Annotated in this window: 62 protein-coding genes, 4 tRNA genes and 1 pseudogene (1 of these 67 running past the window's edge); 19 read left to right on the top strand and 48 right to left on the bottom strand. The window is 42.5% G+C overall.

Features of this window, described 5'->3' with window-relative positions; genetic code table 11:
- Positions 1-53: 53 nt before the first annotated feature.
- The 5 genes from J2Z37_RS02775 to J2Z37_RS02755 all read left to right on the top strand — a co-directional run bounded on the left by J2Z37_RS02775 (position 54) and on the right by J2Z37_RS02755 (position 5,726).
- Positions 54-770, top strand: a complete 717-nt coding sequence (locus J2Z37_RS02775; protein ID WP_209808912.1) for a cytochrome c biogenesis CcdA family protein — start codon at positions 54-56, stop codon at positions 768-770.
- A gap of 74 nt (positions 771-844) precedes the next feature.
- Positions 845-970: a YqzM family protein gene (locus J2Z37_RS02770; protein ID WP_245203495.1), complete on the top strand. Its 126-nt coding sequence runs from the start codon at positions 845-847 to the stop codon at positions 968-970.
- 230 nt (positions 971-1,200) lie between these two features.
- Complete coding sequence (locus J2Z37_RS02765) at positions 1,201-3,096, top strand: PrkA family serine protein kinase (protein ID WP_209808639.1); 1,896 nt, start codon at positions 1,201-1,203, stop codon at positions 3,094-3,096.
- A gap of 75 nt (positions 3,097-3,171) precedes the next feature.
- A complete protein-coding gene (yhbH, locus tag J2Z37_RS02760) occupies positions 3,172-4,341 on the top strand; it encodes a sporulation protein YhbH (protein ID WP_209808637.1) in 1,170 nt (389 codons plus the stop codon).
- Positions 4,338-5,726, top strand: a complete 1,389-nt coding sequence (locus tag J2Z37_RS02755; protein ID WP_209808635.1) for a SpoVR family protein — start codon at positions 4,338-4,340, stop codon at positions 5,724-5,726. The genes yhbH and J2Z37_RS02755 overlap by 4 nt, the downstream gene beginning before the upstream one ends.
- Before the next feature lie 49 nt (positions 5,727-5,775).
- On the opposite strand, the gene J2Z37_RS02750 is transcribed toward J2Z37_RS02755, so the two are convergent.
- Positions 5,776-5,850 (bottom strand) — tRNA-Cys (locus J2Z37_RS02750).
- 340 nt (positions 5,851-6,190) lie between these two features.
- Between J2Z37_RS02750 and modA the strand changes: the two genes are divergently transcribed.
- From modA to J2Z37_RS02735, 3 genes are all read left to right on the top strand, one after another.
- Entirely contained in the window at positions 6,191-6,988 is a 798-nt protein-coding gene (modA, locus tag J2Z37_RS02745) for a molybdate ABC transporter substrate-binding protein (protein ID WP_209808633.1), read from the top strand.
- Positions 6,988-7,641, top strand: a complete 654-nt coding sequence (modB, locus tag J2Z37_RS02740; RefSeq protein ID WP_209808632.1) for a molybdate ABC transporter permease subunit — start codon at positions 6,988-6,990, stop codon at positions 7,639-7,641. The genes modA and modB overlap by 1 nt, the downstream gene beginning before the upstream one ends.
- A 70-nt stretch (positions 7,642-7,711) precedes the next feature.
- A complete protein-coding gene (locus J2Z37_RS02735; RefSeq protein WP_209808630.1) occupies positions 7,712-8,341 on the top strand; it encodes a copper amine oxidase N-terminal domain-containing protein in 630 nt (209 codons plus the stop codon).
- Between the two features lie 33 nt (positions 8,342-8,374).
- Here the strand turns inward: J2Z37_RS02735 and J2Z37_RS02730 are convergent, their stop codons facing one another.
- The 6 genes from J2Z37_RS02730 to J2Z37_RS02705 form a co-directional block, all read right to left on the bottom strand.
- Positions 8,375-9,460 (bottom strand): Y-family DNA polymerase, encoded by a 1,086-nt coding sequence (locus tag J2Z37_RS02730; protein ID WP_209808628.1) that lies wholly within the window; start codon positions 9,458-9,460, stop codon positions 8,375-8,377.
- Between the two features lie 221 nt (positions 9,461-9,681).
- Positions 9,682-9,879 carry a CLC_0170 family protein gene (locus J2Z37_RS02725; RefSeq protein WP_209808626.1) on the bottom strand — a complete coding sequence of 66 codons (198 nt, stop codon included), beginning with the start codon at positions 9,877-9,879 and terminating at the stop codon, positions 9,682-9,684.
- Positions 9,880-9,900: 21 nt separating this feature from the next.
- Positions 9,901-11,121, bottom strand: a complete 1,221-nt coding sequence (locus J2Z37_RS02720; RefSeq protein WP_209808624.1) for a Ger(x)C family spore germination protein — start codon at positions 11,119-11,121, stop codon at positions 9,901-9,903.
- Positions 11,099-12,211: a GerAB/ArcD/ProY family transporter gene (locus tag J2Z37_RS02715; RefSeq protein WP_209808622.1), complete on the bottom strand. Its 1,113-nt coding sequence runs from the start codon at positions 12,209-12,211 to the stop codon at positions 11,099-11,101. Before J2Z37_RS02715 ends, J2Z37_RS02720 begins: the two co-directional genes overlap by 23 nt.
- On the bottom strand, positions 12,195-13,841 hold the full coding sequence (locus J2Z37_RS02710; RefSeq protein WP_209808620.1) for a spore germination protein: 1,647 nt from the start codon (positions 13,839-13,841) through the stop codon (positions 12,195-12,197). The genes J2Z37_RS02715 and J2Z37_RS02710 overlap by 17 nt, the downstream gene beginning before the upstream one ends.
- Before the next feature lie 76 nt (positions 13,842-13,917).
- Entirely contained in the window at positions 13,918-14,121 is a 204-nt protein-coding gene (locus tag J2Z37_RS02705; protein ID WP_342453778.1) for a DUF1450 domain-containing protein, read from the bottom strand.
- 247 nt (positions 14,122-14,368) lie between these two features.
- Here J2Z37_RS02705 and hppD point away from each other — a divergent pair, with 247 nt between their 5' ends.
- The 8 genes from hppD to J2Z37_RS02665 all read left to right on the top strand — a co-directional run bounded on the left by hppD (position 14,369) and on the right by J2Z37_RS02665 (position 22,154).
- Positions 14,369-15,469 (top strand): 4-hydroxyphenylpyruvate dioxygenase, encoded by a 1,101-nt coding sequence (gene hppD, locus J2Z37_RS02700; protein WP_209808616.1) that lies wholly within the window; start codon positions 14,369-14,371, stop codon positions 15,467-15,469.
- A 1-nt stretch (position 15,470) separates the two neighbouring features.
- Complete coding sequence (locus tag J2Z37_RS02695) at positions 15,471-16,412, top strand: hypothetical protein (RefSeq protein ID WP_209808614.1); 942 nt, start codon at positions 15,471-15,473, stop codon at positions 16,410-16,412.
- Between the two features lie 18 nt (positions 16,413-16,430).
- Positions 16,431-17,693 (top strand): fumarylacetoacetase, encoded by a 1,263-nt coding sequence (gene fahA, locus J2Z37_RS02690; RefSeq protein WP_209808612.1) that lies wholly within the window; start codon positions 16,431-16,433, stop codon positions 17,691-17,693.
- A 23-nt stretch (positions 17,694-17,716) separates the two neighbouring features.
- On the top strand, positions 17,717-18,868 hold the full coding sequence (locus tag J2Z37_RS02685) for a homogentisate 1,2-dioxygenase (RefSeq protein ID WP_209808610.1): 1,152 nt from the start codon (positions 17,717-17,719) through the stop codon (positions 18,866-18,868).
- 207 nt (positions 18,869-19,075) lie between these two features.
- On the top strand, positions 19,076-20,008 hold the full coding sequence (locus tag J2Z37_RS02680; protein WP_209808609.1) for an aldo/keto reductase: 933 nt from the start codon (positions 19,076-19,078) through the stop codon (positions 20,006-20,008).
- 262 nt (positions 20,009-20,270) lie between these two features.
- Positions 20,271-20,921, top strand: a complete 651-nt coding sequence (locus J2Z37_RS02675; RefSeq protein WP_209808607.1) for an endonuclease III domain-containing protein — start codon at positions 20,271-20,273, stop codon at positions 20,919-20,921.
- Positions 20,922-20,963: 42 nt separating this feature from the next.
- Positions 20,964-21,146, top strand: coding sequence for a hypothetical protein (locus J2Z37_RS02670; RefSeq protein WP_209808605.1), 183 nt, complete (start codon positions 20,964-20,966; stop codon positions 21,144-21,146).
- A 618-nt stretch (positions 21,147-21,764) separates the two neighbouring features.
- Complete coding sequence (locus J2Z37_RS02665) at positions 21,765-22,154, top strand: hypothetical protein (protein WP_245203493.1); 390 nt, start codon at positions 21,765-21,767, stop codon at positions 22,152-22,154.
- Between the two features lie 71 nt (positions 22,155-22,225).
- Here J2Z37_RS02665 and J2Z37_RS02660 read toward each other — a convergent pair.
- The 3 genes from J2Z37_RS02660 to J2Z37_RS02650 all read right to left on the bottom strand — a co-directional run bounded on the left by J2Z37_RS02660 (position 22,226) and on the right by J2Z37_RS02650 (position 22,590).
- Positions 22,226-22,302 (bottom strand) — tRNA-Pro (locus J2Z37_RS02660).
- Between the two features lie 131 nt (positions 22,303-22,433).
- Positions 22,434-22,509: transfer RNA gene (locus J2Z37_RS02655), tRNA-Met, on the bottom strand.
- 6 nt (positions 22,510-22,515) lie between these two features.
- Positions 22,516-22,590, bottom strand: a tRNA-Asn gene (locus J2Z37_RS02650).
- Positions 22,591-22,739: 149 nt separating this feature from the next.
- Here J2Z37_RS02650 and J2Z37_RS02645 point away from each other — a divergent pair.
- Entirely contained in the window at positions 22,740-23,588 is an 849-nt protein-coding gene (locus J2Z37_RS02645; protein ID WP_245203492.1) for an alpha/beta hydrolase family protein, read from the top strand.
- Between the two features lie 67 nt (positions 23,589-23,655).
- On the opposite strand, the gene J2Z37_RS02640 is transcribed toward J2Z37_RS02645, so the two are convergent.
- The 28 genes and pseudogenes from J2Z37_RS02640 to rpsU form a co-directional block, all read right to left on the bottom strand.
- Complete coding sequence (locus J2Z37_RS02640; protein WP_209808601.1) at positions 23,656-23,799, bottom strand: hypothetical protein; 144 nt, start codon at positions 23,797-23,799, stop codon at positions 23,656-23,658.
- Between the two features lie 297 nt (positions 23,800-24,096).
- Positions 24,097-24,393: pseudogene (locus J2Z37_RS02635) on the bottom strand (arsenate reductase family protein); the annotation flags it as partial.
- Positions 24,394-24,523: 130 nt separating this feature from the next.
- Positions 24,524-25,357 carry an alpha/beta fold hydrolase gene (locus J2Z37_RS02630; RefSeq protein WP_209808599.1) on the bottom strand — a complete coding sequence of 278 codons (834 nt, stop codon included), beginning with the start codon at positions 25,355-25,357 and terminating at the stop codon, positions 24,524-24,526.
- A gap of 33 nt (positions 25,358-25,390) precedes the next feature.
- The gene (locus J2Z37_RS02625) at positions 25,391-26,227 is read right to left on the bottom strand and encodes a DUF1444 family protein (protein ID WP_209808597.1); all 837 of its coding nucleotides are present in this window, start codon (positions 26,225-26,227) and stop codon (positions 25,391-25,393) included.
- A 28-nt stretch (positions 26,228-26,255) separates the two neighbouring features.
- Positions 26,256-27,374, bottom strand: coding sequence for a Nif3-like dinuclear metal center hexameric protein (locus J2Z37_RS02620; RefSeq protein WP_209808595.1), 1,119 nt, complete (start codon positions 27,372-27,374; stop codon positions 26,256-26,258).
- A complete protein-coding gene (locus tag J2Z37_RS02615; protein ID WP_245203491.1) occupies positions 27,350-28,081 on the bottom strand; it encodes a tRNA (adenine(22)-N(1))-methyltransferase in 732 nt (243 codons plus the stop codon). Before J2Z37_RS02615 ends, J2Z37_RS02620 begins: the two co-directional genes overlap by 25 nt.
- 157 nt (positions 28,082-28,238) lie before the next feature.
- Positions 28,239-29,378 carry an acyl-CoA dehydrogenase family protein gene (locus J2Z37_RS02610; protein ID WP_209808591.1) on the bottom strand — a complete coding sequence of 380 codons (1,140 nt, stop codon included), beginning with the start codon at positions 29,376-29,378 and terminating at the stop codon, positions 28,239-28,241.
- Between the two features lie 165 nt (positions 29,379-29,543).
- Positions 29,544-30,659 carry an RNA polymerase sigma factor RpoD gene (gene rpoD, locus J2Z37_RS02605; protein ID WP_209808908.1) on the bottom strand — a complete coding sequence of 372 codons (1,116 nt, stop codon included), beginning with the start codon at positions 30,657-30,659 and terminating at the stop codon, positions 29,544-29,546.
- Positions 30,660-30,756: 97 nt separating this feature from the next.
- The gene (gene dnaG, locus J2Z37_RS02600; RefSeq protein WP_209808589.1) at positions 30,757-32,580 is read right to left on the bottom strand and encodes a DNA primase; all 1,824 of its coding nucleotides are present in this window, start codon (positions 32,578-32,580) and stop codon (positions 30,757-30,759) included.
- Between the two features lie 107 nt (positions 32,581-32,687).
- On the bottom strand, positions 32,688-33,128 hold the full coding sequence (locus J2Z37_RS02595; protein ID WP_342453769.1) for a YaiI/YqxD family protein: 441 nt from the start codon (positions 33,126-33,128) through the stop codon (positions 32,688-32,690).
- Between the two features lie 261 nt (positions 33,129-33,389).
- A complete protein-coding gene (locus J2Z37_RS02590; protein WP_209808586.1) occupies positions 33,390-34,244 on the bottom strand; it encodes a pyruvate, water dikinase regulatory protein in 855 nt (284 codons plus the stop codon).
- A 10-nt stretch (positions 34,245-34,254) separates the two neighbouring features.
- Positions 34,255-34,905: a transcriptional regulator CcpN gene (gene ccpN, locus J2Z37_RS02585; protein WP_209808585.1), complete on the bottom strand. Its 651-nt coding sequence runs from the start codon at positions 34,903-34,905 to the stop codon at positions 34,255-34,257.
- Positions 34,906-35,277: 372 nt separating this feature from the next.
- Complete coding sequence (locus tag J2Z37_RS02580) at positions 35,278-35,595, bottom strand: DUF4342 domain-containing protein (protein WP_209808584.1); 318 nt, start codon at positions 35,593-35,595, stop codon at positions 35,278-35,280.
- The gene (gene recO, locus J2Z37_RS02575) at positions 35,561-36,364 is read right to left on the bottom strand and encodes a DNA repair protein RecO (protein ID WP_209808583.1); all 804 of its coding nucleotides are present in this window, start codon (positions 36,362-36,364) and stop codon (positions 35,561-35,563) included. The genes J2Z37_RS02580 and recO overlap by 35 nt, the downstream gene beginning before the upstream one ends.
- A 33-nt stretch (positions 36,365-36,397) precedes the next feature.
- On the bottom strand, positions 36,398-36,535 hold the full coding sequence (locus J2Z37_RS02570) for a YqzL family protein (RefSeq protein ID WP_209808582.1): 138 nt from the start codon (positions 36,533-36,535) through the stop codon (positions 36,398-36,400).
- A gap of 165 nt (positions 36,536-36,700) precedes the next feature.
- The gene (era, locus tag J2Z37_RS02565; RefSeq protein WP_209808581.1) at positions 36,701-37,606 is read right to left on the bottom strand and encodes a GTPase Era; all 906 of its coding nucleotides are present in this window, start codon (positions 37,604-37,606) and stop codon (positions 36,701-36,703) included.
- On the bottom strand, positions 37,603-37,998 hold the full coding sequence (locus J2Z37_RS02560; protein WP_209808579.1) for a cytidine deaminase: 396 nt from the start codon (positions 37,996-37,998) through the stop codon (positions 37,603-37,605). Before J2Z37_RS02560 ends, era begins: the two co-directional genes overlap by 4 nt.
- A 10-nt stretch (positions 37,999-38,008) precedes the next feature.
- On the bottom strand, positions 38,009-38,377 hold the full coding sequence (locus J2Z37_RS02555) for a diacylglycerol kinase family protein (RefSeq protein WP_342453777.1): 369 nt from the start codon (positions 38,375-38,377) through the stop codon (positions 38,009-38,011).
- Positions 38,365-38,796 carry an rRNA maturation RNase YbeY gene (gene ybeY / locus J2Z37_RS02550; RefSeq protein ID WP_209808575.1) on the bottom strand — a complete coding sequence of 144 codons (432 nt, stop codon included), beginning with the start codon at positions 38,794-38,796 and terminating at the stop codon, positions 38,365-38,367. Before ybeY ends, J2Z37_RS02555 begins: the two co-directional genes overlap by 13 nt.
- Complete coding sequence (locus tag J2Z37_RS02545; protein ID WP_209808573.1) at positions 38,793-40,958, bottom strand: HD family phosphohydrolase; 2,166 nt, start codon at positions 40,956-40,958, stop codon at positions 38,793-38,795. Before J2Z37_RS02545 ends, ybeY begins: the two co-directional genes overlap by 4 nt.
- Positions 40,959-41,008: 50 nt before the next feature.
- The gene (locus tag J2Z37_RS02540; protein WP_209808571.1) at positions 41,009-41,983 is read right to left on the bottom strand and encodes a PhoH family protein; all 975 of its coding nucleotides are present in this window, start codon (positions 41,981-41,983) and stop codon (positions 41,009-41,011) included.
- Between the two features lie 5 nt (positions 41,984-41,988).
- Positions 41,989-43,182 carry a sporulation protein YqfD gene (gene yqfD, locus J2Z37_RS02535; protein ID WP_209808569.1) on the bottom strand — a complete coding sequence of 398 codons (1,194 nt, stop codon included), beginning with the start codon at positions 43,180-43,182 and terminating at the stop codon, positions 41,989-41,991.
- 97 nt (positions 43,183-43,279) lie between these two features.
- The gene (yqfC, locus tag J2Z37_RS02530) at positions 43,280-43,561 is read right to left on the bottom strand and encodes a sporulation protein YqfC (RefSeq protein WP_209808567.1); all 282 of its coding nucleotides are present in this window, start codon (positions 43,559-43,561) and stop codon (positions 43,280-43,282) included.
- A gap of 334 nt (positions 43,562-43,895) precedes the next feature.
- Positions 43,896-44,324: a hypothetical protein gene (locus J2Z37_RS02525; protein WP_209808565.1), complete on the bottom strand. Its 429-nt coding sequence runs from the start codon at positions 44,322-44,324 to the stop codon at positions 43,896-43,898.
- A 10-nt stretch (positions 44,325-44,334) separates the two neighbouring features.
- The gene (gene floA / locus J2Z37_RS02520; protein WP_209808563.1) at positions 44,335-45,333 is read right to left on the bottom strand and encodes a flotillin-like protein FloA; all 999 of its coding nucleotides are present in this window, start codon (positions 45,331-45,333) and stop codon (positions 44,335-44,337) included.
- Positions 45,334-45,347: 14 nt separating this feature from the next.
- A complete protein-coding gene (locus tag J2Z37_RS02515) occupies positions 45,348-46,664 on the bottom strand; it encodes an NfeD family protein (RefSeq protein ID WP_209808561.1) in 1,317 nt (438 codons plus the stop codon).
- Positions 46,665-46,806: 142 nt separating this feature from the next.
- On the bottom strand, positions 46,807-47,250 hold the full coding sequence (locus tag J2Z37_RS02510) for a GatB/YqeY domain-containing protein (RefSeq protein WP_209808559.1): 444 nt from the start codon (positions 47,248-47,250) through the stop codon (positions 46,807-46,809).
- A gap of 16 nt (positions 47,251-47,266) precedes the next feature.
- On the bottom strand, positions 47,267-47,440 hold the full coding sequence (gene rpsU, locus J2Z37_RS02505) for a 30S ribosomal protein S21 (RefSeq protein WP_209808557.1): 174 nt from the start codon (positions 47,438-47,440) through the stop codon (positions 47,267-47,269).
- Between the two features lie 208 nt (positions 47,441-47,648).
- Here rpsU and J2Z37_RS02500 point away from each other — a divergent pair, with 208 nt between their 5' ends.
- Positions 47,649-49,010, top strand: a complete 1,362-nt coding sequence (locus tag J2Z37_RS02500; RefSeq protein WP_209808555.1) for a UDP-N-acetylmuramoyl-tripeptide--D-alanyl-D-alanine ligase — start codon at positions 47,649-47,651, stop codon at positions 49,008-49,010.
- A 104-nt stretch (positions 49,011-49,114) separates the two neighbouring features.
- Here J2Z37_RS02500 and J2Z37_RS02495 read toward each other — a convergent pair whose 3' ends face one another.
- From J2Z37_RS02495 to J2Z37_RS02480, 4 genes are all read right to left on the bottom strand, one after another.
- Complete coding sequence (locus tag J2Z37_RS02495) at positions 49,115-50,188, bottom strand: D-alanine--D-alanine ligase (RefSeq protein ID WP_209808553.1); 1,074 nt, start codon at positions 50,186-50,188, stop codon at positions 49,115-49,117.
- A 147-nt stretch (positions 50,189-50,335) separates the two neighbouring features.
- Positions 50,336-50,713, bottom strand: a complete 378-nt coding sequence (locus J2Z37_RS02490; RefSeq protein WP_209808551.1) for a LysM peptidoglycan-binding domain-containing protein — start codon at positions 50,711-50,713, stop codon at positions 50,336-50,338.
- A gap of 59 nt (positions 50,714-50,772) precedes the next feature.
- Entirely contained in the window at positions 50,773-50,919 is a 147-nt protein-coding gene (locus J2Z37_RS02485) for a hypothetical protein (protein WP_209808549.1), read from the bottom strand.
- Between the two features lie 111 nt (positions 50,920-51,030).
- Complete coding sequence (locus J2Z37_RS02480) at positions 51,031-51,495, bottom strand: divergent PAP2 family protein (RefSeq protein ID WP_209808547.1); 465 nt, start codon at positions 51,493-51,495, stop codon at positions 51,031-51,033.
- A gap of 295 nt (positions 51,496-51,790) precedes the next feature.
- On the opposite strand from J2Z37_RS02480, the gene J2Z37_RS02475 reads away from it, so the two are divergent.
- The gene (locus J2Z37_RS02475) at positions 51,791-52,723 is read left to right on the top strand and encodes a Na/Pi symporter (protein ID WP_209808545.1); all 933 of its coding nucleotides are present in this window, start codon (positions 51,791-51,793) and stop codon (positions 52,721-52,723) included.
- A gap of 76 nt (positions 52,724-52,799) precedes the next feature.
- On the opposite strand, the gene deoC is transcribed toward J2Z37_RS02475, so the two are convergent.
- From deoC to dnaJ, 6 genes are all read right to left on the bottom strand, one after another.
- Complete coding sequence (gene deoC / locus J2Z37_RS02470) at positions 52,800-53,471, bottom strand: deoxyribose-phosphate aldolase (protein ID WP_209808543.1); 672 nt, start codon at positions 53,469-53,471, stop codon at positions 52,800-52,802.
- 1 nt (position 53,472) lies between these two features.
- Positions 53,473-53,904 carry an NUDIX hydrolase gene (locus J2Z37_RS02465; RefSeq protein ID WP_209808541.1) on the bottom strand — a complete coding sequence of 144 codons (432 nt, stop codon included), beginning with the start codon at positions 53,902-53,904 and terminating at the stop codon, positions 53,473-53,475.
- A 223-nt stretch (positions 53,905-54,127) separates the two neighbouring features.
- Positions 54,128-55,468 carry a tRNA (N(6)-L-threonylcarbamoyladenosine(37)-C(2))-methylthiotransferase MtaB gene (gene mtaB, locus J2Z37_RS02460; RefSeq protein ID WP_209808539.1) on the bottom strand — a complete coding sequence of 447 codons (1,341 nt, stop codon included), beginning with the start codon at positions 55,466-55,468 and terminating at the stop codon, positions 54,128-54,130.
- 53 nt (positions 55,469-55,521) lie between these two features.
- Positions 55,522-56,277 carry a 16S rRNA (uracil(1498)-N(3))-methyltransferase gene (locus tag J2Z37_RS02455; protein ID WP_209808537.1) on the bottom strand — a complete coding sequence of 252 codons (756 nt, stop codon included), beginning with the start codon at positions 56,275-56,277 and terminating at the stop codon, positions 55,522-55,524.
- An 18-nt stretch (positions 56,278-56,295) separates the two neighbouring features.
- Positions 56,296-57,234, bottom strand: coding sequence for a 50S ribosomal protein L11 methyltransferase (gene prmA, locus J2Z37_RS02450; protein ID WP_209808907.1), 939 nt, complete (start codon positions 57,232-57,234; stop codon positions 56,296-56,298).
- A gap of 78 nt (positions 57,235-57,312) precedes the next feature.
- Positions 57,313-57,474 carry the end of a molecular chaperone DnaJ gene (gene dnaJ, locus J2Z37_RS02445; RefSeq protein ID WP_209808535.1) on the bottom strand. 960 nt of this gene lie beyond the right edge of the window, so only the last 162 of its 1,122 coding nucleotides appear in the window; the start codon falls outside the window, past its right edge — the gene reads right to left on this strand; the stop codon is at positions 57,313-57,315.

Below are 57,474 nucleotides of genomic sequence, written 5' to 3'. Positions count from 1 at the left end.
TACAATTTTTTAATGGAAGTAAAAGTTTCTGCAAATTGGAAAGGAATGAGTCGATGACTACATCCGCTGATCCTACGATATGGTTGGCTTTTGCAGCAGGATTTTTGTCTTTTATTTCGCCCTGTTGCCTCCCTTTGTACCCATCATATCTTTCCTATATTACCGGTATTTCTGTAGCCGAACTACGAGGCGATCGCTCACTCGTATTAAGGAAAGCCATGGCCCACACTCTCTTTTTTGTTCTAGGGTTTTCCATCATATTTATATCCCTTGGATTGACAGCCACTCTAATCGGTTCCTTATTTCGGGAACATCAAGACTTAATCCGTCAATTAGGAGGGATTTTAGTTGTAGTGATGGGTTTATTCATGCTTGGACTATTCAAACCGACGCTGTTTATGCAAGAGAAGCGCTTTGAATTTGCACAGAAACCTGCTGGCTATCTTGGTTCTGTGCTTGTTGGAATTAGCTTCGCTGCAGGGTGGACCCCTTGTGTCGGACCCATTTTAACAAGCGTATTAACATTAAGTGCGAGTAACCCTTCGCAAGGTGTCCCATTTATCTTTGCCTATACCCTTGGATTTGCAGTGCCTTTCGTTTTAATGTCCTTTTTTATCGGCAGAACCCGTTGGATCCTCCGTTATTCATCGATTCTCATGAAGGTTGGCGGAGCGTTAATGATAGTAATCGGGATTTTGTTATATACAGATAAGATGACGGATATAACCATTTGGCTCATTCGCATCTTTGGGGGATTTACAGGTTTTTAAATTAATTTGTTCTTTACCTTTTCCACATATTAATGGTATATGGTAATATGATAGTGAAGATGGAGGTGAGAGTCATGGATTATAAAAAGGATGTATCTCAAGACGATATCGTGGATAGTGCAACCGGCTTCACCGTTTCATTTGGTTTTTTCCTGCTAATGGCTGTGTTGTTTACAATCATTAGTGTTTTACAAAAGTAATGCGTGGATCACCGGCTACATAAAGAAACTGGCAGATTTTACAACTGCCAGTTTCTTTTTTTTGCCCATAAATGCTTTTTTATCTATTCCAATACAAAAAATAGATGGTCATGTAGAAAAGTTGAGAAAATTCATGATTATAATCGGAAATTTCGGTCAACAATGATACTATTCAAACACCTTGAACTAACAGGAGAAACGATACTTTGAAGTAGGAAAGGAGTCAAAACATGGGGATTTTAAGACTTTTGGATGAATTCCATCACGAGGAATCGAACCTGCAATGGAAGGGAAATTTTGAACAGTATCTGGAGATGGTGAAGCAAAGCCCAGGCATTGCGCAAACAGCACATTCCCGTATTTACAACATGATAATGGAAGCTGGGGTCGAGGAAATTGACGGTGTAAAGAAATATAAGTTTTTTAGCGATGCTATGTTTGGTCTCGATGAATCTATTGAAAGATTAGTAGAAGACTATTTCCATTCCTCTGCACGACGTCTCGACGTAAGGAAACGTGTACTTTTGCTGATGGGGCCTGTAAGCGGAGGAAAATCAACCATCGTTTCACTACTTAAACGTGGGCTTGAAAACTTCAGCCGTTCAGAAGCCGGCGCAGTTTACGCGATTGACGGTTGCCCGATGCATGAAGATCCGCTCCATTTAATCCCTGAGCGTTTACGCCCTCATTTCGAAGAAGAATATGGGATTAAAATCGAAGGTAATCTTTGTCCAATCTGCCGGTTTAAGCTTAGGGAAGAATGGAATGGTGAGATCCGTAATGTCCCTGTCAGACGTGTCCTATTTTCTGAAGACGACCGAGTAGGGATTGGGACTTTTAGTCCGTCAGACCCGAAATCGCAGGATATCTCTGAACTAACTGGAAGCATTGACTTCTCTACGATTTCCGAATACGGTTCAGAATCTGACCCACGTGCTTACCGTTTTGATGGAGAATTAAATAAAGCTAATCGCGGCTTAATGGAATTCCAGGAAATGCTCAAATGTGATGAGAAATTCCTATGGAATTTACTCTCTCTAACCCAGGAAGGAAATTTCAAAGCCGGCCGTTTTGCTCTTATTTCTGCTGACGAATTGGTTGTCGCTCATACCAATGAAACGGAATACAAGTCTTTTATTAACAATAAGAAAAATGAAGCTTTACATTCAAGAATTATCGTCATGCCGATCCCCTATAACCTTAAGGTTTCAGAGGAAGTTCGAATCTATGAGAAGCTTGTCAAACAAAGCGACTTGACTAGTGTCCATATTGCACCACATGCGTTACGTGCCGCTGCGATGTTTAGTGTCTTGACAAGGCTGAAAGAGTCAAAAAATCAAGGTCTGGATCTGGTCACCAAGATGCGACTCTATGATGGGGAAGAAATGGAAAATTTCGGTACTTCTGATTTACGAGAGTTAAAGAATGAATTCGCAGAAGAAGGGATGTCCGGCATCGATCCCCGTTATGTGATCAATCGGATTTCTAGCGCACTAATAAAAAATGAAATGTCCTGCATCAATCCGTTAAATGTCCTTAGAGCGTTGAAGGATGGGCTTGATACCCACCCAAGTATAACCTTGGATGAAAAGGAACACTTCCTCAATCTAATTGGCATTGCGCGGAAGGAATATGATGAGATTGCCAAAAAAGAAGTACAAAAAGCTTTCGTGTATTCTTTCGAAGAGTCTGCGAAAACATTGCTCAATAACTATCTGGATAATGTTGAAGCCTATTGCCATGGGAAAACACTCGCTGACCCGATTACGGATGAACAGGTTGATCCTGACGAAAAACTGATGCGGTCGATTGAAGAACAAATCGGAATTTCGGAAAATGCAAAGAAGGCATTCCGTGAGGAAATTCTTATCCGTTTGTCGAGCTATGCGAGAAAAGGGAAGCGCTTTGAATATGATTCACATGACCGTTTGCGTGAGGCGATTGAAAAGAAACTATTTGCTGATCTAAAGGATGTAGTGAAAATCACAACTTCTGCAAAAACGCCGGATGAGCAGCAGCTGAAAAAAGTGAACGAAGTTACCGCGCGTTTGATTGATGGGCATAACTATTGCCCAAATTGCGCCAATGAATTGCTGAAATACACTGGCAGTCTGTTGAATCGCTAGGTTTTCTCTCCTGTGTTCCAGCTGAACAACCCGCTGGAACACAGCTATTTTCACAGGAAAGTGTGGTGCAAAAAGATGTCAGAACCTTTATTTTTGATCTCCCAAGAGGATTGGTCCCTGCACCGAAAAGGCTATGAGGATCAAACCCGCCATCGCGAAAAGGTAAAAGAAGCCTTGCGTAATAACTTGGCCGATATGGTGGCCGAGGAAGGAATCTTTGCCTCCAATGGGAAGAACATTGTAAAAATCCCGATTCGCTCTTTAGACGAATTTCGCTTTCGCTATAACTATAAACGGCAGAACCACGTTGGAACAGGGAATGGGTCGGCGAAAAAAGGGGATGTCGTTGCTAAGGATGGCGATCCAAATCAACAGCAGCAAGGTCCTGGAAAAGGGGCAGGGGCCGGTGATCAACCTGGGGTGGACTACTTTGAAACCGAGGTTACCTTGGAAGAGGTAGAAAACCATTTATTCTCCCGGCTCAAGCTTCCCCATTTAGATAAGAAGGAACAGGCGGAGGTTGTCGTCGATTCGATCCAATTTAATGATATTCGGAAAAAAGGGATCATGGGCAATTTGGATAAAAAGCGGACGATATTGCAAGCCATCAAAAGAAATGCCCAAGAAGGTAAAAAAGGGCTGGGAAAAATTCTTGAGGATGATTTGCGCTTTAAAACTTGGTCTGAGGTAAAGATCCCACATTCGCAAGCGGTTGTGCTTTGCATGATGGACACGAGCGGCAGTATGGGGAGATTCGAGAAGGATATAGCAAGGACAACCTTTTTTTGGATTTCACGCTTTCTCCGGCAGAATTATTCGAACGTGGAAATTGTCTTTATTGCCCATCATACCCATGCCAAAGTGGTTTCCGAGGAACACTTTTTTACCAAAGGGGAAATGGGAGGAACAGTTTGTTCTTCTGCCTATAAGCTAGCACTTGAGTTGATTCAGCAAAAATATTCGCCCAGTAAATACAATATATATCCCATTCACTTCTCCGACGGTGATAATCTACCTTCAGATAATGATGAGTGTATTGAAATTATTCAAAAGGTGATGGAAGTCAGCAATTTCTTTGCTTATGGTGAAATTAATCAACATCATCGGATGTCCACCCTGGGGGATGTTTTCAAAAGCATTGATCATCCTAAATTAAGGTCAGCCGTCATCTATGAAAGAAAAGATATTCTTCAGGCACTCACCACCTTCTTTACGGAAAACAAAGAAGAGGAGTTGAAGGCATGATGCAGCAGTTGGAACAAGCTATTGATGAAATTACGCAGAAAGCAAAAAGCCTTGGTTTGGACTTCTTCCCTATGCGCTATGAAATTTGTCCACCGGAAGTCATCTATACCTTTGGTGCCTATGGAATGCCTACTCGCTACAACCATTGGAGTTTCGGAAAGGCATTTTATAAAATGAAAATGCAATATGACCTAGGCATGAGCAAGATTTATGAGTTGGTGATTAACTCTAATCCCTGTTATGCCTTCTTACTCGATTCTAATACATTGATTCAAAACAAATTAATTGTCGCCCACGTACTAGCGCATTGTGACTTCTTTAAAAATAATGCCCATTTCGCCCATACCAATCGGAATATGGTGGAAAGTATGGCAGCCAGTGCGGACCGTATCCGACAATATGAAAAGACTTATGGCCGGGCCAAGGTGGAATCGTTCCTCGATGCCGCAATGGCCATCGCAGAGCATATTGACCCCCACGCAGACCGTATTAAGAAGAAACAACAAGTGGATCATTTGAAAAAAGTACGGACACAACAACCCTATGAGGATCTGTGGGAGTTAGAACCTGCTGTTGGAGGTGAAACGGTGTCTTCTCCCTCCCCTTCGGGACCTACGAGTATTCGGGATATCTTAAAGGGACACCGGGAAGAAAAGGAGAGCCCATCACACTCCATGGAGCCTGAGAAGGATATCTTGTTATTTATTATGGAGAATAGCCGCCATCTGGAAGATTGGCAGCGAGACATTTTGACAATCGTACGGGATGAGATGAGTTATTTTTGGCCGCAAATTGAAACCAAAGTGATGAACGAAGGTTGGGCCACTTATTGGCATTTGCATATCATGCGGGAACTTGATCTTAGCGATGAAGAGACCATCGAATTCGCCAAACTCAACGCATCAGTCATCCAGCCTTCGACAACACAAATCAACCCGTATTATGTTGGGTTGAAAATGTTCGAAGACATCGAAAAACGGTTTGGCCGCGATCATCTATTTGAGGTTCGTGAACTTGAGTCGGATACAAGCTTTATCCGTAATTACCTAACTCAAGATCTGGTCAAGGAACTGAACATGTTTTCTTTCGGAAAAATCGGTTCAGATTATGTCATCAACAGCACGGAATGGGAGAAGGTACGGGATACTTTTATTGAAAGCCGTGTCAATGGCGGTTTTCCCTATCTGACCGTAATCGATGCCGATCCTGATTTGCATCTGCATCATCACTATGAGGGCAGCGAATTAGACCTTCGCTATATTGAGAAAACCCTGCCTTACGTGCAACAACTATGGGGTAGGAACGTTCATCTTCAAACGATGATTGAAGAACGACGAGTCGTGTTCTCAACAGATGGGGAAAAAGTGCATCGGAAGTTTATATAGAGAAGGTTAAGTTGGGGCGCTGGATCCTAGGATTTGGCGCTTTTTTCCTTGGAGGGAGTACCCGGATTTGAACCGGGGAATAAAGGTTTTGCAGACCTGTGCCTTACCACTTGGCTATACTCCCTTTATGGGGCGATCGATGGGAATCGAACCCACGAATGGGAACGCAATCCGATGAGTTAACCACTTCGCCACGACCGCCATTTCTTAGTTAAAAATCATTATATTTCCAATTGCCAATCTAGTCAAGTTAACTCCCTATGTCATATATTTTTTTATCGTTTCCCAATTCTCTCGTTCCAGCCATAATGAAAAGGACCAATTCGCCCTCTTTATTTTCCTCGATACGATAAGCAGTTTCATCATTTGTCCGCTCATATTAAAGTATCTCCACGTCTTACAACTCTTCCCTCCAATTTGATATAATCAAGATAATTTATATTAAAAGAAAAAGGACATTTCAAATGAGACTTATAATTCGTAAATTCCTCCTATTCACCACAATTGCCCTTATGGTCGGATGCAGTTCCACAAGCAAACAATCCGAAGCAGGACAAGCTCCCGTCGAATTATATGTCTTGGCGGCTGCAAGCCTTGCCGATGCAATGAAAGAACTAGCACCACTGTATGAATCATCACACCCAAACCAAAAAATCGTGATAAGCTACGGTTCATCCGGAACCCTGCAAAAACAAATTGAACAAGGGGCGCCTGCTGATCTCTATTTTTCTGCCGCAAAAAAACAGATGGATGAATTGCTGCAGAAGGACCTCATCGATCCACAACATACTTCAAACTTATTAAAAAATCAGCTAGTTCTTGTCGTTCCAAAAAGTACCGATTTAAAAATTGAAAACTTTGAAGACCTGCAGAATCCGTCCATCCAGAAGGTAGCAATCGGACACCCGGAATCCGTACCAGCTGGAACCTATGCGAAAGAAGCACTAACGCACCTGGGGCTTTGGAATGGGTTACAGCCAAAGCTAGTTTTTGCAAAGGATGTCCGACAAGTACTCTCTTACGTAGAAACCGGAAATGTGGAAGCGGGGATCGTCTATCAAACAGATGCGGCTCGGTCCGAGAAGGTAAAATTGGTTGTGACGGCTGATCAGAATACCCATTCCCCAATCGTTTACCCAATTGGGGTCACGAGGAATTCCGAACAGCCAAAAGAAGCGCAAAGCCTTTACCAGTGGTTGAGCGAACCTGAAGCTGCTTCCGTATTTACCAAGTATGGTTTTGAGATAGTGGGGGATCGCTAATGGATTTTTGGTCCCCGATTCGAATTTCTTTACAGGTGACAATTGTAGCGAGTGTTTTCGCCTTTGTCTTGGCCCTCATTGCTACTTGGTGGATGGTGCGCCGTTCGTTCAAAGGAAAGGTTGTTGTGGAAACGATTCTTATGCTTCCCCTTGTGCTTCCTCCGACCGTTGTCGGTTTTGGGCTTTTGGTCATTTTTGGCAAACAAAGCTGGATAGGGCAAGGGATCGAATGGCTATTTAATCAACCCATAGTGTTTACCTGGTGGGCAGCAGTTATTGCGGCAACCGTTGTTGCCTTTCCTTTGGTTTACCAGACGTTAAAAACGGGGTTTGAATCGGTCGACAAAGAATTGGAGGAAGCAGCAAGATCGATGGGGGCAAATGAATGGCAGGTATTCTGCTATGTAATCTTTCCCCTTTCCTGGAGATTTACGATGTCTGGTTTTATGTTGGGATTCGCCCGTGCAATTGGAGAGTTTGGAGCAACTCTCATGTTCGCCGGGGATATTCCTGGCAAAACAGAAACCATCCCAATTGCCATCTTTATGGCTGCTGAATCAGGCAATATGGTCCTTGCCTCTTATTGGGTGCTCTCCATTGTTGTGTTTTCTTTTCTATTATTAAGTTTGGTTCAGCGGATTCGAAGAGATTAAGCAACATTTCCCTCCTCTTGTTCGTTTAATAGATAGAGACTGATTAAGTTTAAGTAAAGGTGAGATGAACATGAATAGAAGAAAATGGATGGTCGCAGGTGGTGTCGCTGTTCTTTGTGCATCCTTGACAGGGCTAGCTTTTGGAGCCACCCCAATTCAACTGATTGTAAATGGACAAACCGTCAGTGCCGACGTCACACCTGAAATCAAGAACGACAGAGTAATGGTGCCTCTTCGAGTTGCCGCTGAAGCTTTAGGAGCTGATGTACAGTGGAACGAAAAGCAACGAACTGTCAATATTAACTCCGCCAATTCCGATCTAAGCCAGCAACTTATGCTTTTACAACAAGGCTTGGCAGCCAAAACTCCAAAGGAGACTGTTCAGACTTGGGCAGAAGCTGTGCAAAATCGCAATGGGGCCGTGCAATTTGCTGTCCTCTCTCCTGATCTAAAGGAGAAAACGAGGTCACACTATGAACAGCTTCACTGGGTGACTGGTGTTTCCAGCCCTTGGGTCGATAAAGTGAATATCACAAAGGAAGAAAAATCGGACGACAATACCTGGGAATTCGAAGTGGAATTTCAATTGAAAACATCCACAGGGAACGCTGGCCTTGAATCAGCCTCTTTGAAAGTTAAGGAAATCGATGGAAGTTGGTATATTACGCAGGTTTTGGGCGGGACTGACGGGGGGATCTAAATCAAATAGAGGAAACCACGAAGTTTCCTCTTTTTAAAGAATTTCATCCATCGTTATTTGTTCAAATATTTCTTCCTCAAAATTACTAAGTCGCAGCCCAAAAAGGTGAAGCGGAGTTTCCCATAAATGCTCTGAATATAATGCACTAGCAGCTGCTATGATTTCATTGGGATCATTGGTCGGTAAAGGCAATGTTTTGCTTTTCGAATGGGATCTGCCCAGTCGTTCGAGCTTATAAACTAGGGATACAGTACGCGCCTTTCTCTGCTTTTCTTTCAAATGGTTAACAAGTCTTTCTGCCATCTTCTTCGCCACTGCTAAAATCTGCTCGGGGTTACTCACTGGATTCGGAAAGGTTGTCTCCCTCCCAATTGTCTTTCCCCCTTTTTCCCGATCAGGATTCACGGTATCTGAGGAAATTCCCTGGGCGGCCAATCTTAACCATTCCCCGCGTTTTCCAAGAACAAGTCTAATGCTATGAAAATCTATCTGTGCTAAGTCCCCAATAGTTTCAATGCCTAGCTTTTCGCGTAGTTTTTCCGCTGTGGCTTCCCCGCATCCATGCAACACCACTGTTGGTTTGGGATGAAAGAAAGCTTGAAATTGTTGTCGGGTAAACCAAGTAATGCCTAATGGTTTCTTAACCTCGCTAGACATTTTAGCAATGATCCGGTTTTCTCCTAGCCCAATCGAACAAGGGATATGAATTTTTTGGTATAAAGTCCTTTGAATATACCGGGCAATGACCATTGGGTCATCGCCATTTTGTATGCGATTCGTCAAATCAACATAAGCCTCATCAATAGAGGCAACTTCTGTTGGACCAACTAAGCGAAAAAACTCCATAATTTTTGCGGAAAATTCGCTATACAAGGTGTGATTCCGTTGCACAAAGATTGCTTCAGGACAAAGCTTCCGTGCTTCATAGGCGCTCATCGTGGTCTTAATCCCTTTCGCCTTTGCTTCATAAGATGCGGCTATTACCAGGCCTTTTCGTTTATCGGTCATCGACCCGCCAACAATCACAGGTTTCCCCCGCAAAGAAGGGTCAATACTTTGGTGACAACTAGCAAACATGCTATTTATATCAACTAATGCAATGACTTTAGACTTTTTCACGGTCAACACCCCGATAATTCTCCTATGGGATTATATTAGGGCTTTTCGTAGGATGATTCAAGTTATAGGGCTAGAGGCTTGAAGGACATATCAAGCAATTTCCGATCGAGTTTTGTCTATTATAACCGGAAGGGGCCACCATATATAAAATGCTTTTATTGTAAATTAAACATAAGGATGACCAATATGTGGTCACCCTAATTTATCTTTTAAAAAGCCTATTACCAAACCCATTTATGGTATATCCAGTTTCCAATTAACACTGCCATTCCAAGGACTACATTCACCCACCCGATATACTTGGAAACCTTCGCCTCCTTTTTCATATTTTCCAATTTGTAACCTTTGACATCAAAAAACAGGATGAGGGTTCCTGTTACAATGAGTAAAAAAACGGTATAATTTAGATATCCAATCATCTTTAGATTCCTTTCTTTGGATCATTCAGCTTTCATTCCAACCCGGCGTATACTAATAGTTACCTCGGCTCTAACTGGAATCTCTTTATACGTTTCCTGCCATTTATCCATCGTTTTTATGGACTGGTTCCAGTAGGCGGAATGCTTCCCACGAACGATCTCTCCTATGCCCAAAATGTCTGAGCCCTGCTTTTGGGTTTTGTGTATTAATTCTTCAAAGGCTTTCCCAGCCTTTGTGCCAATTCTTTTTTCAATCTTAGCAATCGTCTTAGGGTCCTTCAAATTGAATTGGGCATTGCTTTTTTCCGCCAAATCTCCTTCTATATGAACCTTCACTTTCGCATGGGGAAGGCCGTTTTTAATTTCCACTTCTATTTTTGCGGTACGGTCAGAGGAAATGAAAAGTACTGCTCCAGACTCACCTGGAACGTCTGATAGAGCGGAATAACCTCCGGGGTTGATTCCTTTCATTGCCATGAAATGACCAATTTCCAATGGTGTTGTCGTCCCTACCATTTTATCCCCTCTAAAATAAGCCAATCCGGCAAGGAGAATTGACTTCTGTTCTTGGATCTCCACATATGGGAGATACGCCTCCTGACCTTTACTGGTAAGTGCTGACCAAAACACGCCGAGAAAGGCATTAGGCATCTTGCCTTGCTTGACCGCTCCATCTAAAACAGTAAGCAGGTAAAGTGCAGGAACACGTTCTAATTCTGGATTAAGTTTAATAATATCTGCTGCCTCTCCCTTAGAGATGACCATCCAGGCCGCTCTTCTTATTTCTGGATTTCGTCGAAAGGCATCGTTCATATTTTGCAATCCCTTTCTTGCCACCTTTTCATTTACAACAATCACGCGCAAATGCCCCAGAAACAATCGATCAGCCACTTCTTGCTGCAGATTATAGATAGCATCCTCCACCGTGTGGCCGACAACATCTAAGATCCAAACGGGTTTTTCACCCGATGCTCCTCCACCTTGAGCTGGTCCCAAAGGAATGCGGCCCGGCACTGCAATCTGAACCGTAAGACGAAGCATTCTTTTTTGTGATTGCGGAACCTCTCCACTAAGATGGCTTACATCCCTTTCCTCTTTAGCAGCCTCCGGTTTCACCTCGTCTATGGCAATCGCAAGTACGACGGCTCTTTCTTCAATTTCTAGGCGATCCCAGCAGCCAGTTAAAAAGGGAATAACGAGGAATACCCAGCTCAAAACCTTAACGATTCTTCCGAGCTGCATGACTCTTCCCCCTTTTCTTACGAATCAATGCAACCATCCATAAAATTGTAGGATAGACAACTGTGATGAGGAGTCCAAAACGGCCAACAATTTCAATTAATTTGTACATCTCTAAAACATTGTCTGGCAACATCGCTATAATAAAAACAAACGGCAGAAAAAAAAGGGAAAACATCCGATGGTTTCGTAACTGAAAAAGCTCGGTAGCAGCATGAATCATTAAAAAATAACTAGAAAATAAGGTGGTAAACACTGCGGTAACCCAAACAGCAAGAAAAGCTGCATCCAGCCTTTCTAATATATTTGCAGGCAATGACGTTGTCTTGGCTAATTCAAGTGTTGGCCACAGTAAAAGCTTGACTTCCTCGGCGCCAAACACAGCGAGGGTCGCTATAACAATGATTAAATATAGTCCACCGGCAATCGCCATCCCCCAGATACTTGCGGTCATTGCCCGATCAGGACGGCGCATGGCAGGAATAATCATCGTCAAAATAAAAAAACCCTGAAATAATGCTGCCACTGTGAGTACCCCTAGAAACATCCCATTTGGTTCATTCCCCCATATGGGCAGCAACCTGACCACTTCTGCGTTTTTCAAAGAAAGAATGACAATCAGGATGACTGGGGTCAGAATAAGCGGCGAATAAAAATGATGGATATAAGCAAATGTCGTAATATCATTGCGTGTTGTAATGACAGCTAACAGCAACATCACAATGACAGTGACTTCTAAAGGGGTTCGCCGCAATACAGAGGTTATGACGACTTCTCCGAATTCACGGGAAGTTAAAGCGGTTAGTACAGCAAAAAAAACAATAATAACGATACTTCCAAAACGTGCAATCGGCTTACCCAATATGACTTCACTATAGCGGATCAGGGATTGGCTGGGAAATCGCATGCCGAGTAACGTAATCATCACCAATCCAAAAAAAGCAAGGAGAATACCTAACAAAGTAATAAGCGGTGCACCTGTATCCCCGGCAAGAACAGCAATTCGAGGCAGGGCCAAGACACCTACGCCGATAATCGTGCTAATAAGTATGATTGCTGCCTGTAGTACCGTAATCTCACGTGGTGTCTCCATCCGGGGGATCCTCCTTACGATTTCCAACATTAATCGGATTTAGCGTATTACTTGGTGGCTGCTTTAATTTCTCTATCACAGCGTCCCCTATCCGTTCCCGATTTGCTGTATGCAAGGAAGCCGGCCGCTTCTTCATCCACCAAAGCGGAGCACGCATCACGATATCCTTCATTCCTTGATAGTTTCCTGGAACGACTGGACTCATGTAAGGGACACCGAAAGAACGTAGAGAAAGCATGTGATTAATGATAAGAATTATCCCAACCATGACTCCATACAGACCAAAAACCCCCGCCAAAAAAATAATCGGAAAACGCAAGAGGCGCAATGCCATTGCTGCGTTATAGGCAGGTGTAGCAAAGGAGCCAATCGTTGTTAGGGCGATGACCACTACCGTAATAGGGCTGACAAACCCTGCAGAAACAGCAGCCTGTCCAATGACGAGCACTCCTACAATGGATAGTGCACCCCCAACCTGTTGGGGCAGGCGGACGGTGGCTTCACGTAAGATTTCCATAGATACTTCCATCACAAATACTTCGACGACAGCTGGAAAAGGAACACCAGCCCTTCCCCCGGCTACTGCAACGGCAAATTGGGTTGGAATTAACTCAGGGTTAAAGGAAATAATGGCGACATAGAGCGATGAAGCAATCAGGGAAAAAAATAGGGAGACTAAACGTATTAGTCGAATCGCGCTCGCCATCAGAAATCTTTGCGCATAGTCTTCAGGTGTTTGATAAAATTGATGGAATACCGTTGGCACGATTAAAGCAAAAGGAGAACCGTCAGATAAAATTGCCACTCTGCCCTCAGCTAATTGGGCAACCGTCTTGTCTGGCCTTTCCGTATTCTGGATTTGGGGGAATGGCGACATATGGTTGTCTTCAATAAATTGCTCCAAATAGCCCACATCAAGGACCACGTCTATATCTATGGCCGAAATTCGATCTTTAACTTCCTCCACTAAATCAGGACTGGCGATTCCTTCAAGATAACAAATGGCCACCTTTGATTTGGTTACTCTACCTACCTCCATTGTCTTAACCCGCAGGTCTGCAGTTGGAAGACGATACCTTAGCAATGAAATATTCGTCCCTAACTGTTCAATGAATCCTTCACGTGGTCCACGAATTACCTGCTCAGTTCCAGGTTGATTAATCGCACGTTTGTCAACTTTTCTTGTCCCCACGACAAAACCATCATTCATTCCATCAATAAAAACAAGGGTTCCGCCACTAAGAATGGATCGGACAATTTTTGACAAATCACTCTCTAGTCGTAAATCACTATGATAGAGCGTCTCTTCTAGGATTATCTCCTGTAAGCGATTGGAATTCCAAGTTTCATCTCTATAAGACGTACTCATTAAAGGCTTTAATACATCCATATTAATCTGCGTATGATCTACCAAGCTTGAACAATAGACCATTGCCGCTGAAAATTCTTTGAACACCCGAAACCGCCGGACCACTATATCATCGTTGGCCCCAAGTAACTGTTGAAGAATGACTAATGTGTCCTCAAGATTTTTGTTTATCTTTTCGTTTTTATGCTTTTCCAAGAATTGTTGGGGAACATCGATGTTTCCTGTATTTTCGCGTTTATTCTTTCTTCTCCAAAAGAACATATTTTAACTCCTCAACCAGGGTGATATTATTACCCTATTTTTTACCAATGTCTTTTTTTTAAACAGGGGAGCGTTTTCACCCGTTCCCCCTTAATCGGTCCAATAGTTTTTCAAATGTAGTAACCGCTATAAATTCCCCCTCGTAAAGAACAAAGCCCTCGAGATAACACTGCCCGCAATTTCCTAAACAGTCTTCCTCCAGAATTGGAAAATGGAACTGAAGCTTTTTCTTCACCAGTTCTAACTCATCAAAATCGTTTGCCGTACAAAACTTAACCACACTTTTCAATACTCCCACCTCCTAAACCAACTTGGGTTACAATGCTAAATTTTTTAAATATATACATACCCGAAATTTCAAACTTAATCGCAGTACAGCGATTCTTCGTTTTTGCATTAGCACATGTTTTTGCATGTATTTGGCGTAAGTTTTATAATATTCATAATGATCTTTCATACAGTGGCAATCTGATTAATCAGTGTATACATTATCACACTATTAACTTTTATTTCAGGAGGTTACGAGTATGAGAAAACAACAACATGAAGGGGAATTTTTCCCTGTGCAGGATGTGGATTACATCCAATTCTATGTAGGAAATGCAAAGCAGACAGCGCATTATCTTTGCAAAGGATTCGGTTTTAAACTGGTGGCCTATTCCGGTTTGGAAACGGGGCAGCGGGATCGGGTTTCCTACGTATTGGAACAGAGGAAAATGCGATTTGTTGTCTCTGGTTCGCTTTCTGCCGATCATCCGATTGCTGAATTTGTAAAAAAACATGGGGATGGGGTAAAGGATATTGCCCTTCGCGTAGAAGATGTTGAGAAGGCTTACAAGGAAAGCGTCACTCGGGGAGCAATCCCTATTCAAGAGCCAAAGACCTATACTGATCAGGATGGAACTCTCAGAACAGCAGTGATCGGAACCTACGGTGATACCATCCATACCTTAGTGGAACGAAAAGATTATAAAGGCCTGTTTGTTCCTGGTTACCATCCAGCGGAATTCGCTATCCCTTATCAGGATACAGGGTTAATCGGGATTGACCATGTGGTCGGGAATGTAGAAAAGATGGAGGAATGGGTGGCCTATTACGAAAACGTAATGGGATTTAAGCAGATGACCCACTTCACAGATAAAGACATTACCACGGAATATTCAGCATTGATGTCCAAGGTGATGACGAATGGTGGAAGGATCAAATTCCCAATCAACGAACCGGCCGAAGGGAAGCGGAAATCGCAAATCCAGGAGTATCTGGAGTATTATAATGGTGCGGGTGTCCAGCATTTGGCCCTCTTAACCAACGATATTATTTCCACAGTGAAATCTCTCCATGCGAATGGCATTGATTTTCTCGATACCCCTGACAGCTACTATGACATGCTCGCTAATCGGGTGGGGCAAATCGATGAAGATATACAAAAACTTCGTGAACTTAAAATCCTTGTAGACCGCGATGATGAAGGGTATCTACTGCAAATCTTCACCAAACCAATTGTCGATCGACCGACCTTATTCATTGAGATTATCCAGCGAAAGGGTGCTCGCGGTTTTGGGGAAGGTAACTTCAAAGCACTGTTTGAATCCATTGAAAGAGAACAGGCAAGAAGAGGAAATTTGTAACATGACATCCGCAATCCACGCCTTCATGAACCAGATCGTTGATTATGCCGGTCTCTTCCCTCCTGCCAGCCTAACTCTCGAACCAGCCATTCATAACTATGCCTCTTACCTTTCCAGCCAAGATTCCTGGATGATTGGGCAGTTCATCTTACCTGCCACCAGGCTGAAAGAACTCGAAAACTATCTATCCTTGTTTCATTCGAATTTCCCCCTACATTGCACAGTCTTAGGAAAAAAAAGTGAGGAGAAATGGGCTTATTTAGAAGTTTTAAAGACTGACCTGGAACAAATTTTTTCAATGACCGACAGATACGGAGATTCGTTAAAGATAAATACCCTCGAACTCCCTTTGCCTGCTATCGTTCCTGATCGAGGGCTGCTTGAGATCATTCGTGTGAAGACGGGAAAGCTTCGTCTTCACACCTTTTGCGAAATGACTTTACCAATGGATGATCACTGGGAACAACATTTACACGAAATATTGGACCAGATTGGCGAATATCATGATCCGAAAGGATTGTTTTTTGGATTCAAACTGCGGACAGGTGGTGTAACGGCAAACGCTTTTCCGTCTCCGTTTCAGGTGGCAACAGCCCTTATCAGCTGCCGTGACCGAGGAATTCCAATGAAATTTACTGCAGGGCTACACCATTCCATTCGTATGTACCGTGATGAGGTCGCCACCCAAATGCATGGATTTGTGAATGTCTTTGCAGCTGGGATGCTGGCATGCAGACATAACCTGGATGTTAATGATACAGCACAGATTCTTAAGGATGAGAATCCTGTTCATTTTAACTTTACAGATGATGGATTGACTTGGAGAGATTTGGCCATCTCCGTTCCAGACATCGAGAGACTCCGTAAAACGATGTTTCGATCGTACGGAAGCTGCAGCTTCGACGAACCACGAGAAGACCTTCGGGCGCTCAAGATACTATAAAGACAGGGAGGATAAACAATGTTGCATTCCTTTATCGAGGTAAAACCTGAATCCCACTTCCCTATTCAAAATCTTCCTTACGGTGTATTCCGGCCACTTCGCGGCGGGTCTCCGCGGATTGGCGTTGCTATCGGGGAATATGTACTAGATCTATCTATCTTGGATGATGCCGGACATTTTCATTTAACTTCGGTTGCAGGAAAAAGGATTTTTCATCAGCCTTCCTTGAATTCGTTTATGGCCTTAGGTAGACCAGTGTGGCAAGAGGTACGGAAACAGCTTCAGCATTTGCTCTGGATAGAGGAGCCCACTCTGCGGGATCACCCAGAACTTCGCGCTGCCGCCTTCTTTAAACAAAAAGAGGTAGAGATACTGCTTCCTGCGAGAATTGGAGATTATACCGATTTCTACGCTTCCAAAGACCATGCGTCAAACGTAGGGGCAATGTTTCGTGGAAAAGATAATGCATTGATGCCTAACTGGACACATTTACCCGTGGGATATCACGGTCGCGCCAGTTCTATTGTGGTAAGCGGGACGGATGTGCGTAGGCCGACAGGGCAAACAAAGCCACCAACAATAAGCGAACCCATCTTTGGCCCCTGTCAGCAGCTTGATTATGAATTGGAAATAGGATGGTTGATTGGACCCGGAAATAACCAGGGGGAACCCATTTCCATTGAACATGCTGAAGACCATATTTTCGGGTTAGTGCTTGTCAATGATTGGAGTGCCCGCGATATTCAGGCCTGGGAATATCAACCACTGGGACCCTTTCTCTCGAAAAGCTTCGCGACCTCGATCTCTCCTTGGGTTGTACCGCTTGATGCCTTGGAACCCTTCCGAGTGAAGGGACCTAACCAAAATCCTGAGCCTCTTCCCTATCTTCAGCAATCCGCTTCTGCCTCATTCGACATTAACTTGGAAGTCTGTCTTGAAGGCGATGGAATGAATGCTAGAGAAAGAATATGCACCAGCAATTTCCGCTACCTCTATTGGAGCATGGCCCAACAAATCGCCCACCATACAGTCGGTGGTTGCAACCTTCGTCCCGGCGACTTATTGGCATCGGGAACAATTAGTGGGCCTGAAAAGGAATCCCGCGGTTGCTTGATGGAATTAACTTGGCGTGGTGCTGAACCGCTTCGCCTGCCTAATGGGCAGCAACGGGTCTGGTTGGAAGATGGGGATCAGTTAACAATCACTGGATGGTGCCAAGGGGACGGATATCGGGTTGGATTTGGTGAAGTCAGCGGCCGCGTACTACCAGCAATGAAATAATCTAGAAAGGGGGCTACAATACGATGCCATTTTATCGACAAATGGGGGAAATCCCTAAAAAGAGACATACGATTTTTCGCAAGCCCGATGGGTCTCTCTACCGCGAACAGGTAATGGGGACCAAAGGATTTTCCGGGATGCAATCCATCCTGTATCACCATCATCCACCGACTCAAATGATGAAATCCGAGTTGTTCGCCGATTGCCGAATTGAGTACGAAGAACAGGCCGACCTTTGTCATCGCCATCTACTTACAGGAAAATACACGGATACCTCCGATGCCATAGCTGGGAGACAGTACTTGCTTGGAAATGAAGACGTAGTGATCGGTGTCGTCAATCCAACAGAGAAAATGGATTACTTCTATCGAAATGGTGACGGGGATGAGCTGCTTTTCGTCCACCATGGAACGGGTAGAATCGAGACACTTTTCGGAACACTAACCTACCAACCTGGCGATTACGTTGTGATCCCGATCGGAACGATTTATCGTGTTTTACCTGATGCTGGCAGATCAAAGTTTTTGGTCATCGAAAGCACAAGCTGGATCACTACACCGAATCGCTATCGCAATCAACATGGACAATTGCTCGAACATAGCCCGTTTTGTGAACGGGATCTAAAAGCGCCAGAAGTATTGGAAACCCATTCCGAGGTTGGTGAATACGAAGTGAGAACCAAGTCTAGAGGCTATCTCCATTCGCACACCTACCCGTATCATCCCTTAGATGTGGTAGGGTGGGACGGTTACATTTTTCCCTATATCTTTAATATTGGCGATTTTGAACCGATTACTGGGAGGATTCACATGCCGCCCCCAATCCATCAGACTTTCGAGGCTCATAACTTTGTGGTCTGCTCCTTTGTACCGCGTCTGTTTGACTATCATCCCGAGGCCGTTCCCACACCCTATTATCACAGCAATGTAAACAGTGATGAGGTCCTCTATTATGTAGAAGGTAACTTCATGAGTCGCAAAGGGATTGGGGAAGAGTCAGTCACCCTTCATCCATCGGGAATACCCCACGGTCCCCATCCGGGAACAGTGGAAGCTAGCCTTGGTAAAAAAGAAACAAAAGAACTAGCAGTAATGATCGATACCTTCCGCCCCTTGAAGGTTGTAAAACAGGCGCAATACCTTGAAGATTCGAAGTATAAATATAGTTGGCGATAACTTATTGTGTTCATCCAATTAGAGAAAAGTCCCTTATCATCCGATGAAGGACTTTTTGATTGCTTTTCGACCGAAATTTGTCCTTCACACCAATGAAAGCCTTCTCCTGATCTCCTTGACAGATCAGCCAATATATGCGTGAATAATGTCAGACAGGCTGGAAAAAGGTAACAAACAATTTATTACATAGAAAGAGGGTTTTTTCACATGGCAAAACGGGTACAACTAGGAAAATCAGAGTTATATGTCAATCCTATTGGGTTAGGGACTAACGCAGTGGGCGGGCACAACATACATCCCGATTTAGATGAAGAAGCAGGAAGACAATTAGTTCGTACAGCGATTGAACATGGCATCAACTTCATTGATACAGCTTTTATGTACGGTCCCGGACGTTCGGAGGAACTGATTGGCGAAGTGGTAAAAGAAAGCGGAAACCGTTCGGAAATTATCATCGCAACGAAGGTATCTCCAAAATTTGTGGACAACAGTATTGTACATGATAACTCCCCGTCCTTTTTACGCGAAGAAGCGGAGAAATGTTTGAAAAGACTGCAGACTGATTATATTGATTTATTATATATCCACTTTCCAGATCAAGAGACTCCAAAAGCGGAAGCAGTTGGCGCTTTAAAGCAGTTAAAAGATGAAGGAAAAATTCGGGCGATCGGTGTTTCCAACTTTTCCATAGAACAATTAAAGGACGCAAACCAAGATGGATATGTGGATGTTTATCAAGGCGAGTACAACTTACTGAACCGAACGGTGGAAAATACTCTTTTCCCTTATGTCAGAGAACATCGAATTTCCTTTGTTCCTTATTTCCCACTAGCATCAGGATTGTTAACTGGAAAATATCATAAGGATACAGTAATAAGCGAGTCACGTGCGAAATCAAAATTCTTTAAAGGAGAGGCATACGAACAAAACCTGCAAAAGGTAAACAAGCTGCGTCAAATCGCCGTTGCAAAAGGAGCCGAGGTTTCGCATGTAGTTCTAGCTTGGTATTTGACAAGAGATGCAATCGATGCAATCATCCCGGGTGCAAAGCGGGCTGAACAGGTGCTAAATAATTTAAAGACTTTGGACGTTCATTTAAGTGAAGAAGAGATTAATGAGATAGATCGTATTTTTCTATAATAGGTAGAGGAAAAAGGACAGGGATGAGTAAATCCTCTAAATAAAACCTATTCTGAATCCGAAACGGAACGAATTAACCATATTAGGGCAAGCAGGTAGCCCCTGTCTTGCCCTTCATCCCCAGCTTAAATAACCCTGTACAATTGATATTCTTTTACGGATAGTAAGACGTTTAAGAATTCGCTGCGACGATTACCCATTTTCCATCTTTTATTTCAGCGTTAAACCAGTAGGTATACTTGGATGAAGTGGAGTTTAAAAAATGAAAAAGGACTACCAATTCATTTACAACATATTATTTAATCATTATGGTCCACAAAACTGGTGGCCTGCTGAATCCCCCTTTGAGATGATGATTGGAGCCATTCTAGTTCAAAATACCAACTGGAACAATGTAGAAAAGGCCCTTAACAATTTAAGCGAGTTCATGCATCCGGAAGAGATCGATCAATTACCTATTGAGAAGCTTGCTGGGTTAATTAGACCTAGCGGCTTTTATAAGTTAAAGGCTAAGCGGATCAAATCTTTTTTGACATGGTTTAAAACCTATAATTACGATATTGCATTGGTCAAGAAAGTGGATAAACACCTATTGCGCTTAGAGCTGTTGGACATTCATGGAATAGGAAGGGAAACGGCCGATGTCATATTGCTTTATGCCCTTGACACACCAATTTTTGTAGTTGACGCATATGCAAGAAGAATCTTTTATCGGCTGGGGTTTGATCTGCCTAATGCCTATGATTCATTTCGAAAGCAGATCGAAAAAGAATTACCAGAGGATCTGACGTTGTATAACGAATACCACGCACTTCTTGTCCAACATGCAAAAGATCATTGTAAAGCAAATCCGCTTTGTGATAGGTGTCCAATTTTGGATGTTTGTGAGCGAAGGGTGTCTAGATCAGTATAAAACTTGTTAAACGTGAAAACGTATTAAAAAGGAGGATTTGAAATGTCAAGAAAAAAGCAGGATACAAAGCATCCGCAAGGAAATCGCTTTAACCAGGATGACGTATACGGAGTATTAGGAAAGAAAATGGAAGTAGATTCAGATGTAAATGAAGATCCGAACAGAGAACGATTATTGGATGAAGCTTTCAATGATTTTGTAGGTCCATCGGATCGGAATAATTAAACCAAGCGGATCAAGGTTATCCGCTATCCACCTCAAGGAAATGCACCTTTTTTTGGCGGTTGCCGGATTCTGGGTATCCTATTCCTATTTGCCCAAAAACATAAAACCTGGATTCTCGACAGGCTCTTGTGTTCTTGGTCACACCCTGTCTCATAAACCTCGGATTCGTGACAGGCTCCGATGTTTTTGGGCCCAACCTGTCTCATAAACCTCGGATTCGCGACAGGCTCCGATGTTTTTGGGCCCAACCTGTCTCATAAACCTCGGATTCGTGACAGGCTCCGATGTTTTTGAGCCCAACTTGTCTCATAAACCTCGGATTCACGACAGGCTCCGATGTTTTTGGACCCAACCTGTCTCATAAACCCTATTTCCCGTGACCTTTCCCCCAATGAATGGTTTTCCGACCTAGTTTTTGTCCTTCATACCAGAGAGTCTATAATTTTCTGCCAAAAACCTTTTTCATTTATAATGAATCGACAGGCTCCCTTCGTTTCGCCAGCCTGACAATAATCATCCCGTAACTAAGGTTTTTTTATGAAAAATAGTAAATCCTAAAGACAATTAAAACTATACGAGGTCCATATGAGGGAAATAGCTGCTTTCTTTTCCATACTCATGCCTGGTGTTGGACAAATGTATAACGGGCAAGTTGTCAAAGGTGTTGTATTCATGTTAATTGAACACTTCGATAATTCTTTTGGCAAAATAAACGAGGCTATTCATTTAGATTTTAATGGCTTCCATCACCAAGCACTTGAAGTCCTTCAACATGATTTTGCTATGTTCTATCCTGGCTTTTATGTCTACGTCGTTTGGGATTCCTATTATCACGGGAAACCACATGGAAATAAAAAATCTGCTATTCTGTTTGTTATAGCAGGTTTCCTTGGAGAAATAGCAACCATTTTTTCCAGATATTTACCTATCCCTACTTTAACCATCGGTTTAACTATGCTTATACCCATGATTATTGCCATTATTATTTATAGAGAAAAAACAAAGTGATTAGTCGTCGATTTTTATACAAATAAAAAACCCCCGCCGCAACAACGAGAGTTCATTAGTTTAATATGTAATGGTCGGAACGACAGGATTTGAACCTGCGACCTCACCCACCCCAAGGGTGCGCGCTACCAGTCTGCGCCACGTCCCGTATAAATATGGGTTGCTTGCGAAAGTAAGCTGATTCGGCGTAGTGCGCAAGCACATTTTGGTTGCCCTCTTCGAGGACCACTCTATTGCTTGCGAAAGTAAGCTGGTTCGACGTAGTGCGCAAGCACATTTTGGTTGCGGGGACAGGACTTGAACCTGCGACCTTCGGGTTATGAGCCCGACGAGCTACCAACTGCTCCACCCCGCGATCATATGGCTCCTCAGGACGGACTCGAACCGCCAGCCTACCGGTTAACAGCCGGTTGCTCCACCATTGAGCTACTGAGGAATTAACTTCATTAGATAATTTACCATAAAATCAACAAAAATGCAACCATCCTCTTAATTTTACTGGGGCAAGTAACTAATTCAGTGTACAATATAAGTGCTGGGAGAATCATCTTTATAGTAATTTCATTGCAATGGAGGTGCTTTATATTGTCACAGTCAAATGTATTACATAATAGTTTTATTATTCCTTTAGAAGAAAACTTGTTTATTCGCGGGGATGTAGAGGTTGCTGTCGGAGGAGATAAAAAACCAGTAGTCATTCTTTGTCATGGCTTTAAAGGATTTAAGGACTGGGGCTTTTTCCCCCATACTTCAAATGTATTAGCGGAAAAAGGGTTTGCTGTCATCCGATTTAATTTTTCCTGTAGTGGTGTTAACAATACAGACTTTGATGAATTGGAGAAGTTCTCAATTAACACATATTCACGTGAACAGGCGGATTTGCAGGCGCTACTAAACACACTAACTACAACTACTGAACTTCCTTTTACTGAGCATATGGATCTTTCGCAAATCTTCCTTTTAGGGCACAGTCGTGGGGGCGGCGATAGCATTTTATTTGCAGCAGAATCTTCACAAATTAAAGGGGTCATTTCTTGGAATGGGATTTCCCAAGTAGATATCTTTGATCAATCACTAAAACAGCAGATCAAAAAAGCCGGGATCGGTTTTATAGAAAATAAACGCACGAAACAGCAGATGCCAATCCGTTCCATTGTTTTGGAAGATATCAAGCAAAATAAGGAGCGCTTTGATATTTTGTCGCATCTTCAACATTTACAGGTACCCGCTTTATTTATTCAAGGGGCAGAAGATGCTTCCCGTTTAATAGAAGGGTTCCACCAAATGGAGCGAACAGCTCCCAATCAAGTATTCGTCCAAATCGATGGGGCAAATCACACCTTTGGTGCGGTCCATCCTTTTAAAGGTACCACTCCTTTTCTAGAACAGGCTATAAATTACACTATCCATTTCTTACAGCAGCATACGAAATAGTCCGCCCGGCAATTGAAGAAAACAGAAAAAGCAGCCCTTCAACAGGACTGCTTTTTCCTTCACAACCTCACTCGATTGCGTCGAAATCGCTTTCCCCTAAAACATCGTCCGAATAGGTCACCGATATTTTATCCTGACAATCCCAACACTCGCTTCGGTTTCTTTCCATCAAAGCAAGCTCAGCGCCACAGCTTACACAAAAATCAGGCATCTTATCAATGACCTCCTTTTTAATATAATACTCCCCTTATAAAAGGATATGCAAAAACCGATTAAATAATCCATAAACATTGTTTCTAAACAAAACAAAAGATGAGAGAGGGAATAAATTTGCAATTTCAGTTTTGTGCTGAGGAGAAAATTCAGGGTATAAAGGCAGAAATTCTGTGCATTTTTATGCTGTACCTTATATTATTTTAATTGAACATGGTTGGTGAATAAAACTTTCGGCAAACAAAAAAGGAGCAGTGCTGAGATATTCAAGAAATTAGCATGCTCCTTCCTTTCATTATAGTGCATCCTTATATTTGTTCTCATCGTACCCAGCAATTACTTGATCTTCTGTAATAATCAAGGGGCGGCGGATTAATTTCGGTTCCTTTGCCATTTCATTTAATAATTCCTCTTCAGACAGGCCTTCTAGCTCCTCTCTACGCGCCTTATAAACAACACCTTTTTTATTTAGAATTTGCTCGAGTGGCGTCTTTTTGATCAGCTCTTTTAGTTCCTCCAAAGAAAAGTGGTCTTTCATATAACGCCGCTCTTCGTAAGCGATTTGATGTTCATCAAGCCAAGACTTGGCTTTGCGGCAACTTGTTCAAGATGGATATGTAGAAAAAACAATGGACATAAAAAATTCCTCCCTCTTTTTAGTAGGTTTGTGTACTACGTCGTTAGCCCCTTCTTTGGCAAACCATATAGTTGTCCTTTAGGGCTTAAAAATCTGTTGTAGCCAGCCACTGTTGAAACGCGGCATAAACTTGCTCCGGCTTTTCCTCCATCACCTGATGACCTGCTTCTGGGATACTGACCAGCGTCGAGTTTGGTAGATCCTGACGAAGATGGACTCCGGTTTTTAACGGGATAATCTGATCCTCATCTCCCCAGAGTAGCAAAACAGGATGGGTGATCTTATGCAAATCCTTTGTCTCCAAATCGCCTTCCCGATCACGCAACAGACCTAATAGGGTGTGACAGAAATTCTTGTCCTCGATTGGTTTTGAATAGGCACGAATCATCTCTTCATCAATACAGGCCGTGTCATAAAGTGTGGTCCTTAATACGTCGAGCACTTTATGTTTCTTTATCCATAAACGGATAAAGGACCGTGAAAAAGGAAATTTCGATAATAACACAGCCCAACTATTGGATTTTTTTAAGTAGCCCGAACAGGCAATCAAAACTAGCCCTTTAATTTTATTTGGAGCAATTAAAGCTGTGTACAAAGAAATTTGTCCCCCCATCGAATGGCCAATGAGAATGACATTTTTTAAGCCGAGCTGTTTTGTAAATTCAAGGACCAAAGATGCATAATTACGGTAGGAATACTTGAAGCTGGCTGTTTTTTCACTTTCCCCGAAACCGACCAGATCTATCGTGTAAATGTCATACTTTCCTTTTAGAAAGGGGATCAGTTTACGAAAACTAAAGGATGAGGCAAGAAATCCGTGAATGAGAACGAGGGTATAACAAGATTCCTTTTCCCCCTCTTTTTTACAATACTCATAATGGACTTCGGCATCAAGTAACCGGATCTTCCGTTGAATCATGCCTTTCACCTTTTTGCATTTTTTTGAGTTAGATTATTCTTCCCTGTCTTTTCTTACGATATGTGGTTCTGCCCCAGGATTAGATAAGATCATAATCGGCTCGAGTTCCTGTTTTTCTGTATACAAAAAAGGCAGCGGGGAAATGGGAATATTCCCTTTCATGCAAAAATCCATATTTAATCTGGAAAAGACTTTAAAACCGATCTCATTCTTAAGATCTGCAATGATGAGAACATCCTGGTGAGGAATCGCTACCCCCATGTCATGCTGCACCTTTCTTCTCATAAAAGACAATAGTTCATCATTGAGCACGCGGCTTGCCGCATATCCATCGGTTTGACTGAAAAAGTAAAAAGTATTGTCACCAACTATATCCTCTTTATAAGACGTATCTAGTTTCTTTAGATTAGCAATCGCCATTTGTTCAACCTTTTCCTCGGTCAACTGTGATTGATCAATCATCTGCTGATCAATTAATCGATACGTATTCCCTAAATCAAAGGCATAGAAAATCGTCGATTCGGCGGTATGATATTTATGCAAAAGAGAAGTCCCCTGTTTGTCCGTCGGATGTGATCTACTGCGGATAACTGGATAGATTCGATCTTCATTTCCTTTTAACGATATTTCCTGTAAACTTGCATTGGCCATCATTTCGACCCGGGAAAGAAACTCTTCCATCGTCTCAAGCGGCTTTTCCCGCCCTATTTTTGAAAGGATAACGGGAATAGATAAGGACAACCCGGCGTGAGTCTTTTCCTTTTGTTTGATTTGGATTTGTTCTTCCTTTTTTTCAATAACCCAAATATTTGAATCCAGTCTCTTTTTCAATTGTTCCAGTACATTGGAGATTATTTGTGTTTCATTCATGGTTTTGTTGGAACTCCCTTTCTTTCTCCTATACCAAGAAGGTAAATGGATCCGTATTCACCACCGACAGAATCACGTCAGTTTGATAATGATCCTTTTTCAGTCGTTCTTCAAGTAGCTGTTGAACTGCTTTTTTCATTATCTTTTCGGCATTATGTCCCGGGTCCACCATAGACATCCCGCTTGCCATAGCATCGTGTGCCATATGGTAATAAACATCCCCTGTTACAAATACATCTGCTCCTTTAAGAATCGCTTTGGAAATGAAACTGTTTCCGTCACCACCAAGGACAGCCACTTTTTTAACCCGGGACGACATGTCCCCGACTACTCTTACCCCTTTTACCTCGAATGCTGTTTTCACTTTTTCCGCGAATTCACGTAGGCTCACTTCTGCAGGCAGATGCCCGATCCGTCCTAAACCATAGGAGACGCTGGGCTGCTCCAAAGGATAAATATCATAGGCTACCTCTTCATATGGGTGTGCTTTGATCATCGCTTTAACTACGCGATTTTGGATCCCTTCTGTTACAATCGTCTCAATGCGTATTTCTTCTACCTGTTCCAATTTTCCTTGTGAGCCAATAAAGGGATCGGTATTTTCACGTGGCATAAAAGTTCCGGTACCTTCTTGCCGGAAGCTGCAATGACTATAATTTCCAATCCATCCAGCGCCTGCCTTGGCCATGGCGTCAAACACTTCCTGATTATGTGTCTGAGGGACAAAAACTACAATCTTCTTTAATTTCTCTGTAGATAATACCTCTAAAGGTTCCGTATTTTGCAATTCCAATGCATTAGCCATTAAGTCATTGATGCCGCCCACAGCCACATCCAAATTGGTGTGTGCGATGTACACGGCGATATCATGTTTGATTAATTTCTCGTAAAGCCTGCCAGCAGGCACATCTGTCCTTAAATTTTTTAACGGTCGAAAAATTACCGCATGGTGTGCAATAATAAGGTCTACACCCTGTTCTATCGCCTCATCTACCACATTTTCCAGAACGTCAAGAGTAACCATCACTTTCTTGATTTCCTTATTAAGAGTTCCAACCTGTAGGCCGATCTTATCCCCTTCCATTGCTAAGCGCTTAGGCGAAAACTCTTCAAAATATTGAATTATGGTTTGCCCGTTGGCATACATCTTATAACCTCCTCGATCCACTTTATCCGTTTGTTTATTTCTTCACGTTTGGTCACTGCTTCTTCTGATTTGGCTCTCTCCAAATTGCGCAGGACGTGGGTCGCTTTCTGTTTTTCATTCATCCATTTTTCCCTTAAGACTTCGGAACCTTGTTTCCACAAAAAAGGGCCAATCTCGAACCACTGCTCTAACGTCCATAGACCTTGTTGGTATGGCGAATTGGGTTGTCCACATTCGGCATATAAAATCTCGTAAATAATACCATCTTCTTCAAGGATTGTTTCGTCTTTCAATTCCCACCCATTATGGTAAAGCCATTCACGCACATTTTTTTCTGCAACGTTCGGCTGAAGGATTAGATGACCAACATCTTGCAAAGATTGTTTCCCCTCTTCCAGGATGCTGCTGATTAAGGTCCCCCCCATCCCTGCAATACAGATAGTGTCCACTTGGTCATGGTCTTGTAAGACAGCCAGTCCATTTCCTAATCGAACATCAATTTTATCACTGAGCCCTGCGGCCTTCACCTGATTTTGCGCAGATTTCCATGGGCCTTCATTAACCTCACCCGCAATCGCTCTGACCACCTTGCCAGTTTGTACAAGAAAGGTGGGAAGAAAAGCATGGTCCGATCCGATGTCTGCAACAATGCTTCCTTCTTTCACATAATCCGCTATCGTTTTTAGTCGTTCTGATATTATAAGCATAAGACCACCTGAAGTTTTCATATTACGTTTTATTTTACCTTATTTGGGGAAAAGAGCAAAACCTTGAAAGTAGTGGGGATAAAAAAGGCAGGAAATTCTTCGAGAAAGGCTCTCAAGAACAAAGCCCCTTAAAAATCCGGACAAATGTCCTTGATGCTCAACACCCAATTTCCCTTGCAATTACCATCCTTTGAATTTCCGAAGTCCCTTCGCCGATTTCCAGCAACTTCGCATCACGGAGAAACCGCTCGACCTGATATTCTCTCATATATCCATAACCACCGTGAATCTGAATCGCCTGATCACAGACTCTCATGCACATTTCCGTGGCAAACAGTTTAGCAATAGAAGCTTCCTTTGTAAACTTTACCCCTTGATCTTTTAACCAGGCCGCTTTATAAACCATGGTTCTCGCTATCTCTATCTGCATCGCCATATCAGCTAGTTTAAATTGAATAGCTTGAAAGGAAGAGAGTGTCTTGCCGAATTGTCTCCGTTCTTTTGCATACTGTAAGGCCTTTTCATATGCGCCTTGGGCAATTCCAACGGCCATTGCCCCAATTCCAATCCGACCTCCATCAAGAATAGACAGAAACTGCTTAAATCCCGCCCCCTCTTTTCCCAATACGTTTTCTTTTGGAACAACCACTTGATCCAGGAAAAGCTCAGTAGTATTGGATGCATGAAGACCCATCTTTTTATACCCGGCGTTTATCGTTAATCCCTTCATGTCTGTAGGAACAATAAATGCGGTGATGCCATTGGTGCTCTTAGTTTTATCCGTGACCGCAGTCAATACTAAAAATTTAGCATAGCTGGCATTCGTAATAAAACATTTGGTTCCGTTAATGACCCACCCCTCTTTGGTTAGGGTTGCCGTTGTTTGCGTCCCGCCAGCGTCTGAACCGGCATTCGGTTCGGTTAAACCAAAGGCTCCTAAAGATTCACCCTTGCACAATGGAATTAAATACTCCTGTTTTTGCACCTTTGTACCAAAAAGATGAAAAGGTGCTGCACCTAAGGATATATGCGCAGAGTACGTGATTCCGGTAGAGGCGCAAACCCGGCTTAATTCTTCGACAACAATAGCGAAGCTAATCATATCTGCTCCGCCACCCGCAAATTTCTCTTCAAAAGGTAAACCCATTAATCCCAATTTTGCCATCTCTTTTATTATTTCAAGAGGAAATTCACCTGTTTCATCTCTTCGATCCGCCCCTGGAGCCACTTTCCCCTCGGCAAATTCCCGTACCATATCCCGAATCATCTTCTGTTCAGCAGTTAAGCCAAAATCCATCTAAGCTCCCCCCTCTCTTTATTATATTGGGAAGAAAATACCTACATGCCGAAGACAACCTTATTTTCCCATTTCTCCCTATTTGCATTGTTGATTTAAAATGGCTAAAATGAAAAACAAATACAAAAACCCCCAATCCTAAAAAGGAATGAGGGCCTATCATGCTTATTCGAGAAAATCTTTAAGTCGTTTGCTTCTACTTGGATGGCGTAGCTTTCTTAAGGCTTTGGCCTCGATTTGACGAATCCTTTCACGGGTCACACCAAAGACCTTTCCAACTTCTTCAAGGGTACGTGTTCGGCCGTCATCAAGCCCAAAACGCAAACGAAGGACATTTTCTTCCCGATCCGTTAACGTATCTAATACATCCTCCAACTGCTCCTTCAAAAGCTCGTAGGCGGCAGCATCGGAAGGTGCAAGGGCTTCCTGGTCTTCGATGAAATCTCCGAGATGGGAATCATCTTCTTCACCTATCGGTGTTTCAAGGGAAACAGGTTCTTGTGCAATCTTTAGAATTTCCCTTACCTTCTCAGGCGTAAGATCCATCTTCTCTGCAATTTCCTCAGGAGTGGGTTCGCGCCCTAGTTCTTGAAGCAATTGCCGTGAAATACGAATCAATTTATTAATTGTCTCCACCATATGCACTGGGATACGAATAGTCCTCGCTTGGTCAGCAATCGCACGAGTAATCGCTTGGCGAATCCACCAAGTTGCATAAGTACTGAACTTAAAACCCTTTTTGTAGTCAAATTTTTCAACGGCTTTGATTAATCCCATATTTCCTTCTTGAATTAGATCCAAGAAAAGCATTCCACGACCTACATAGCGTTTTGCGATACTCACAACAAGACGCAAGTTCGCCTCAGCTAATCGCCTTTTGGCTTCTTCATCACCGTTCTCAATTCTTAATGCTAATTCAATCTCTTCATCAGCAGAGAGAAGTGGAACCCGTCCAATTTCCTTTAAGTACATTCTAACGGGGTCATTAATCTTTATTCCCGGTGGAACACTCAAATCATCGAAATCAAACTCTTCGTTTTCATCTTCATCTTCTGGTGCATCTTCTTCTTCCTGATCTTCCTCATCCGTTTCATTGAGAACTTCAATGTGTTGGTCGGAAAGATACTCAAAAAATTCATCAATTTGATCAGAATCCTGCTCGAAGGTGGACAGACGTTCCATTATTTCCTTATATGTGAGAACACCACGTTTTTTCCCTTGTTCAACGAGTTGATCCTTAACTTGTTCGAGCGTAAGCTCATTAGTTTGACCTTGCTCCATTTCGGTAATTGCACCTGGCTTGTTTTCTATTTTTTTTGCCATGGCATTCCCTCCTTCCTTTGCATCCGGATTGTGGCCTATCTATATGAAAATCTGGTCACGATTTCTTCACTAACTTCCTTAACTGCAGAATTTCAATGCCAATTTTCGCCGCTTCCAGACTGTCACCTTGCTTTTCTAAATTTTTTTGCTCTGTTTTGAGCCTTTCAATTTCTATTAAGATTGGATAATTTAGTACCTGTTGTATGTAATCAGCCAGTGCTCGAGAAGTAAGGTCGTCCGGAACTTCCTCCATAGCCAATTCTGATGCCTTTTGGATTAGCTTTTCGTCATCTAATTCCGAAATAAACTTACTAGGATCAGCAACATTCCCTATGGCATAAAAATGATAAAGGTATGCTGCTAAGGCTGCAAATTCATCAACATTGAAATTACCACCAATTTTACCCTTAATTTCTTCCGCCCAGTCTGCATTATGCATCATTAGGATAATTAATTTTTTTTCTGCATTATAATGCGCCGGAAGTAATGTTTTATGGGGCACATGTCTACCATTATCTATACTATTATTCCATTTACGAGGGAGTTTATCCCCTTTCTCGGCCTTTTTTTGCTGGTAGAACAGTTTCCTTTGCTCTTCTTTCAGTGCTTCGAGAGAATAATGAAATTCTTCCGCCAGCAATCTAAGATAGTGATCTCTTTCAACGGCACTACGTAACGACGAAATCTGTTTCAGCATTTCATGGATAAACACCAATCGTTCCTGTTCATCCGAAACATCGTGACGCTTTCGCAAGTATTCCATTTTAAAGGAAGTAACCGTTAAAGATTGATTCAATGTGGCAATAAATTTATCCTTGCCGTATTTTTTTATATATTCATCAGGATCCAAGCCATCTTCAAAACGAACAACTCGAACCTGACACTCAGCAGCTTGTAAGATATATGCTGCTTTCATAGCAGCTTCAATGCCCGGTGAATCTGAATCATAACAAATCACAACTTGGTCAGCATTCCGCTTGATAATTTTGGCTTGTTCCTCGGTGAAAGATGTGCCTAATGAAGCGACTCCATTTCGCACACCCGCCTCCCATGCTGCAATAACATCCATATATCCTTCAAACAAAATCACTTGGCGTTTTCGACGGATTTCGTTTTTGGCACGGTGCAAATTAAATAAGATGCGGCTTTTATTGAAAAATGGATGTTCAGGGCTGTTTAAATATTTAGGCTGTGCATCATTTAAAATCCTTCCCCCAAACGCGATTATTTTCCCTTGACTGTCTGCGATAGGAAAGATCAAACGATTGCGGAACAAATCGAAGTACTTACGGTCAAAATCTCGTTGTGCCAAGATCCCAGCCTTATGCATAAGCGCTAAATTAAATCCTCTTTTTTCGTAAAATTGAGTAACAAAATCCCAACTATCAGGCGCAAATCCCAATTCAAACACTTCCGCAGTCTCTGAGCTTATTCCCCGACGTTTCATGTATTCCCTAGCAGGATCACCATAATCTGTTTGGAATAAAATATGCTGGTATAGTTTAGCTGCAAGGCTGTATGCCTTAAAAATTGTTTGTTTTTCACTGGATTCTTCCGTTGTAGGCTGCACTTCATGATATTGGTTTGGCAGAGCAATCCCTGACTTTTCTGCTAGAAACAGCATTGCCTCCGGGAAGGTCAGACCTTCTATTTTCATTACAAAAGAGATCAGGTTTCCCCCTTCTCCGCAGCCAAAACAGTGAAAAATTTGTTTATCTTCAAGGACTGAGAAGGAAGGTGACTTTTCCGAATGAAAAGGGCACAGGCCCATATAACTTCGGCCACTTTTCCTTAGATGAACATATTGTCCGATAAAATCTACGATGTTAAAGGAGCTCCTGATCTGGTCAATAACCTCCTCAGGAATTTTAGTTGCCATCTTTCATATCTCCCAGCCACCATTTTTAAAAGAAATTCGTCAAATCTCAACAATATCCTGCTTTTCACTAAAATATAATCAAACTTTCCTTTCTAAATTTATTAGTTCTAAAGTACTCTTTGAAGGATATTCCGAAGGGCATTTCTAAAGAAATATTCATGTTCAGAGGACATTGCTTTTGGTCCCTTCGTCCTTCTTCCTGCCAAACGGGCTTTTTGGGCAAGATGGCGCATGGACAGCATGGCATCAATATTCTCATTGGTGTATTCTTTCCCCCGTGAACTAATGGCAAAGCAACCCTTTCCAAGAATAAGTCCCGCTAGGCCATAATCATCCGTGATCACAAGATCTCCCGGTTTGGCATGATTTACAATATAGAGATCTGCAGATTGAAATGCTCTGTCAACCATGACCGTCTCCACCCATTCCCCCTCGAGAGTAAGGTGATTAGCAAAGGAAAAAACAAAGACAGATTTCAATTGAAATACTGCTGCTTCCTCTATAACAGCGGATTTCACAGGGCTTGCATCTGCATCAATATAGATCACCAAGCCGGTCTACCTACTTCCTCCAAAGTTATTCTACGAAATAAGTCTGATTCCTTCCGGAAGTGTAGAATTAAATCTATTTCGAATTTTGTCGAAATGATTTCAACTAAGGGAATACCCCTAGCTAAAAAAATATGTTATAATATGATTTATTTACTTTCTAACATAATATATACGATATTTTTTTATTTTTTCCTTCTATGGAAAAAAAACTTCTGTAATACAAAAAGTTCTCGAACGTTTATCGAGAACTTTTCTTATTTACGATCCCCTATTTTTGATAATTCCCAAAATAAGATTCGCGGTTTCTTCCACTGCCTTGTTTGAAACGTTGATTACTGGACAGTTGATCCGCTTCATAATTTTTTCGGAATACTCCAATTCGTGCATAATTCTTTCGAGACTTGCATAGTTTGCCTGAGAAGTAAGGCCAAGGGCCTTTAATCTTTCCCTTCTAATTACATTCAATTGATCTGGGGAAATTGTTAACCCCACACATTTTTTAGCTGGGACCATGAAAAGCTCTTCAGGTGGTTCCACCTCTGGAACTAGCGGTACATTGGCCACTTTCAAACGGCGGTTAGCCAGATACATCGATAAGGGAGTCTTCGATGTTCGGGATACTCCGATCAATACAACGTCTGCCCGCAGCAATCCTCTTGGGTCACGCCCGTCATCGTACTTCACAGCAAATTCTATTGCCTCAACCTTCTTAAAGTATTCCTCGTCTAATTGTCGCATTAATCCCGGCTGGTTTTTGGGTTGTTTCCTAGAGATTTGTTCCATTGCTTGGATCATTGGGGTCATAATATCAATTACAGTAACCCCATGTTCCTTGGCGACAGCCTTAAGATGGTCCCGTAATTTGGGGATCACCAATGTTAAAGCAATCACCGCTTCACTTTCTTTTGCAGCTAACACAAGTTCATTAATTGTTCCTTCATCTTCCACATAGGGGAATTTCCGAATCTCAATGGGCTGTCCGTCAAACTGGCTGGCCGCCGCTTTGACCACAACTTCAGCCGTTTCCCCAACCGAATCAGAAACAATATAAATAACAGGATCATGAATGGCATCTTTTTTGAAAATAGTGCATTCCTCCTTTTCGTATATCATCCGTGAGGGGTTAGACGGGCTGGTCGCCTGCAATTTCTACGAAAGCCTTGGTCACTGTTGTTTTCGTTACCCTGCCGATAATCTCATAGGCTTGTCTATCGCCTGCTTTCACCTCGCGAACAACAGGGATTGAATCAATCTGGTTATTAATGAGCTTTTTGGCAACTTCGTAAATGCTGTCTTCGAGAAAACAAACTACAATATTCGGCATCCGGGACATAATGATGTTCACCGGGATGTCCTCAATTTTCTGTTTCCCCAGCATGGCCCTCAATAAGTCCTTTCGGGAAACAACACCGGCCAGGTGGCCTTGGTCGTTTGATACATAAAGGGTTCCCACATCTTCAAGAAAAAGTGTACAAACGGCATCATAAACGGATGAAGATTCCTTGATAATTACAGGTAATGCCTTGAAGTCCTTCACCAGTTTCTTTCTTGCCAGATCGCCCAATAACTGTGGGCCGCTTTTTCCTGAATAAAAGTATCCCACCCTTGGCCTGGCATCTAAATACCCCGCCATTGTTAAGATCGCAAGATCTGGCCGCAGCGTTGCCCGTGTCAGGTTAAGTTTTTCGGCGATCTGTTCCCCTGTAATTGGACCCTCGTTTTTAACTATTTCTAGAATGATATCTTGGCGTTTCGTCAGTTCGATGATATTCACCGCCCTTACCGATCAAAAAGTATACTATATATCATTTAATTATATAGTATGTAACATTTCAATAAAAGCTTTTAAGAAAAGCTTTTTTCGAAGCCTTTTCGAAGAAGAAGTATCCCTCATTAAAGGAGGCTTTTCATGCCGATAGGGATGTCGATTCGAAGAGGCCTATACTTTCCTATGCGGTAAAGAAAACTTTGCTGCCGCCAACCTACTTGATATACTTCGGATCAAGTAGGTTGGCGGCAGCATTAGTTGCACTTATCCAGTAGGAAACTGTTTAAACTTATCGTTGGAGCAAAAAAAACTTTCCTACAGGGCCTAAAAAGAAAAAATCTCCCTTCTTGAAAGGGAGATCGCTGGATCACTTTAAGATTAAGCCGTTCGCTTTGCCACAACCACTTTACAATTTAAAGCAAGTAAGGAAATCATGGAAAAGATGGACAGAAAAGGGAATAAGGCAGCCATCACTCCCCCATAAACAATGGGGATGGAAACCATCTCTTTCTCTCCATGAAAAACCGTGATTTTTACAATATTCGCTTTCCCCAGGATCTCCCTGACCAAGTTCCAGACCTCTTGTCCCGTTGCATAAAAGGTAGAATACCCAGTATGACTGGTATCTTCTTCACCTGGCAACAATTCTTCAATCCAGTCTTCATTCTTCTGATGATGAACGTGGTTCGTCTCCATGATCCATCTCCTTTCGGGGGATTATTTCCTGCATTTGAGTTAGTTGCTGTAGGAAATTCCGAGATTTAAGACGGATCCCGGAATATTCATCCATGAACAAATGCAAGACTCTTTCCAACTGTCGTTTAGTAATTTCTTTAACTTTAATATTCCCTACCTGCGAAACATTAACATGAAGAAAAAGCTGCAGTAAGCGTGGAACACTTTCCCCCAGGACGATGGCGTGTGGATCTTTAGAGCGACAATTTGAACACAACAATCCGCCTTCCCTGATACTAAAAAACCAGGGTGAGACACCAGTATGACATGTGGAACAGCCTTCTATATAAGGTTTATAACCATTCATAGCAAGAATTTTAAGCTCAAAAATTCTTGCCAGTATTTCCGGATCCTTGCCGTGTTCCATCTGGTTTAAAAGGTCTAACAGTAATTCATAGAGAATTAGACTTCGCCGACGTTCTTCTGTAAAACGATCGGTTAATTCAAGTAAATAGGCAGTATATGCCGTTCGATACAGATCCTGCCGAATCTTAGGAAAGGCATTGATAATTTCCGCCTGTGATATACTTCCCATCCCCGACCCAATTTGAAAGACAAAATGGGCCAGGATAAAGGGTTGTGAAACTGCAGAAAGTCGGCTCTTCAACTTTCTAGCTCCGCGTGCCATCATCCCTACCTTGCCCATTTCTTTCGTGAGTACCGTTAATATCTTGTTTCCTTCCCCGTAATCAACGGTGCGTAATATAATTCCTTCTGTTTTCCCTAACACTGATCCCCCGTTTCCAGGGCCTCATCCTTTTCTTTACCCTTCACTTTCCTCCGATTCGATGGATAATTCGGGCTCATCCACTCTATTTGTCATTCTTTCAAAATCTTTGTAGAGGAGATAAGCGTCGATGTTTCCGGTTGCGCTAAAAAAGGTCCAAGACAAATTTTGCATGCCGCATCATCCTTTCGGGAGAAATTGAATCTGGATTGCCTATAAATGATCCATCCTCAAGGGCAGTTGACGAGTAAAGGGAGGGAATTCCCCCTTAGTTTCGTCTGTATCATTAGATTGGCCCTATTCCCATTACCTATCCCTAGGAATTTTTTCCAACACAGTTTAAAAATCCTCGTTAAACCCAAAATTACGCAAAAGCCGATCCTGGTTTCTCCAGTCCTTCTTTACTTTTACGCGTAATTCCAAAAAGATTCTTGTTCCCAGTAATCGTTCGATATCGTGTCGCGCTCTTTTTCCAATTTCTTTAAGCATTGACCCGCCTTTTCCAACAAGGATTCCCTTCTGTGATTCCTTTTCAGCATAGATGGCAGCATAAATATATACAGCTTGACTGTCTTCCTTTTTTGCCATATGTTCAATCGCAACCGCAATGGAATGGGGAACTTCTTCCCGTGTCAAATGTAAAACCTTTTCCCGAATCAATTCTGAGATAACAAACTGCTCAGGGGAATCCGTTACTTGTCCTGGAGGATAGTACTGTGGACCTTGCGGGAGCAATTCCAAGATTTGTTCCATCAGGGTATGTACATTGTTTCCCTGGAGAGCGGAAACTGGAATAATTTCTTTAAAATCATAAAGCTTTCGGTATTCCTCTATAAAAGGCAACAAGGTTTCTGGATGAACCTTGTCAATTTTATTAATCACCAAGAAAACAGGAGTTTTCGACTTTTCCAGTTTTTCAATGATAAATCGATCACCAGGTCCCAACTTTTCAGAGGCATCCACTAAGAACAGAATTAAATCCACTTCATTCAGTGTATTCTCCACAGTCGTGTTCATAAACTCCCCTAATTTTGATTTCGGCTTATGAACTCCAGGGGTATCAAGGAAGATAATTTGTCCTTGTTCACTTGTATAGACGGCTCTGATTTTATTTCTTGTCGTTTGTGGCTTGTCCGACATGATGGCAATCTTTTGTCCAATGATTTGATTCATCAACGTGGACTTCCCTACATTCGGCCGCCCAATGAGGGCGACAAATCCTGATTTATAGCCTGTTTTATTCACCTAAGATCCTCCTGACTGAATGCACCCGGCAGCAATTCTGATACTGTTTTGACTAATTGTTCTCCTTTTAGATTGCCCATTATAACTTCCAAGTTTGCCGGACAAAGTTCAACCAATACTTGACGGCAGGCTCCACAAGGCGTCACTGGAGTGGGTGTATCGGCAATGACAGCAAGTTTTTTAAACCCTCTTATCCCTTGGGCATAAGCTGAAAAGATAGCTGTACGCTCTGCACAATTACAAAGACTATATGCCGCGTTTTCAATGTTAAATCCAGTTATTACCTTTCCAGTTTCCGTTAGCAAGGCTGCCCCGACTTTAAAATGGGAATAAGGGACATATGCGCTCTCCCTTGCTTCTTTTGCAAGTTCCATTAGTTTCTCGTTCTCCATCCGATCCTCCTTAATTAAGTAAAACTAATAACGGTTCAAGAAAAACATAGAATCCTACTATGACAGCCAATATGGCAGCTAACAGAACGGCACCCGCAGCCACATCTTTTGCGGTTTTGGCTAGCGGGTGAAATTCACCTGTCACGAGGTCTACTGTCGCTTCTATGGCTGTATTGACCATTTCCAAAATAAAAACTAAAAAGATAGAAAAAAAGACCAGTAAAACATCGCTCCAAGAAATCTGAAGAAGCCAACCCATAAAGAGAACCAACAAAGCTGCCCCGATATGAATTTGCATGTTTCGCTGGGTCTTCACTGTATAAACAATACCTTCTATAGCATGTCCAAAACTGCGGATCAGGCGATTCATCTGCTTAATCCATATTCGCTAAGAATTTTTTCCTGCTTCCCAAACATTTCTTTCTCTTCCTCTTCGGTATGATGGTCGTAACCAAGCAGATGAAGAAAGCCATGGATCGTTAAAAAACCTAATTCTCTTTCAAAGGAATGGCCATACTCGGTTGCCTGTTCTTTTGCCCTTGGTATAGAAATAATGATGTCACCAAGGCTGTCTTCTTCATCAAGAGGAAAAGATAGGACGTCTGTTGGTTTATCCAGATTTCGAAACTCACGATTAAGCTGTTTAATTTGTTCATTGTCCACAAGGGTAACGACAACTTCTTTCTCTTCTACCTTCTCCATTTCCGCGCCCTTCTGTAATAATTGCTTCAACATCTCAATCATTGTTGGTGCAATCTCATCCTTTTGCTCATTAAGAATTTCCACCTGAATACTCAAGCCTGTTTCACCTCGATCTCTTCCGGATATTCAATACGGTTGTGAAAAATCCCCTGTAGAGTTTCACAGATCGTACGTGTAATGATCTCCAATTCATGCAGAGTTAAATCACATTCATTTAACTGGCCGTCATCTAATCGATCCTTCACAATTTTCCGTACAAGCCCTTCGATTTTGTCTGGTGTAGGCTTAGCCAAGGAGCGGACTGCCGCCTCTACACTATCGCAAATTCCTACGATTGCTGCCTCTTTGGTTTGCGCTTTGGGACCGGGATAGCGATAGTCCGACTCCGGGATCAAACTGTCGGATTCCTTGCATGCCTTATGATAGAAGAACTTGAGCAAAGTGGTTCCATGGTGCTGTTCAGCAATATCACGAATCGCCTTAGGAATATTATATTCTTCTAACATTTTCGCCCCATCATACGGATGGGCAATGATAATTGTGCGGCTTAAACTTGGCGCGATTCGGTCGTGGGGGTTCTCACGGCCAACGACGTTTTCAATAAAGAAATGCGGCCGCTTCATTTTCCCTACGTCGTGATAATAAGAACCTACGCGTGAGAGCAACCCGTTTGCGCCAATTGCCTCAGAGGAGGCTTCAGATAGATTAGCGACCATAATACTGTGATGATAAGTTCCCGGTGTTTCCATTAGCAGTCTTCGCAATAACGGATGGTTTGGATTAGACAACTCAATTAACTTCATTGTTGAGAGAATACCAAAAGCTGACTCAAAAAACGGAATGAAACCAATCGTTAAAACAGCAGACAGCAACCCGTTAATCACACCAAACCCATACAGTTTACCTAAATCAGACCAGTTAAAGGAATAAAAAAGCATATATACGGCTGAGATCACTGCCAGATTGGCAGCAACTACAATTAAGCCAGAAGCTAGAATATTTCTTCGCTGTGTGGGTTTTCTTAAAGAATAAGCCCCTGCAATAGTGCTTGCCAAAACAACAAATGCGTATCGGTAATCGAAAAAAGTAGCACTATCAGCATTAAAGATAAAACCTGCCGCAATGGCAAACATCCCCCCTGAAAACAAGGCCAAGCGGAGATCCAAAAACAACGTAATTAACATGCTTCCAAACGCTGCAGGAACGAGGAAACCCGAAAACATATAACCTAAATCTTGACCTAACCCGATTATTTTCATCGTTAACAGATTAAGCAAAATAATCACGAGGAACATCAGCAGCTGTTTGTTGTTTCTGGCCATTTCCAATGAGCTGTGAGAAATATAATGATAAAAGAACAAAGTGATCAAAAGAACTAGTAGGCCTAACCCGAAATAAGGAGAATAATTAGGATGATGCGTCAATAAACCGGCAATCCCTAATTTCCGATAAATTTCATCTGTAATATATTCGCCTTCTCCAACAAGGATTTCACCTTTATAAATCTTTACCGGCTTCACGGAACGAAAGGCAGTTTCTTTGGCCTGTTCTGTTGCCTCCTCATCGAACACAATATTCGGTACAATAGCTGAGGAAACAATTTCTTTTATGGCTTCCCGCGCCTTTATTTCCAAATCGCTTGTAGCAAGCAGTTCAGACACCTTTTTCTGCGCTTCCCCCATCCCCTCATTCATCCTAACGCCATCCAGCATTACTGTACTCAAGATATTACTGGAAATTGTCTTCATCGTCGCCAAGGCTTCTGGGGACTGTTTTAGCATTGTGCGGTAGGTTTCATCGGTGAATTGATAAGGAATATTATCCCTTAAATGGGTAATCATTGCCTGATTGGGTTCTCCTAGGATGACCGGAGGGGTCAGACCGTTTCCTTCATTCTGTTCTTCCATATTTTGATCAGAGGCTATGCGTACTTCCGCAATTTTCCGATAGATATGGTCGAGAACCTTTAATTGGTTCTTCGTTATATCTTCCTGCATTTGATACACAGGACTGATCGACCCTTTTGCCTCTTCCCGCAAAATAGCCGTCGCCTCCGTATCCTCAACTTCCATAGGGGCGGCAACGGTCACATTGCTAATCGTATTTTTCTGTAAATCATAAGTTTTAGGAACAACACTTTCAACCAGATAAAAATAAAGACCTAGGGCCATCAACATAAAAAGGATAAATCGAATCAGTAAACTTGAATTCCAGGTTTCCGGAATATGTCTAAATCCTCGGAATAGCCTTAGTTTCACTGTAAGCAACTCCTTTGGAAAAATTCCAGGTTTCGTTGTTTGGGATATCCTTATTTCTGGTTATCCGCTTCTGCCGTTCCATAAGCTCTAATAATTTTGTGAACTAAAGGATGCCTTACTACGTCTAGTTCTGACATATAAACTAAAGAAATTCCAGGGATATTGGCCAATACTTTTTCTGCGTCTTTCAGACCGGAGCGTTTCCCTTTTGGCAGATCAATCTGCGTAACATCCCCTGTAATTACCATTTTGGAGCCAAATCCTAAACGTGTCAAAAACATTTTCATTTGTTCTGGTGTTGTATTCTGGGCTTCATCCAAAATGACGAAGGAATCATCAAGCGTTCTCCCTCGCATATAGGCCAGTGGCGCAACTTCAATCGTTCCTCGCTCCATGAAACGGTTGACTGTTTCCATTCCCAATACATCATTTAAGGCGTCATATAATGGACGTAAGTAAGGGTCTACCTTCTCCTGCAAATCTCCAGGAAGGAATCCCAGGTTTTCTCCTGCCTCAACGGCTGGACGGGTCAGTACAATCTTCTTTACCGTCCCGCTCTTCATCGCGGCAACCGCAAGCACGACAGCTAGGTAAGTTTTCCCGGTTCCTGCAGGTCCGATCCCAAAGACTATATCATTTCTTTGAATCTTCGTTACGTAATGCCGCTGGCCTAATGTTTTCGCCCGAATCGGTTTGCCTTTGGCTGTAACGGCAATTTGCTCGTCATATAGTTCCAGCAATTCATCAAGAGTTCCACGTCTTGCCAAATCAATTGCATAGGTAATATCCCGTTCTGCTAGCTGGATCCCACGGCTGATTAATAAAGCAAGAACCTCAAACAATCTTCGCAATAAGGAAATTTCCTCCGGATCACCGGAAATCGTAATTTCCTCACTCCTGGCAGTGATTTTCGCAGGTGTAGCTTCTTCTATTTTTTTGAGGTAAGCATCCTGTGGGCCGAAAAGAGTTATGGCAGTTGCTGCGTCTTTTAGTCGAACTTTTACTGTATCCTCTTGAACTGGCAAAAACCTCAATCTCCTTGTTGTATAATTATAGGTTTCTCTAATGCAATATCTTCAATGGCAATGATATGCATCTTTATATAAACTTTATCATTCTCTTCTCGTTGGTGCAAAACTTTTTCCTCTTTGATATATCCACCCGTTTTCATTTTTGCCAGAACATCTTGTTTAACTGCTTCCTTCGCTGTGGCAACCGCTTCTTCTGTACTAATCTTAATCTGCTTAAATTCACATTCTAATAAGTCTTCGACTTTGATTCCTACTGGGAATTGTTTATCACGCCAGTGGAGCATATGGTTTTCTTCTTCTATTTCATATTTGCTGATGGCAAGTTCTCCAAACCCCCAGATTTTTAATTCGTAGCCCCATAACCTCAAATAAATATTACGATGTTTTTCCCCTGTATAGATGGCCTGTTTCTTCAATCGTGGAATGACTGCTTCGGTTTCGTACCATACTTCCCCTTCCACGACTCCCTTTGCTGCTACAGCAACCGGGCTTTCCTCCTTGCCGATTAACCCGGAAATTAATAGATCCCCCTTCTTGACAAAATCATTTGGCCGCACCATTTGTTTGCCGTGTGTGGTGAAAATATCATGAATAACAGCTGATTTTTTTGCAACGATATGCTGTGGACCAAGGACTTGCTTTTCCTCGGGAATAATCTTTTCAACCACCCGGATTTCCGCCTTCGTGCCATTCATGCGAAAACCGATCCAGGAAGCATCGGGTATTTTTTCCATAAGCCTTGCTTTAATCTTGTCAGGGTCGTCCAAAAAAAGGCTGAGCTTCCCTTCCTGGATGCCAACTTGTTTAGCCATTTCTAGCACTTGAGATTTGGGGATTTTCTCCGTTCCCACAACCTCCACAGACCAAATTACATTCGATAGAACGAATAACATGCACAAAAACGCCAAAAATCCCCCAACAAAAGCATATCTCTTTCTTAACTTTGTAAGGAGGAAAGGAAAGCCATGTTTGCTAATAATTCTTGTGCGGCATCCTGTTTCCTTTAGCAAAGGTTTTAGTCGAAAAAAATCTATTAGCTGAATAGACATCCTTCCTCGTTGCTCATCAAATCTTGAAATCTGCCAAATCTCTATCTTCTTATGCAGGGCTAAATTAATTAATCGTTCAACCCGTTTTCCTTTTATCATAATCACCAGGTAACCGTTAAACCACTTGATCCATCGATGCTGCATAAATGGTTGTCCCCCTTTATCCATCAACCTTTGCCCTCTTCGGAGTGACCGAAGAAGGGCCTGTTCGTTTTGATTTTTTGCTATCAATCTGACCCATCTATTCTATAAACTGCACCCCACTTACCTTTCCTTCAATTAATACTTCCTCTGAAAGGATCGCCCGGATGACCAATTTTTCACCTCGTACCAAAAGCTGCCCCTTTGTTAAAAGTAAACGGAGTTCTTTATCACTGAATTGCAAAACTCCACGATGATTTTCTATGTACATATGAATTTGCCCAATCATTGTAATCCTGGGCATTTCCATCGTCACATCGGCTGGGAGATCCAATATTTTTGCTGCAATTTTTCGCAGATGGCGTCCCCATATATTTTTCATTCGGGCCAATGTTCCCCCTTCCACATCCGATTGGACTGTCGCATATTAAAAAAAGCTCTGAAACAAAGACTTTACTACTTCAGATTTATGCTCCGTCCTTTTCATTTATGAATTGGGATTAGTAGGAGACTGTTGGGATTGATTTAGGGATGGGGGAATTTTCACGATGATTCCGACAGGGGGGAGGTGTAAATCATGTCAGCGTGTCCGAATCCGGGCCTGATCATATGGAACACGCTCGTCCGATTAGTTGGCGGATTTGCCTACTCATCAGCCTATCTTGTGCTGCCGAACACACAAAAGGGTGGGTCCACCCGGACCCACCCTCCTTATTTCATCTTCGATTTTTTCTTTCTGTATGATGCGGTAACTTCGAGCGTGGGGGGCCAAAAACTTGGCTCCACATCATGCCTTCCACAGGTGAAGGAATAGGCTGTGATACAGGTGTTTGATGAGCAGTGGGCTGCGAAACAACTTTCTCTCTCCTGCTGTGATGCACCTTTTCCTCAACAGGCTCCTGCGCCACTTCTTCCACCATAATCGGTCTAGAAGTCTTTTTCACCTGCCTAACAGGTGGAGATTCCATCTCCCATCCCTCAGACATCGTTGTTGGTGTTAATGGGGGATACTGATACTTCCGTTGGCGCTGCTCCCTCCTATTCGGCTGGCCTTCTCCCTTTCCCCGTCCGAGGGAGCGAAACAGCCAAAAGAGCAGAATAAGGATCCAAAAGTTCCCGAAAATCAAATCAAACAAAAAATCCATATCAACCTACCTACTTTTGCTCAGGCGGTTGGTTTTTACCCTTTTCCACCTGTTGGCCAAATGATTCCCTCATCAACGTATCTGCATCAATATTTTTCATATTTAAATAATCCATCACACCGATTTTTCCTGAACGCAAAGCTTCAGCCATAGCTTGTGGCACTTCTGCTTCCGCCTCCACCACTTTCGCCTGCATTTCCTGAACCCTAGCCTTCATTTCCTGTTCGAATGCTACCGCCATTGCACGCCGTTCTTCGGCACGGGCTTGGGAAATTTGTTTGTCGGCTTCTGCCTGTTCAATCTGTAAATTCGCTCCAATGTTGCGACCTACATCAACGTCAGCAATATCAATCGATAAAATTTCGAAGGCAGTCCCCGAATCCAATCCTTTGTTTAAAACCGTTTTAGAAATCTTATCGGGATTTTCGAGTACTTCCTTGTGACTGTTAGACGAACCAACGGAGGTGACAATCCCTTCCCCGACGCGGGCAATGATCGTCTCTTCACCCGCTCCCCCGACTAGTCTTTCGATGTTTGCACGTACGGTTACTCTTGCTTTTACCTTCAACTCAATCCCATCGCGTGCTACAGCAGAGACAAACGGCGTTTCAATCACCTTTGGATTTACGCTCATTTGAACAGCTTCAAGAACATCCCGTCCAGCCAAATCAATGGCCGCTGCCCGTTCGAACAACAAATCAATATTCGCGCGTTCTGCAGCAATCAAGGCATCGATGACACGGTCAACATTCCCTCCAGCCAAATAGTGGCTTTCTAGTTGATTGGAGGTAACCTCCAACCCCGCCTTTCGCGCTTTGATTAATGGATTAACGATCCTTGACGGGATAACCCGACGAAGTCTCATCCCAACCAAGGTGAAAATACCAATCGACACACCGGAAGCTATGGCGGAAATCCACAGCATTACTGGGACGAATGTAAAAAATACGGAAATGACGATCACAGCCAAAGCCACTAACAAAAATAACGAAATAATTGAACCATCCATTCACTTTCACTCCCTTATCTTTTTTCCCTTACGACTACCCTTGAGCCTTCTACGCGAAGGACGATCACAGGTTTACCCTTCTCCACAAAACCCCCTTCTGTTACTACATCAACTAGGTTTCCTTCAATCTCTATCGTCCCAGCTGGACGGAGCGGTGTGATGGCTTCTCCTATTTTACCTGCCAAATCGATTTGCACTTTTGCTGCGCGATATCCTTCTTCATTTTTCTGTTGGTCTTTTAGAATAAATTTATTCCAGACCCCTTTATAGCCAAAGTATTTCACCACAAAAATCATCACAACGATGGTTACAACAATCGCAATTCCAAGCGATAACCAGCCCGATGAAGTATCATAAGCTGCCATCACTATTCCCGAGAGTATAGACACAATACCCAATCCGCCGAAAATACCAAAGCCCGGAATTACCACTTCAATAAATAATAAAAGGATTCCGACAACGAAGAGGATAATATGCAGGAAATTAGCAAACCCGGCAATATAATGACCGAAGAAATAGAGTGCAAAGGACAAGATTCCAATCACTCCTGGCAGCCCAAAGCCAGGGATAAAAAGTTCAACAGCAATCCCAACAAGACCTAACGTCAATAAGAGCGGCATAATAAACGGGTTGGTAACAAACCTTGCTACCTTTTCACCCATCGTTGATTCAATGGAAATCACCGTAGCGTCATTAAATCCAGTCTCTTCTAGCGCCTTTTCCAAAGATGGTACGACCGCCTCAGCATAGCCAAGTTGCTCCGCCATTTTGGAATCCAGAGAAAGGATCTCTCCCTTCATTGTGATACCTTCGATTTCGATCTTAGGATCGACCATAGCAGCTGCAATCTGAGGGTCACGCTGGTTCATTTCTGCTGCACTCACCATCTTTTTCGTCCAAGCGGACTGCACCTTTTTTTCCGCCATATTCCCAGCAAGATCAATAGGGGCAGCAGATCCGATCGCACTTCCCGGAGTCATAATAATCTGATCCGCATTCAGCGCAATATATGTACCTGCTGAAAAAGCCTCATTCTCGACGTAAGCAATAACCGGAATCTTCTCGCTTCTGATCAATTGGCCAATCTCGTTCGCCGCCTGAACCTCGCCACCTGGTGTGTTTATTTTCAGGAAAATAGCATCTGCTTCATATTGTTCCGCTTCCTGAAAGGCTCTTTCCATGAATTTGAAAAGCCCTTGCTCGATTGATTGTTCCACAGGCACAAGATACACGACTTTTTCATTCTCAGCAGTACCAAGAGTGGGAAGCACGAAAAAAATAAATGCAATGGAAAGAAAAAGGACTCTTTTAAAGTCAAGAATTCCCCTCACTCTACGACCTCCTTTCTCTGTTATTGAATAACATTATTTCCATCCTCCTACTCTTTTCTTACGTATAATAGAAACAATTAGTTTCAAAAAAAAATATAAAAACACCCTGCACTCTATGGAGTACAGGGTGTTCACCTATGTTCTAAGGAAGCAATTCCTGAACAATTCTGTTGACTAGGGATCCGTCTGCCTTACCTCTTACCTTTGGCATTAAGGCACCCATCACTTTTCCAAGATCCTTCTTAGAAGCTGCCCCCACCTGCTCAATCGTTTCCTGGACAATCTGACGAATCTCAGATTCTTCAAGCTGCTTCGGCAAGTAGGCCAACAGAACTTCCATCTCAGCTCGTGATTGCTCGGCCAGATCTTCTCTGCCCGCCTTTTCAAATTCTTGGAGGGAATCGCGTCTTTGCTTCAACTCACGGTTTAACAAAGCTAGCACTTGGTCTTCGGAAAGCTCCTTACCTTGGTTAATTTCTTCATTCTTAATTGAAGACTTCACCATGCGGATGACGGAGAGTTTGAGCTTATCCTTATCCTTCATTGCTTGCTTCATATCACCGGTAAGTGTTTCAACTAGACTCATCTTTCAACCAATCCTCCTAAAACTTACGCTTACGAGCAGCTTCGGATTTCTTCTTACGTGCAACACTAGGTTTTTCATAATGCCTACGCTTTTTCAGTTCAGCTAGAATACCAGCCTTACCTGTTTCACGCTTAAAGCGGCGAAGAGCGGCATCAAGAGATTCATTTTTACGAACACGAACTTCAGACATTGCTTTCCCTCCCTCCGCATTAACCATTAAGACAACCCTATCAGAGAACTGTCAACGTCTATTATATTACACCTGTAGTTCCCGGTCAACATCGACATTTATTTTTTTCCTTCTTCATCCTCCTCCCATCCTTGGTATAATTATCTTGCTGTTCCCGTAATCTTAGTGATAGCATGGAACGGTATAGGAAGGATTGGAGGAATACACAATGTTGACATTAGCTGAAATCTGTCAGGCTACCGGTGGCAGATTAGTAGCGGGGCAGCCTTCTTTAAAGATTGACACCTTTCACTTTGATACAAGAATGTTAAGCAGCCAATCGATGTTCATTGCTTTAACAGGCGGTGCCCGTGATGGACATGACTTTTTACAGACAGCAAAGGAAAATGGCGCAATAGCGGCCCTAATTTCCGACATCACACAAATTCCACAACAAGAGGGTATGGCTTACGTCGTCGTTGAAGACACTGCGATGGGTTTTGCAAATATCGCAAAGTTTTACCGCTCCAAATTGCAAATTCCAATCATTGCCGTCACGGGAAGCAACGGAAAAACTACAACAAAAGATATGATCGCACATATTTTAGAATCCAAGAAAAAGACATTTAAAACCTATAAAAATTACAATAACCATTTGGGTGTGCCTCTTTCCCTACTGCAAATTGGACCGGATCACGAAATAGCTGTATTGGAGATGGGGATGAATCACGCCGGTGAAATTGATTTTCTCGCCTCCATTGCGAAACCTGATATCAGTGTCATCGTCAATGTGACCGATGCCCATATCGAGTACTTAGGATCAAAAGAAAACATCGCCAAAGCTAAAGGAGAACTGCTTCCACATACCTCTCCCAATGGATTTGCCATCTTGAATGGTGATAATCCATATGTTGTCAACCTACGTGATCTGTATCCAGGAAAGGCTTACTTTTTTCGTACAGGGGAATCTGCTGACATTTACGCATCAGAAATCCAAACAACAGATCGTGGAACCTTATATAAAGTCCATATTGGCAAAAGTTCTTTTACATGCACAATCCCGATGTTTGGATTACATAATGTTTCGAATACCCTGCCAGGGATTTTTATTGCAAACCAATTAGGCTATAATTCGGAGGAAATCGCTAATTCCTTAACAACGCTTACGATTTCCCCTATGCGATTTGAATTGGTCAAACACTCTGGTCAAACCGTTATGATTAACGATGCTTACAACGCTAGCCCCACTTCGATGAAAAGCTCTATCACTACCTTTAGCGGGATATTACCTCATTTGAGAAAAGTGTTGGTTTTGGGAGATATGTTTGAACTTGGAGAACAAAGTATTGATTTTCATCGTGGCGTGGGAGAACACATTAATACCCTAAGTAATTCTTTTCAGATGGTCGTAACGGTAGGTGATCATTCGCGTTATATTTCGGAACTCGTCGGCGTTCCCGCACGGCACTTTGAGAAAAAGGAGCAGGCTGCTGAATTTTTGCAACAATTCCTTACACCGGAATATGCGCTTCTTTTTAAGGGGTCGAGAGGGATGAAGTTGGAGGAAATCGTTTCTTCTCTTACTAATTAAGGGTTAACGAAAGATTTTTCCGCTATTTTACAGAAAAGCTGCCCAAAAATTGGGCAGCTTCTATTCTATAAGGGGGTTGCCCCCTTCTCATCCTCATTAAATTCCTATTCCAATTTTTCCGCTGCAATCCGATTCTGCTTCCGTTCCTCGTATCGCTTGAACCCTAAATCGACCAATTCATTGATCAATTCCGGGTAACTGATTCCAGCTTCCTGAAAAAGCATTGGGTACATACTAAAAGGAGTAAAGCCAGGCAAGGTATTAATTTCGTTTAAGTAAACCTGATCCTTCTCTTCATCCCAGAAAAAATCCACTCGGCTTAATCCACTAATATCCAACGCTTGGAAACCGGCAATGGCCATCTTTTTGATCTGTTCTACCACCTGACTAGGGATTTGCGCAGGAATATCCAGCTTTGTGCTTTGGCTTTTGTATTTTGCTTCGTAATCGTAGAATTCGTTCCCTGATTTGATCTCTCCTACGACGGATGTTTTTAAATCTTCATTTCCAAGCACACCGATTTCTAATTCCCTACCGTTGACGTTTTCTTCAATAATAATTTTCCGATCGAATTGGGCGGCAAATTCCATGGCAGCCTTTAGCCCATCGCGATCTTTGGCCTTTGAAATCCCTACGCTTGAACCCATATTTGCTGGTTTTACAAAGCAAGGGAAGCCCAATGTACTCTCAATTTCAGATATCAGGCTGTCAATCCTCTCCAACAGGTCGTGACGAAAGAACGACAAGTAACGGCATTGAGCAATCCCCATTTCACCGAATACGTTTTTCATAGCAACTTTATCCATACCCATTGCAGATCCCAAAACTCCAGCTCCTACGTAAGGAACATCAACAATTTCCAATAACCCTTGCAGAGTGCCATCCTCTCCGTTAGGTCCATGAATGACTGGAAAGGCAATGTCAATCGACTCTCTTAGCCTTAAAATATTGGGCTGTGCATCAAAACTTCCGGAGAATCTTAATTGTTCTACAGAAGATAATTGGTCAACGACTGACCTACCTTGAACCCAAGTTCCATCTAATTGTATATAGTAAGGCACTATTTCATATCGTGTTTTATCAACAGCGTTCATAATCGCTAATGCGGTACTTAAAGATACTTCATGTTCACTTGATTTCCCGCCATAAATAATGCCTAATCTTGTTTTTTGTTCCATTTCAAAAGTCCCTGCCTCTCCTTGCTCCCCGAGCTTTGATCCATTCCTTATCAGTATATGGGCGAATACCTGGTCAGTTCCAAACTATTTCATAATACATTCCCACTATAACACAAACACAAAAAAAAGGACTAGTAGTCCCTTTTCCTATGGAAGCTTAAGTGGTTGACCTGGCTTGATACGGTCATTGGATAAATTGTTTAACGTTTCAATCTCAGAAATTCGATTAGCGGGGTTATCCTTGGGGTAATGTTTAAGGACGATCGACCAGAGTGTATCTCCTTTTCTAACTGTGTAAAGCTTCCCTGCGGAAGCAGAATTATCTTTTTGTTCGGCGCTAGCTGTTACAAAAGAATTTTGGATGGGTAAATGGGCCACCTTTTTCTTTATTACAAAATGAAAGATACTAAATAAGACAAATAAAATCAGGATGATTTTTATTAATGTGGCCAGATGCTTCCAATCGTTAGTTGGGTTCCCCTTTTGAATCTTTTGTCCCTTTATTTTCTTGAGAATGACAGCCATTTGTTCCCCCTCCTTACTACTACCTTATGCAAGGAAAGGGGGGAACTTGTCCAAATTTATTAATTTCCCATTAACCATTTTAAGATTTGTAAGAAAGGCGTATTTTGTTTGCGATGAGTTCCCTGCCATTTATGGATATCCGCCAGCGACTGCTTGTACTTGCCAATTCTAGCTTCGGGTATAAACAAGGACTTTTCTGTTGTCATCTTTCTATCCACCTTCCTCCATTGATTGTTCTATTTCTAAGTTACCATATGGAAGGAAAAGCAAATGTCAATCGGTGTTGTCGTATTCCCACTTTTTTTGTGGTTTTACCATTAATTCTTCTGTGAAATGAGAAAACCGATAGCCCCCAAAGAAATTCCTAAAAGCGAACCAGCAACGACTTCTGAAGGCAAATGTCCCAGCCTTTCTTTTAAGTCTTTTCGCTTTTTCCTATGATGGCTCACTTCTGGATGTTTTTCGCGAAGCTTTTCTACTGATTCCTCCAATTCATTGACCACCATCGCTGTCTGTCCGGCATGGTAACGTACTCCGAAGGCATCGTACATAACGATCAAACCAAGTAAACAGGAAATGGCAAATTCCGGAGAACGAAAACCATTTTTCAATCCAATAAAAGTAGCCAACGAAGAAACCCCTGAAGAATGAGAACTAGGCATCCCGCCTGGTGTAAAAACCGACTTGAGACTTATTTTCCCAGTATTCAAATAGTCAAAGGGTATTTTTAGCGCCTGTGCCACCATAACGCTTGCCATAGATGTTAATATGGCACGATTCATAAGATCACCTCTGCGATTCGGCATCAACGGACAGGAAGATCCCTTTTGTACGAAGGAATAAAGTTGGGAATACCTGCCCACAGATGCTAGGGTAAGTGAACTACCATCAGAGAAGGAGCTTCACCTACTGATGGAAGTTTTCTTTATAAGTTTGCCCAATCTTTCACAGTAAGACCCGTCATCAAAAGCAAATCCTCGTGAATTTCCATTTGCTTGTCATGCTTGTCTTCACCTGCTCATACCTATTAATAACATCCACTTTTACCCATCATTTCGGCCCTGAGGAGTTGTCCACATGAAAGAAATCGTTATTCCCTTTGCAGTAGGGATTTCTATCTTTTTATTCGGTATGCAATTAATGAATATTGGATTAAATAATCTGGCTGCTAACAAACTAAAAGAAATACTCACCCGTTTTACCAAAACTCCGTTTCACGGGTTCCTAACGGGTACTGTCATCACCATGATCATGCAAAGCAGCAGTGCGGTCAGTGTTATAACGATAGGTCTGACCAATGCAAGATTACTGACTTTCCCCCAGACTATTGGCATTATTCTTGGGACAAACATCGGCACAACAATCACCACGCAGATTATTGCACTGAATATTTATGAATATTCTTTGCCTCTTTTTCTCATAGGAGCAATCCTTTGGTTCTTGCCATGGCATGCATTCCGTTGCCTAGGATTAACATTAGCAGGATTCGGTTGTATTTTTATTGGGATGGAAGGTATGCAGTTTATTGCAAATCCAATTCAGGAAACAGGAATATTTCGTTATCTTGTTGATTTAGGTTCTGAAAATAGTGTGATTGGTGTCTTAATTGGCACTGCCATTACTGCAGCCATACAGAGCAGCACCGCCACCACAGCCATTACGATGAGTTTTATAAGTGAACAAATTATCCCATTGTCCATGGGAATTGCCATTGTTTTAGGAAGTAATGTAGGGACATGCATGACCGCCTGGATCGCTTCCTTTGGTGGGACGATCAGTGCAGTGCGTGTAGCGTGGAGTCATATCATTTTAAATTTAGTGGGTGTTCTTCTTTTCGTTCCATTGATTAGTATTCTGGCCTCAGCTGCAACAATGATTACTCATAACCCTTCGGCCCAAGTTGCCCATGCCCAAACCATTTTTAATGTCATCTGTTCCTTGGCCGTGCTTCCTTTTGCTAGACAATTTGGAGCGTTTATAGAGTTTTTGATTCCGCAGAGAAGGCAGTAGAGGCAATGGGCGGAACGTGGATCCGGTTTGTCCCGAAATAAAAGGGGAAGCCAAGATAACGGATCCCCGTTCCGCCTTAATAATCGCCTTTCACTTCTTCACCTTTGACGATGGTAACGCCTGAACTTGTGCCAATTCGGTTGGCACCGGCTTCAATCATCTCTACAGCTGTCTTGAAATCGCGTATTCCTCCAGAAGCCTTTACCCCTCGATCTGTGCCAACCATTTTCCGCATCAATTGCACATGCTCTATGGTTGCTCCCCCCGCACCAAATCCAGTGGATGTTTTTACGAAGTGGGCACCTGCACGAACAGCAATAAGGCATGCATCTTCCACTTGGTCAAGGGACAATAAACCGGTTTCCAAGATCACTTTAACTTTCACATTTTCTCCTGCCGCTTGTACAACCGCGAGAATATCTTTGTACACCCACTCAGTATCACCTGATTTTAACGCGCCGATATTCATCACCATGTCAATTTCATTTGCACCATGTTGAACTGCCTGTTTCGTTTCAAATGCTTTTGCTTCAGGTGTCGTGGCTCCTAAGGGAAATCCAACGACCGCAGCTACTTTCACAGACGTTCCCTTCAACATCTCGGAGCATAGTGAAACCCAAATCGGATTTACGCACACTGACGCAAATTGATAGGTCTTGGCTTCTTTACATAATCGCACAATGTCCGCTTTAATTGCATCGGGTTTAAGGAAAGTATGATCGATAAAAGAATGGATTTCAATTTTCATTCTATCCTTCCTTCGGTAAACCCAAGATATCAAAGGCCTTGGAAATAACAGAATCATTATTTTCATATCCGTTTTCCTGTTGCATTTTCCAAGCCTTAGTCGGCTCCATCCACTGCACTTTATTAATCTCTTCAATTTGCGGGACGAGTACACCGCCCGTTGCTTCAACCAGGTAATAATGGACCTCTTTATTTATTTGACCCATTTGCGGGTGATAGTACTGATAATAAATAACTTCCAGGGGTTCCCTAATCTCCCCCTCAATCCCTGTTTCTTCTCTCACCTCGCGTAAAGCAGTTTGTTCAATTGTTTCTTCAGATTCTTGTTTTCCCTTCGGCAAAGAAACCTTCATATAACGATCTTCAATCATCAATATTTCAACATGATTAGGTTGTCTTCTATAGACAACTCCGCCTGCAGACACTTCCTTCATTATGGTTCACCCTTTTCTGCACCCTTGTCCTCTACTTTCTTCATATATTTTACCATATCAGGAGGAATATGCGATAATTGCGATGGGAAATTGGATGCGAGGGATAACTGGGTTAGGGTACACCTTGCAACTCTCCGAAAACGAAAAAGTTTTCCGTAATCTTTCGACGGTGTCAAGGATGACTCCAATTTAGGATAAAAAAAAGGCACCGGTCTCGGTAGCCTTAACTTTCAATCAAGGATGACTCCAGTTCGCGAACGAACGTGCCTTGGCAATATTCAACACCAGGTTCATCTAATCTTACTTTGCAGATTTTACCGATCAATTCGGTTGAACCATGAAAAGCAATCCTTAGGTAATTATCGGAATATCCGTAGACCATTGTTCCATCATTATTTCCCTCGGTATAAAGGCTTTCCGGAATAACCTCCAATACTTGTCCCACAAATTTTTTAGAGTAATCAAGCGAGAAGCGGTTGGAGAGCTCGATTAAACGGTGAACACGATCGTTCTTCACTTCTTCTGGAACTTGATCGGCAAATTTTGCTGCAGGGGTCCCTGTCCGTTTGGAATACGGGAACACATGCATCTCTGCAAATTGAATTTCTTCCATAAACCGATAGCCATTTTCAAATAATTCATCTGTTTCACCTGGGAAGCCAACAATGACATCAGTTGTAATGGCAACACCTGGCATCGCTTTTCGGATTTGTTCAATCTTTTGGCGGTACTCCTCAACTGTGTACTTTCTTCTCATCCGCTTTAACACGATGTCATCCCCAGCTTGTAAAGGAATATGCAGATGACGACACATTTTTTTCGAAGTATTCAATACCTCTATAACTTCATCTGAAATTTGGCTTGCTTCAATGGAGGAAATGCGCACACGCTCTAGACCTTCTACCTTATCCAAATCCCATAGAAGTTTGGCAAGATTGTAATGTTCCAAGTCCTCCCCATAGCCACCTGTGTGAATACCTGTTAAAACAACCTCTTTATATCCTGATTCAACTAACTTCTTGGCTTGCTCCATAACATTTTCCGGTTTCCGACTCCTCATTAAACCGCGTGCCCAGGGTATAATACAAAATGTGCAGAAGTTGTTACAACCTTCCTGAATTTTAAGGGAGGCTCTTGTTCGATCCGTAAACTCAGGAACGTCTAATTCTTCATATTCCCTTGTTTTCATGATATTTTTAACTGCATTAATGGGCATCCGATCTTTTCGGTAGGTCTCAATCAAGTTTAAGAGTTCTTCACGTCCTTGCGTACCTAAAACGATATCCACACCTGGAATATTAGCGACTTCAGACGGTGAAGTTTGCGCATAACATCCCATGACGACTACGATCCCCTCAGGATTGCGTCGAACCGCACGACGAATCACTTGCCGGCTTTTTTTATCACCAGTATTCGTCACCGTGCAAGTGTTAATCACATAGACGTCCGATTCATCCTCAAACGAAATCTGTTCGTAGCCACCTTCGCGGAAAAGCTGCCAGATTGCTTCAGTTTCGTAATGATTGACTTTACATCCAAGAGTATGAAAGGCAACTGTTGGCATAATCCGTTCTCCTTTCAAGCTTTAGCCTAGTAGGCCTTAAGCCGACTTTTTCACTACATTAATTCGCCGATTTGTTCAAATTGGTAAGAAATACAAGATAAGGCATATAATGCTGCGGTTTCTGTGCGAAGAATCCGATTTCCCAGCATCACGGAATTAAAACCTGCCGCTTCTGCTTCTGCAACTTCTTCTTCAGAAAAACCACCCTCTGGTCCGACTATGATAAGAATCCTTTGACTTCCCTTTAGGTTTTGCATATATGAATACATCGATGTTACCCTTTCCCCTTCAAAGGCAAGTAGGGCAAGATCGTATTGGTCAGCAATTTTTAACAGCTGTTTCCAAGAGAACACACCTGAAATTTCTGGAACAAACTGTCTATGGGACTGCTCCGAAGCTTCCTTGGCAATCTTATTCCAACGTTCGAGTCTTTTTACTTGTTTCTTGTCATCTAGTTGGACAATGGTTCTTGACGAAGTAAAGGGGATCAGTGCACGTACACCCAATTCCGTGGCCTTCTGTACGATGAGATCCATTTTGTCTCCCTTGGGTAGCCCTTGAGCAATTGTAACATGAACCGGAAGTTCACGATCATCGTGAATTCTTTCCAATATGGCGCATAATACTTGATGCTTTTGTATTTCCTTAATAGCAGTCAAGTAGCAATTCCCCACACCATCACAACAAATAATCCGGTCCCCTTCGGAGAATCTCATCACCTTTCCAATGTGACTCACATCATCGCCGGTTATCATGACAGCTTGTTTTTGCTCATCCACATCACTAACCTGTACAAAGTATCTTTGCATGTTTTTTCACCGCACCATTTACCCTTTTTTTGCAACGATAGACACCCAATCTTCTAGATGTCTCACCTCATTAATTTCAAAACCAGCCTTCTCAAGGGCCTTCTTCACTTCTGCTTCCTTCTGGGAAATGATCCCCGAGGTAATAAAGTACCCTCCATTCACAAGTCCCTGATAGGCTTCGTCAACAAATCGCACAATAATTTCAGCCAAAATATTAGATACGATCAAATCTGCTTGACCTGTGATCCCCTCAAGCAGATTATTTTGTTTTGCTTTTATTTTGTCCGATACCTTATTTAATTTGGTGTTAATATTTGTACTTCGTATGGCTATATCATCCAGGTCAAGCGCCATCACAGATTCTGCCCCTAGAAGAACAGAGGCAATGCTTAATACACCTGAACCACAGCCCACATCAATAATACGATCTCCATCTTTAACATAATCCTCTAAAGCCTGGATACATAGAACAGTTGTCGGATGTGTCCCGGTCCCGAATGCCATACCCGGATCCAATTCAATAACCAATTCAGCAGGATTCTTCGGCAGGTATTCTTCCCAGGTGGGTGTGATTGTAATTCGGTCGGAAATTTGAACGGGCTTATAATACTTTTTCCAGGCGGTTGCCCATTCCTCTTCATGTACTTCAGCCAGGGAAATCTCGCCTGCTCCAATCGGAATATCATAAAGAATTAGATTGTTGACAGCCTGCTTGATTTCCTCAACTGATTCTCCTAAATAGCTGTTAATGGGAAGGTAGGCCTTTAAAATGACACCCTCCGTTGGATAATCATCTGGAGAAAGTTCATACACCTCTCCATAGGTTCCATCCCATTCCCGTACCAGCATCTCTGGGTCTTCAATCACCACACCGCTTGCTCCTGCTTCATGGAGAATATTCGATACCGCTTCGACGGCCTCTTGACTAGTATGAATGCTAATTTCCGACCACTTCATATTTCCTGACCCCTTTTGCTTGTTCGTTTCGCGCTTCATTTTCGCCATTCTAACATCATGACCCATTTGTTAAGGTTATTATTCCCCGCGGAAAGCCCGCTTCATCTTTTCAAAAAAGGAGGATTCTTCCTCCACTGGCCTGTTGCCATTAATTTCGGCAAATTCCCGGAGTAATTCCTTTTGTCTTTCAGTCATTTTGGTGGGTGTATGAACCACCACTTTCACATGCTGATCCCCTTG

Origin of the sequence: Ammoniphilus resinae, assembly GCF_017873965.1 — a bacterium.
GTDB classification, from domain to species: domain Bacteria; phylum Bacillota; class Bacilli; order Aneurinibacillales; family RAOX-1; genus Ammoniphilus_A; species Ammoniphilus_A resinae.
This window is presented reverse-complemented; position numbering and strand designations above follow the sequence as displayed.

Coding starts and splice junctions, on each gene's coding strand:
- J2Z37_RS02775 (WP_209808912.1), top strand. CDS start 54: ATGACTACATCCGCTGATCCTACGATATGGTTGGCTTTTGCAGCAGGA.
- J2Z37_RS02770 (WP_245203495.1), top strand. CDS start 845: ATGGATTATAAAAAGGATGTATCTCAAGACGATATCGTGGATAGTGCA.
- J2Z37_RS02765 (WP_209808639.1), top strand. CDS start 1,201: ATGGGGATTTTAAGACTTTTGGATGAATTCCATCACGAGGAATCGAAC.
- yhbH (WP_209808637.1), top strand. CDS start 3,172: ATGTCAGAACCTTTATTTTTGATCTCCCAAGAGGATTGGTCCCTGCAC.
- J2Z37_RS02755 (WP_209808635.1), top strand. CDS start 4,338: ATGATGCAGCAGTTGGAACAAGCTATTGATGAAATTACGCAGAAAGCA.
- modA (WP_209808633.1), top strand. CDS start 6,191: ATGAGACTTATAATTCGTAAATTCCTCCTATTCACCACAATTGCCCTT.
- modB (WP_209808632.1), top strand. CDS start 6,988: ATGGATTTTTGGTCCCCGATTCGAATTTCTTTACAGGTGACAATTGTA.
- J2Z37_RS02735 (WP_209808630.1), top strand. CDS start 7,712: ATGAATAGAAGAAAATGGATGGTCGCAGGTGGTGTCGCTGTTCTTTGT.
- J2Z37_RS02725 (WP_209808626.1), bottom strand. CDS start 9,879: ATGATTGGATATCTAAATTATACCGTTTTTTTACTCATTGTAACAGGA.
- J2Z37_RS02720 (WP_209808624.1), bottom strand. CDS start 11,121: ATGCAGCTCGGAAGAATCGTTAAGGTTTTGAGCTGGGTATTCCTCGTT.
- J2Z37_RS02715 (WP_209808622.1), bottom strand. CDS start 12,211: ATGGAGACACCACGTGAGATTACGGTACTACAGGCAGCAATCATACTT.
- J2Z37_RS02710 (WP_209808620.1), bottom strand. CDS start 13,841: ATGTTCTTTTGGAGAAGAAAGAATAAACGCGAAAATACAGGAAACATC.
- hppD (WP_209808616.1), top strand. CDS start 14,369: ATGAGAAAACAACAACATGAAGGGGAATTTTTCCCTGTGCAGGATGTG.
- J2Z37_RS02695 (WP_209808614.1), top strand. CDS start 15,471: ATGACATCCGCAATCCACGCCTTCATGAACCAGATCGTTGATTATGCC.
- fahA (WP_209808612.1), top strand. CDS start 16,431: ATGTTGCATTCCTTTATCGAGGTAAAACCTGAATCCCACTTCCCTATT.
- J2Z37_RS02685 (WP_209808610.1), top strand. CDS start 17,717: ATGCCATTTTATCGACAAATGGGGGAAATCCCTAAAAAGAGACATACG.
- J2Z37_RS02680 (WP_209808609.1), top strand. CDS start 19,076: ATGGCAAAACGGGTACAACTAGGAAAATCAGAGTTATATGTCAATCCT.
- J2Z37_RS02675 (WP_209808607.1), top strand. CDS start 20,271: ATGAAAAAGGACTACCAATTCATTTACAACATATTATTTAATCATTAT.
- J2Z37_RS02670 (WP_209808605.1), top strand. CDS start 20,964: ATGTCAAGAAAAAAGCAGGATACAAAGCATCCGCAAGGAAATCGCTTT.
- J2Z37_RS02665 (WP_245203493.1), top strand. CDS start 21,765: ATGCCTGGTGTTGGACAAATGTATAACGGGCAAGTTGTCAAAGGTGTT.
- J2Z37_RS02640 (WP_209808601.1), bottom strand. CDS start 23,799: ATGCCTGATTTTTGTGTAAGCTGTGGCGCTGAGCTTGCTTTGATGGAA.
- J2Z37_RS02630 (WP_209808599.1), bottom strand. CDS start 25,357: ATGATTCAACGGAAGATCCGGTTACTTGATGCCGAAGTCCATTATGAG.
- J2Z37_RS02625 (WP_209808597.1), bottom strand. CDS start 26,227: ATGAATGAAACACAAATAATCTCCAATGTACTGGAACAATTGAAAAAG.
- J2Z37_RS02620 (WP_209808595.1), bottom strand. CDS start 27,374: ATGTATGCCAACGGGCAAACCATAATTCAATATTTTGAAGAGTTTTCG.
- J2Z37_RS02615 (WP_245203491.1), bottom strand. CDS start 28,081: ATGCTTATAATATCAGAACGACTAAAAACGATAGCGGATTATGTGAAA.
- J2Z37_RS02610 (WP_209808591.1), bottom strand. CDS start 29,378: ATGGATTTTGGCTTAACTGCTGAACAGAAGATGATTCGGGATATGGTA.
- rpoD (WP_209808908.1), bottom strand. CDS start 30,659: ATGGAGCAAGGTCAAACTAATGAGCTTACGCTCGAACAAGTTAAGGAT.
- dnaG (WP_209808589.1), bottom strand. CDS start 32,580: ATGGCAACTAAAATTCCTGAGGAGGTTATTGACCAGATCAGGAGCTCC.
- J2Z37_RS02590 (WP_209808586.1), bottom strand. CDS start 34,244: ATGATATACGAAAAGGAGGAATGCACTATTTTCAAAAAAGATGCCATT.
- J2Z37_RS02580 (WP_209808584.1), bottom strand. CDS start 35,595: ATGGAGACGAACCACGTTCATCATCAGAAGAATGAAGACTGGATTGAA.
- J2Z37_RS02570 (WP_209808582.1), bottom strand. CDS start 36,535: ATGCAAAATTTGTCTTGGACCTTTTTTAGCGCAACCGGAAACATCGAC.
- J2Z37_RS02560 (WP_209808579.1), bottom strand. CDS start 37,998: ATGGAGAACGAGAAACTAATGGAACTTGCAAAAGAAGCAAGGGAGAGC.
- yqfD (WP_209808569.1), bottom strand. CDS start 43,182: ATGCAGCATCGATGGATCAAGTGGTTTAACGGTTACCTGGTGATTATG.
- yqfC (WP_209808567.1), bottom strand. CDS start 43,561: ATGAAAAATATATGGGGACGCCATCTGCGAAAAATTGCAGCAAAAATA.
- J2Z37_RS02525 (WP_209808565.1), bottom strand. CDS start 44,324: ATGGATTTTTTGTTTGATTTGATTTTCGGGAACTTTTGGATCCTTATT.
- floA (WP_209808563.1), bottom strand. CDS start 45,333: ATGGATGGTTCAATTATTTCGTTATTTTTGTTAGTGGCTTTGGCTGTG.
- J2Z37_RS02510 (WP_209808559.1), bottom strand. CDS start 47,250: ATGAGTCTAGTTGAAACACTTACCGGTGATATGAAGCAAGCAATGAAG.
- rpsU (WP_209808557.1), bottom strand. CDS start 47,440: ATGTCTGAAGTTCGTGTTCGTAAAAATGAATCTCTTGATGCCGCTCTT.
- J2Z37_RS02500 (WP_209808555.1), top strand. CDS start 47,649: ATGTTGACATTAGCTGAAATCTGTCAGGCTACCGGTGGCAGATTAGTA.
- J2Z37_RS02495 (WP_209808553.1), bottom strand. CDS start 50,188: ATGGAACAAAAAACAAGATTAGGCATTATTTATGGCGGGAAATCAAGT.
- J2Z37_RS02490 (WP_209808551.1), bottom strand. CDS start 50,713: ATGGCTGTCATTCTCAAGAAAATAAAGGGACAAAAGATTCAAAAGGGG.
- J2Z37_RS02485 (WP_209808549.1), bottom strand. CDS start 50,919: ATGACAACAGAAAAGTCCTTGTTTATACCCGAAGCTAGAATTGGCAAG.
- J2Z37_RS02480 (WP_209808547.1), bottom strand. CDS start 51,495: ATGAATCGTGCCATATTAACATCTATGGCAAGCGTTATGGTGGCACAG.
- J2Z37_RS02475 (WP_209808545.1), top strand. CDS start 51,791: ATGAAAGAAATCGTTATTCCCTTTGCAGTAGGGATTTCTATCTTTTTA.
- deoC (WP_209808543.1), bottom strand. CDS start 53,471: ATGAAAATTGAAATCCATTCTTTTATCGATCATACTTTCCTTAAACCC.
- J2Z37_RS02465 (WP_209808541.1), bottom strand. CDS start 53,904: ATGAAGGAAGTGTCTGCAGGCGGAGTTGTCTATAGAAGACAACCTAAT.
- mtaB (WP_209808539.1), bottom strand. CDS start 55,468: ATGCCAACAGTTGCCTTTCATACTCTTGGATGTAAAGTCAATCATTAC.
- J2Z37_RS02455 (WP_209808537.1), bottom strand. CDS start 56,277: ATGCAAAGATACTTTGTACAGGTTAGTGATGTGGATGAGCAAAAACAA.
- prmA (WP_209808907.1), bottom strand. CDS start 57,234: ATGAAGTGGTCGGAAATTAGCATTCATACTAGTCAAGAGGCCGTCGAA.